Annotated in this window: 57 protein-coding genes, 1 tRNA gene and 2 pseudogenes (2 of these 60 cut by a window edge); 34 read left to right on the top strand and 26 right to left on the bottom strand. The window is 63.9% G+C overall.

The features are described from left to right. Both LWC34_RS35910 and LWC34_RS35915 read left to right on the top strand, forming a co-directional pair. A protein-coding gene (locus LWC34_RS35910; protein WP_233729697.1) for an ABC transporter substrate-binding protein crosses the window boundary here: on the top strand, nucleotides 1-104 show its 3' portion. The gene continues 1,573 nt to the left of window position 1, outside the view; 104 of the gene's 1,677 nt are visible here — the last part of the coding sequence; its start codon lies beyond the left edge, outside the window; it ends in the stop codon at nucleotides 102-104. Beyond that, nucleotides 101-1,105, top strand: a complete 1,005-nt coding sequence (locus LWC34_RS35915; RefSeq protein WP_233729698.1) for a GNAT family N-acetyltransferase — start codon at nucleotides 101-103, stop codon at nucleotides 1,103-1,105. The genes LWC34_RS35910 and LWC34_RS35915 overlap by 4 nt, the downstream gene beginning before the upstream one ends. A 45-nt stretch (nucleotides 1,106-1,150) precedes the next feature. Here the strand turns inward: LWC34_RS35915 and LWC34_RS35920 are convergent, their stop codons facing one another. Then, a complete protein-coding gene (locus LWC34_RS35920; RefSeq protein WP_233729699.1) occupies nucleotides 1,151-2,065 on the bottom strand; it encodes an EamA family transporter in 915 nt (304 codons plus the stop codon). Then, entirely contained in the window at nucleotides 2,062-3,327 is a 1,266-nt protein-coding gene (locus LWC34_RS35925) for a serine hydrolase (RefSeq protein ID WP_233729700.1), read from the bottom strand. Before LWC34_RS35925 ends, LWC34_RS35920 begins: the two co-directional genes overlap by 4 nt. Nucleotides 3,328-3,439: 112 nt before the next feature. Between LWC34_RS35925 and LWC34_RS35930 the strand changes: the two genes are divergently transcribed. Together LWC34_RS35930 and LWC34_RS35935 are read left to right on the top strand one after the other, a co-directional pair. Next, the gene (locus tag LWC34_RS35930; protein WP_233729701.1) at nucleotides 3,440-4,498 is read left to right on the top strand and encodes a DUF2332 domain-containing protein; all 1,059 of its coding nucleotides are present in this window, start codon (nucleotides 3,440-3,442) and stop codon (nucleotides 4,496-4,498) included. 28 nt (nucleotides 4,499-4,526) lie between these two features. Continuing rightward, nucleotides 4,527-5,279: an SDR family NAD(P)-dependent oxidoreductase gene (locus LWC34_RS35935; protein WP_233729702.1), complete on the top strand. Its 753-nt coding sequence runs from the start codon at nucleotides 4,527-4,529 to the stop codon at nucleotides 5,277-5,279. A 43-nt stretch (nucleotides 5,280-5,322) separates the two neighbouring features. Here the strand turns inward: LWC34_RS35935 and argJ are convergent, their stop codons facing one another. After that, nucleotides 5,323-6,480 (bottom strand): bifunctional glutamate N-acetyltransferase/amino-acid acetyltransferase ArgJ, encoded by a 1,158-nt coding sequence (gene argJ / locus LWC34_RS35940; RefSeq protein WP_233729703.1) that lies wholly within the window; start codon nucleotides 6,478-6,480, stop codon nucleotides 5,323-5,325. Between the two features lie 111 nt (nucleotides 6,481-6,591). Between argJ and LWC34_RS35945 the strand changes: the two genes are divergently transcribed. From LWC34_RS35945 to LWC34_RS35955, 4 genes and pseudogenes are all read left to right on the top strand, one after another. Then, nucleotides 6,592-7,809, top strand: coding sequence for a cytochrome P450 (locus tag LWC34_RS35945; RefSeq protein WP_233729704.1), 1,218 nt, complete (start codon nucleotides 6,592-6,594; stop codon nucleotides 7,807-7,809). Between the two features lie 292 nt (nucleotides 7,810-8,101). Further along, nucleotides 8,102-8,401 (top strand): annotated as a pseudogene (locus LWC34_RS59420) (glycoside hydrolase domain-containing protein); the annotation flags it as partial. A gap of 37 nt (nucleotides 8,402-8,438) precedes the next feature. Then, nucleotides 8,439-8,519 (top strand): annotated as a pseudogene (locus LWC34_RS59040) (xanthine dehydrogenase family protein molybdopterin-binding subunit); the annotation flags it as partial. A 186-nt stretch (nucleotides 8,520-8,705) separates the two neighbouring features. Beyond that, nucleotides 8,706-9,575: an aminoglycoside phosphotransferase family protein gene (locus tag LWC34_RS35955; protein WP_233729706.1), complete on the top strand. Its 870-nt coding sequence runs from the start codon at nucleotides 8,706-8,708 to the stop codon at nucleotides 9,573-9,575. 63 nt (nucleotides 9,576-9,638) lie between these two features. On the opposite strand, the gene LWC34_RS35960 is transcribed toward LWC34_RS35955, so the two are convergent. Together LWC34_RS35960 and LWC34_RS35965 are read right to left on the bottom strand one after the other, a co-directional pair. Further along, nucleotides 9,639-10,289, bottom strand: a complete 651-nt coding sequence (locus LWC34_RS35960) for a TetR/AcrR family transcriptional regulator C-terminal domain-containing protein (RefSeq protein WP_308200188.1) — start codon at nucleotides 10,287-10,289, stop codon at nucleotides 9,639-9,641. A gap of 1,047 nt (nucleotides 10,290-11,336) precedes the next feature. Next, entirely contained in the window at nucleotides 11,337-11,537 is a 201-nt protein-coding gene (locus LWC34_RS35965) for a hypothetical protein (RefSeq protein WP_233729707.1), read from the bottom strand. Between the two features lie 70 nt (nucleotides 11,538-11,607). Between LWC34_RS35965 and LWC34_RS35970 the strand changes: the two genes are divergently transcribed. From LWC34_RS35970 to LWC34_RS35980, 3 genes are read left to right on the top strand one after another with little or no spacing between them, the layout of a single operon-like run. Then, complete coding sequence (locus LWC34_RS35970) at nucleotides 11,608-12,030, top strand: helix-turn-helix domain-containing protein (RefSeq protein WP_233729708.1); 423 nt, start codon at nucleotides 11,608-11,610, stop codon at nucleotides 12,028-12,030. After that, nucleotides 12,027-12,530, top strand: coding sequence for a hypothetical protein (locus LWC34_RS35975; RefSeq protein ID WP_233729709.1), 504 nt, complete (start codon nucleotides 12,027-12,029; stop codon nucleotides 12,528-12,530). Before LWC34_RS35970 ends, LWC34_RS35975 begins: the two co-directional genes overlap by 4 nt. Beyond that, on the top strand, nucleotides 12,527-13,636 hold the full coding sequence (locus LWC34_RS35980) for an MAB_1171c family putative transporter (RefSeq protein WP_233729710.1): 1,110 nt from the start codon (nucleotides 12,527-12,529) through the stop codon (nucleotides 13,634-13,636). Before LWC34_RS35975 ends, LWC34_RS35980 begins: the two co-directional genes overlap by 4 nt. Nucleotides 13,637-13,681: 45 nt before the next feature. Here the strand turns inward: LWC34_RS35980 and LWC34_RS35985 are convergent, their stop codons facing one another. The 4 genes from LWC34_RS35985 to LWC34_RS36000 form a co-directional block, all read right to left on the bottom strand. Further along, a complete protein-coding gene (locus LWC34_RS35985; protein WP_233729711.1) occupies nucleotides 13,682-14,173 on the bottom strand; it encodes an RICIN domain-containing protein in 492 nt (163 codons plus the stop codon). A gap of 2,000 nt (nucleotides 14,174-16,173) precedes the next feature. Further along, on the bottom strand, nucleotides 16,174-16,467 hold the full coding sequence (locus tag LWC34_RS35990; RefSeq protein WP_233729712.1) for a nucleoporin NDC1: 294 nt from the start codon (nucleotides 16,465-16,467) through the stop codon (nucleotides 16,174-16,176). A 27-nt stretch (nucleotides 16,468-16,494) separates the two neighbouring features. Continuing rightward, a complete protein-coding gene (locus tag LWC34_RS35995) occupies nucleotides 16,495-19,488 on the bottom strand; it encodes a hypothetical protein (RefSeq protein ID WP_372496748.1) in 2,994 nt (997 codons plus the stop codon). Beyond that, nucleotides 19,488-19,760, bottom strand: coding sequence for an ALF repeat-containing protein (locus LWC34_RS36000; protein ID WP_233729714.1), 273 nt, complete (start codon nucleotides 19,758-19,760; stop codon nucleotides 19,488-19,490). Before LWC34_RS36000 ends, LWC34_RS35995 begins: the two co-directional genes overlap by 1 nt. A 3-nt stretch (nucleotides 19,761-19,763) precedes the next feature. On the opposite strand from LWC34_RS36000, the gene LWC34_RS36005 reads away from it, so the two are divergent. Beyond that, nucleotides 19,764-20,636: a tyrosine-type recombinase/integrase gene (locus LWC34_RS36005; protein WP_233729715.1), complete on the top strand. Its 873-nt coding sequence runs from the start codon at nucleotides 19,764-19,766 to the stop codon at nucleotides 20,634-20,636. 226 nt (nucleotides 20,637-20,862) lie between these two features. On the opposite strand, the gene LWC34_RS36010 is transcribed toward LWC34_RS36005, so the two are convergent. Continuing rightward, on the bottom strand, nucleotides 20,863-21,090 hold the full coding sequence (locus LWC34_RS36010; RefSeq protein ID WP_233729716.1) for a hypothetical protein: 228 nt from the start codon (nucleotides 21,088-21,090) through the stop codon (nucleotides 20,863-20,865). A 96-nt stretch (nucleotides 21,091-21,186) separates the two neighbouring features. On the opposite strand from LWC34_RS36010, the gene LWC34_RS36015 reads away from it, so the two are divergent. The 9 genes from LWC34_RS36015 to LWC34_RS36055 all read left to right on the top strand — a co-directional run bounded on the left by LWC34_RS36015 (nucleotide 21,187) and on the right by LWC34_RS36055 (nucleotide 30,241). Next, nucleotides 21,187-22,611, top strand: coding sequence for a S53 family peptidase (locus LWC34_RS36015; RefSeq protein ID WP_233729717.1), 1,425 nt, complete (start codon nucleotides 21,187-21,189; stop codon nucleotides 22,609-22,611). 559 nt (nucleotides 22,612-23,170) lie between these two features. After that, nucleotides 23,171-23,488, top strand: a complete 318-nt coding sequence (locus LWC34_RS36020) for a transposase (RefSeq protein WP_233729718.1) — start codon at nucleotides 23,171-23,173, stop codon at nucleotides 23,486-23,488. Between the two features lie 187 nt (nucleotides 23,489-23,675). Further along, on the top strand, nucleotides 23,676-23,876 hold the full coding sequence (locus LWC34_RS36025; protein ID WP_233729719.1) for a hypothetical protein: 201 nt from the start codon (nucleotides 23,676-23,678) through the stop codon (nucleotides 23,874-23,876). Between the two features lie 4 nt (nucleotides 23,877-23,880). Further along, the gene (locus tag LWC34_RS36030; protein WP_233729720.1) at nucleotides 23,881-24,354 is read left to right on the top strand and encodes a helix-turn-helix domain-containing protein; all 474 of its coding nucleotides are present in this window, start codon (nucleotides 23,881-23,883) and stop codon (nucleotides 24,352-24,354) included. A gap of 68 nt (nucleotides 24,355-24,422) precedes the next feature. Beyond that, nucleotides 24,423-25,151: a hypothetical protein gene (locus LWC34_RS36035; RefSeq protein WP_233729721.1), complete on the top strand. Its 729-nt coding sequence runs from the start codon at nucleotides 24,423-24,425 to the stop codon at nucleotides 25,149-25,151. 227 nt (nucleotides 25,152-25,378) lie between these two features. Further along, a complete protein-coding gene (locus LWC34_RS36040) occupies nucleotides 25,379-26,779 on the top strand; it encodes a hypothetical protein (protein WP_233729722.1) in 1,401 nt (466 codons plus the stop codon). Further along, nucleotides 26,776-27,345, top strand: coding sequence for a hypothetical protein (locus tag LWC34_RS36045; RefSeq protein WP_233729723.1), 570 nt, complete (start codon nucleotides 26,776-26,778; stop codon nucleotides 27,343-27,345). The genes LWC34_RS36040 and LWC34_RS36045 overlap by 4 nt, the downstream gene beginning before the upstream one ends. Further along, nucleotides 27,342-29,270 (top strand): sbcc family protein, encoded by a 1,929-nt coding sequence (locus tag LWC34_RS36050; protein ID WP_233729724.1) that lies wholly within the window; start codon nucleotides 27,342-27,344, stop codon nucleotides 29,268-29,270. Before LWC34_RS36045 ends, LWC34_RS36050 begins: the two co-directional genes overlap by 4 nt. A 470-nt stretch (nucleotides 29,271-29,740) precedes the next feature. After that, complete coding sequence (locus tag LWC34_RS36055) at nucleotides 29,741-30,241, top strand: hypothetical protein (RefSeq protein ID WP_233729725.1); 501 nt, start codon at nucleotides 29,741-29,743, stop codon at nucleotides 30,239-30,241. A 3-nt stretch (nucleotides 30,242-30,244) separates the two neighbouring features. Here LWC34_RS36055 and LWC34_RS36060 read toward each other — a convergent pair whose 3' ends face one another. After that, nucleotides 30,245-31,009: a transposase family protein gene (locus LWC34_RS36060; RefSeq protein WP_233724674.1), complete on the bottom strand. Its 765-nt coding sequence runs from the start codon at nucleotides 31,007-31,009 to the stop codon at nucleotides 30,245-30,247. 202 nt (nucleotides 31,010-31,211) lie between these two features. On the opposite strand from LWC34_RS36060, the gene LWC34_RS36065 reads away from it, so the two are divergent. The 4 genes from LWC34_RS36065 (at nucleotide 31,212) to LWC34_RS36080 (ending at nucleotide 36,998) form a co-directional block, all read left to right on the top strand. Further along, nucleotides 31,212-32,690: a helicase HerA domain-containing protein gene (locus LWC34_RS36065; protein ID WP_233729726.1), complete on the top strand. Its 1,479-nt coding sequence runs from the start codon at nucleotides 31,212-31,214 to the stop codon at nucleotides 32,688-32,690. Between the two features lie 10 nt (nucleotides 32,691-32,700). After that, on the top strand, nucleotides 32,701-34,086 hold the full coding sequence (locus tag LWC34_RS36070) for a hypothetical protein (RefSeq protein WP_233729727.1): 1,386 nt from the start codon (nucleotides 32,701-32,703) through the stop codon (nucleotides 34,084-34,086). A 34-nt stretch (nucleotides 34,087-34,120) separates the two neighbouring features. Next, nucleotides 34,121-35,347 carry a DNA adenine methylase gene (locus LWC34_RS36075; RefSeq protein ID WP_233729728.1) on the top strand — a complete coding sequence of 409 codons (1,227 nt, stop codon included), beginning with the start codon at nucleotides 34,121-34,123 and terminating at the stop codon, nucleotides 35,345-35,347. Nucleotides 35,348-35,648: 301 nt separating this feature from the next. Continuing rightward, on the top strand, nucleotides 35,649-36,998 hold the full coding sequence (locus tag LWC34_RS36080; protein ID WP_233729729.1) for a recombinase family protein: 1,350 nt from the start codon (nucleotides 35,649-35,651) through the stop codon (nucleotides 36,996-36,998). 149 nt (nucleotides 36,999-37,147) lie between these two features. Here LWC34_RS36080 and LWC34_RS36085 read toward each other — a convergent pair. Continuing rightward, nucleotides 37,148-37,220: transfer RNA gene (locus tag LWC34_RS36085), tRNA-Ala, on the bottom strand. A gap of 97 nt (nucleotides 37,221-37,317) precedes the next feature. On the opposite strand from LWC34_RS36085, the gene LWC34_RS36090 reads away from it, so the two are divergent. After that, nucleotides 37,318-38,634: a phenylacetate--CoA ligase family protein gene (locus LWC34_RS36090; protein ID WP_233729730.1), complete on the top strand. Its 1,317-nt coding sequence runs from the start codon at nucleotides 37,318-37,320 to the stop codon at nucleotides 38,632-38,634. Here the strand turns inward: LWC34_RS36090 and LWC34_RS36095 are convergent. After that, nucleotides 38,620-39,420, bottom strand: coding sequence for a DsbA family protein (locus LWC34_RS36095; protein ID WP_233729731.1), 801 nt, complete (start codon nucleotides 39,418-39,420; stop codon nucleotides 38,620-38,622). The two genes, LWC34_RS36090 and LWC34_RS36095, sit on opposite strands and share 15 nt — an antisense overlap. Nucleotides 39,421-39,425: 5 nt before the next feature. After that, nucleotides 39,426-39,920 (bottom strand): MauE/DoxX family redox-associated membrane protein, encoded by a 495-nt coding sequence (locus LWC34_RS36100; protein ID WP_233729732.1) that lies wholly within the window; start codon nucleotides 39,918-39,920, stop codon nucleotides 39,426-39,428. A 95-nt stretch (nucleotides 39,921-40,015) separates the two neighbouring features. On the opposite strand from LWC34_RS36100, the gene hrpB reads away from it, so the two are divergent. Continuing rightward, a complete protein-coding gene (gene hrpB, locus LWC34_RS36105) occupies nucleotides 40,016-42,340 on the top strand; it encodes an ATP-dependent helicase HrpB (RefSeq protein ID WP_233729733.1) in 2,325 nt (774 codons plus the stop codon). On the opposite strand, the gene LWC34_RS36110 is transcribed toward hrpB, so the two are convergent. The 9 genes from LWC34_RS36110 to LWC34_RS36150 all read right to left on the bottom strand — a co-directional run bounded on the left by LWC34_RS36110 (nucleotide 42,306) and on the right by LWC34_RS36150 (nucleotide 48,779). Next, nucleotides 42,306-42,524, bottom strand: a complete 219-nt coding sequence (locus tag LWC34_RS36110; RefSeq protein WP_233729734.1) for a hypothetical protein — start codon at nucleotides 42,522-42,524, stop codon at nucleotides 42,306-42,308. The genes hrpB and LWC34_RS36110 overlap by 35 nt on opposite strands. A 14-nt stretch (nucleotides 42,525-42,538) precedes the next feature. Continuing rightward, nucleotides 42,539-42,877, bottom strand: a complete 339-nt coding sequence (locus tag LWC34_RS36115; RefSeq protein WP_233729735.1) for a hypothetical protein — start codon at nucleotides 42,875-42,877, stop codon at nucleotides 42,539-42,541. 230 nt (nucleotides 42,878-43,107) lie between these two features. Further along, a complete protein-coding gene (locus tag LWC34_RS36120; RefSeq protein ID WP_233729736.1) occupies nucleotides 43,108-43,308 on the bottom strand; it encodes a type II toxin-antitoxin system antitoxin in 201 nt (66 codons plus the stop codon). 7 nt (nucleotides 43,309-43,315) lie between these two features. Beyond that, a complete protein-coding gene (locus LWC34_RS36125; RefSeq protein WP_233729737.1) occupies nucleotides 43,316-44,239 on the bottom strand; it encodes an SPFH domain-containing protein in 924 nt (307 codons plus the stop codon). Nucleotides 44,240-44,631: 392 nt separating this feature from the next. Further along, nucleotides 44,632-45,480, bottom strand: a complete 849-nt coding sequence (locus tag LWC34_RS36130) for a hypothetical protein (protein ID WP_233729738.1) — start codon at nucleotides 45,478-45,480, stop codon at nucleotides 44,632-44,634. Between the two features lie 82 nt (nucleotides 45,481-45,562). Then, nucleotides 45,563-45,889, bottom strand: a complete 327-nt coding sequence (locus LWC34_RS36135) for a hypothetical protein (protein WP_308200213.1) — start codon at nucleotides 45,887-45,889, stop codon at nucleotides 45,563-45,565. 12 nt (nucleotides 45,890-45,901) lie between these two features. Further along, nucleotides 45,902-46,279 carry a maleylpyruvate isomerase family mycothiol-dependent enzyme gene (locus LWC34_RS36140; RefSeq protein WP_233729740.1) on the bottom strand — a complete coding sequence of 126 codons (378 nt, stop codon included), beginning with the start codon at nucleotides 46,277-46,279 and terminating at the stop codon, nucleotides 45,902-45,904. 9 nt (nucleotides 46,280-46,288) lie between these two features. Beyond that, on the bottom strand, nucleotides 46,289-46,756 hold the full coding sequence (locus LWC34_RS36145; RefSeq protein WP_233729741.1) for a DUF4188 domain-containing protein: 468 nt from the start codon (nucleotides 46,754-46,756) through the stop codon (nucleotides 46,289-46,291). 31 nt (nucleotides 46,757-46,787) lie between these two features. Continuing rightward, on the bottom strand, nucleotides 46,788-48,779 hold the full coding sequence (locus tag LWC34_RS36150; protein ID WP_233729742.1) for a HelD family protein: 1,992 nt from the start codon (nucleotides 48,777-48,779) through the stop codon (nucleotides 46,788-46,790). 95 nt (nucleotides 48,780-48,874) lie between these two features. Between LWC34_RS36150 and LWC34_RS36155 the strand changes: the two genes are divergently transcribed. Then, entirely contained in the window at nucleotides 48,875-49,501 is a 627-nt protein-coding gene (locus LWC34_RS36155; RefSeq protein ID WP_233729743.1) for a TetR/AcrR family transcriptional regulator, read from the top strand. Nucleotides 49,502-49,734: 233 nt separating this feature from the next. Next, nucleotides 49,735-50,469, top strand: a complete 735-nt coding sequence (locus LWC34_RS36160; RefSeq protein WP_233729744.1) for a pyridoxamine 5'-phosphate oxidase family protein — start codon at nucleotides 49,735-49,737, stop codon at nucleotides 50,467-50,469. Here the strand turns inward: LWC34_RS36160 and LWC34_RS36165 are convergent. Beyond that, entirely contained in the window at nucleotides 50,463-51,344 is an 882-nt protein-coding gene (locus LWC34_RS36165) for a hypothetical protein (RefSeq protein ID WP_233729745.1), read from the bottom strand. The two genes, LWC34_RS36160 and LWC34_RS36165, sit on opposite strands and share 7 nt — an antisense overlap. 46 nt (nucleotides 51,345-51,390) lie before the next feature. On the opposite strand from LWC34_RS36165, the gene LWC34_RS36170 reads away from it, so the two are divergent. After that, nucleotides 51,391-51,876 carry an SRPBCC family protein gene (locus tag LWC34_RS36170; protein ID WP_233729746.1) on the top strand — a complete coding sequence of 162 codons (486 nt, stop codon included), beginning with the start codon at nucleotides 51,391-51,393 and terminating at the stop codon, nucleotides 51,874-51,876. On the opposite strand, the gene LWC34_RS36175 is transcribed toward LWC34_RS36170, so the two are convergent. Beyond that, nucleotides 51,877-52,521 (bottom strand): acetoacetate decarboxylase family protein, encoded by a 645-nt coding sequence (locus LWC34_RS36175; protein ID WP_233729747.1) that lies wholly within the window; start codon nucleotides 52,519-52,521, stop codon nucleotides 51,877-51,879. 94 nt (nucleotides 52,522-52,615) lie between these two features. Beyond that, nucleotides 52,616-53,629, bottom strand: a complete 1,014-nt coding sequence (locus LWC34_RS36180) for an AraC family transcriptional regulator (RefSeq protein ID WP_233729748.1) — start codon at nucleotides 53,627-53,629, stop codon at nucleotides 52,616-52,618. Between the two features lie 123 nt (nucleotides 53,630-53,752). Here LWC34_RS36180 and LWC34_RS36185 point away from each other — a divergent pair, with 123 nt between their 5' ends. The 4 genes in view from LWC34_RS36185 to LWC34_RS36200 are tightly spaced (at most 54 nt apart) and all read left to right on the top strand, a layout consistent with a single transcriptional unit that may run on beyond the window. Beyond that, complete coding sequence (locus LWC34_RS36185; RefSeq protein WP_233729749.1) at nucleotides 53,753-54,727, top strand: quinone oxidoreductase family protein; 975 nt, start codon at nucleotides 53,753-53,755, stop codon at nucleotides 54,725-54,727. A gap of 34 nt (nucleotides 54,728-54,761) precedes the next feature. After that, on the top strand, nucleotides 54,762-55,661 hold the full coding sequence (locus LWC34_RS36190) for a TauD/TfdA dioxygenase family protein (RefSeq protein WP_233729750.1): 900 nt from the start codon (nucleotides 54,762-54,764) through the stop codon (nucleotides 55,659-55,661). 42 nt (nucleotides 55,662-55,703) lie between these two features. Beyond that, the gene (locus LWC34_RS36195; protein WP_233729751.1) at nucleotides 55,704-56,756 is read left to right on the top strand and encodes a beta-keto acid cleavage family enzyme; all 1,053 of its coding nucleotides are present in this window, start codon (nucleotides 55,704-55,706) and stop codon (nucleotides 56,754-56,756) included. 54 nt (nucleotides 56,757-56,810) lie between these two features. Next, nucleotides 56,811-57,671, top strand: partial view of an MFS transporter gene (locus LWC34_RS36200; protein ID WP_233729752.1) — the 5' portion only. It continues 381 nt past the right edge of the window; 861 of the gene's 1,242 nt are visible here — the first part of the coding sequence; its start codon is at nucleotides 56,811-56,813; the stop codon falls past the right edge of the window.

Genomic DNA, 57,671 nt, shown 5'->3' on the forward strand with positions numbered 1-57,671 from the left:
ACAAAACCCTGCACTACCGCAACCCCTGGGTCACTAATGTGTACGTGCATCCCGCCTTCGGACTCTACGACGTGCAGGCCATGGGCCTGATGGAGGAACGATGACGACAGCAGACACCCTGCGGTTCAGTCCACTGGTCGCCGATGACGACGAGACGGTGACCGAGTGGCTCGCGCTCCTTGCCGAGTCCGCGGAGCCGTCGCTGTCGCTGGAGTCACCGCCGCCATGCCCGGTCGACATGGTCGGTTCGCTGCGTCACGCGCCGCCGGACACTTCATTGGAGGACTGGGTCGTACGCCGCGACGGCCGCGTGCTCGCTTCGCTGCGGTTGGCACTGCCCGCCGGGGCACCGATGGTTCGCGTGGACCAGTTACTCGTGCACCCGTCGGTGCGTCGTCAGGGCATCGGCCGGACGCTGTACTCCTACGCGTTGGAACGCGCTGCGGAACACGGCCGCGAGGGCATTACCGCGACCGTCGTCGAGCAACTGCCCGACGGTCCCGAACGCGACCCTGGTCCCAGCGCTTTCGCAGCTGCCGTTGGCGCGAAGCGGTCAGAGTCCGGCGCTGGCGTGCACCAATGGCTGGACTTGGAGCTGAACAACCCGCTCGCCGACGGCGTGCCTGCCCTTGCGGAGGGCTACGAGCTGGTCACGTGGGGAACGACCACACCTGAGGAATACGCCATCGCAGTGTCCAAATTGGAGCTGTCGCTTGGCGGTGCCTCGCTGGACATTCCGGACGAGCAGGTCGAGACCAGCTACGCGCGCCGGTTCGAGGTCATGCGCGTCGGCCGTGGGCGCCGGGCGTACCACACCGGGGTTGTGCACACGGCCAGCGGTTTACTCGTCGGCTACACCAGCATCTCCAAGACCACCGGCAATCCGCAGCACGCATTGCAGGGCATGACCGTTGTGCACACCACACACCGCGGCCACGGCCTCGGCATCGTGATCAAGCTGGCCAACCTGGCCCAGACCCTCGAACACGTGCCCACGCTGCGCATGCTGGAAACGGCCAACGCCGAAGGCAACGCGGCCATGATCGCCGTCAACGCCGCAATGGGCTTCCGCCCAGACGCCCGCTGGACAACCTGGACCAGCTAAAAGACCCTCGTGAGTGGTTATCCATGTTAGAACACGGATAACCACTCACGAGCTCTTACCTGCCGTTTCCGAGTCTGCTGGGGAACGGACGTCGGCAGGGCGCGGCGGTGTTCCTAAAAGGACGCCGCCGATCACGACTGTGCTGCCGAGAAGGGCAAGCGCGCTCGGCGTCTCGTTCAAGGCGATCCAGGCCGCGCCGATGCCGACCACAGGTGTCAGCATCGTGAACGGCGCAACGATACTCGCCGGGTAACGCTTGAGCAGGGCAGTCCAGATCCCGGAGCCGACGACCGTGCCAAGCACCACGATGTAGGCCATCGCGGCGAGGCCAGGCAAACCCTCAAGGCTCAGTGACTTGCCGAGGGCGATCCAACCGGCGGACGGCCCCTCCATCACGGCGGACAGCGCCAGCAGCGGAATTGGCGGAACCACTGCCATCCACAGTGTGAACCGCAGCGGGCTGTCCGGCTTCGCCAACCGGCCCGCCAACATGCCCAGTGCACAAGCAAGCGCGGCAAGCAAAGTGAGGATCAGTGGCAGCAGCGCCGCGACCTGCGCACGGTCGACCGCGATCACGACAAGGCCAAGAATGGCAACGACAACGCCACCGATCTGCTTGCCGGAGACCCGCTCACTCAGCAGGAGCATGCCGAGTAGCACCGTGAACGGCGCCGCGGCCTGGAGAACGACCGAGGACAGCCCGGTCGGCATGCCCACGTCGATGGCCAGGAACAGCAACCCGAACTGCAGCGCGCCGAAGCCGAGTCCGTAAGCGAGCAACCAGCGCAGCGGCACCTTCGGCCGCGGCACGAACAGGATCACCGGAACCGCGAGCAGCAGGTAACGCAGTGCGGCAAGGAAAAACGGCGGGAAGTGGTCGAGGCCGATCCGTACAGCGAGAAAGTTCAGGCCCCACAGCAGGGCGACCAGCGCCGCCAGCCCTCGGTCGCGGGTGCTCATCCGATCAGCGAGTGCAACGTCAGGTCGCCGAGACGACGCAGGTGCAACCCGTCACGCAGGATGCCGACTCGATCGGCACGCTGCTGCAGCACGACAACGTGTTCGACACCGGCGCGGTCCACGACCAACCAGCAGAACATCACCGCTCCTGGCGTGGATCCACCCTTGAACACCGTGACAGGCCAACGATCCCGGTCTATCTCGACACCGGGGTACACGCTGACGATCTCCCGAATTTTGCCTGTCGTGTCTAGGTTTGTGGCCTCCCACAGGGCCGCGAGGGCGCGTGACACATCCCGAGCGCTCATGAACCAGTCGAGTCCACGATCGTGCACGGGATGAGTCAGATCCTTGACCTGAGTGGTCAACGGACCGTCGATCCGCTCAAGCAACCGTTCTCGCTGAACGAGGTCACCCGCTTGCCATTCGGACAACAAATCCTGTTTGCCCCAGCCGATCTCGAACAGCTCACGGCTGGACACAAAGGGCCGCAGGACATCCGGGTTCTGATGGCCCGCGTCGGCCACGGCACGGTGCACCGCGTCCCGGCCAAGGTGGTGGATGATCATGTCGGACGCCGTGTTGTCGCTGCGCGCGAACATGTTGTACGCGGTCTGGAACACGGTGGCCTTGGTGCCGTCCGGCAGGTCCTGCATCTCGCCGGTTGGCAGGCTGCGCTGCGGCGCGCGCAACTCGATCTCATCCTCCCACCGCACATCGCCGTCCCTGATCGCCCGCGCGACCGCCAGCAGGAGATAGACCTTGAAGACCGATCCCGTCGGCATGAGGGTGTCGGCGGAGCGCTCGTACAGGCTCTCCCAGCCGTCGCCCGCGCGCCTGCAGACCAATGCTGCGCTCGTGACATCGGGCCGCGTCAGGACTTCGTCCAGATCAGCGAAGTCGCGTGGGACCCGGCTGAGCACTTCGGGTTCGAACACGATGCGACGGATGAGGCCGGACGTGTCGATGGTGATCGCCATCGAATGCCGTGCGCCGTCCTTGCCGATCAGCGTCGCCCATCCCTTGTGGGCGAGCGGGGTGTAGGACTCCACAGTGAACGGTCCGAGCGCGCGCCAGGAGTCGAACTGCGGGCCGACGCCGTCGGGGTACTTGTCCAGAAACGCTGATACGAAATGGTGTTCAGGGACCTCGCCGAACCCGGGTCCGGCGGCCGCGAGCACATCCACAAGCCAGCGCATCCGCGACTCCACCAGGACTTTGTGCGAAACGTCGCTGACGGGCGCGTATTTGGCATCGGTCACTGGGACAACGATAGGTCGGCCAAACCGCCGCGCGGGATCGCGCGAGGCATCCGCATACCGGCCACCGATCATGCATAACCGCAGGCCGGTCCGCCGCTTCTATTCTCGCCTTGTGCCGGTGAACACCAACAATTCCGCCACCTTCCACATGGCGGAGCTGTGTCGTGCCCAAGCGGACCTGTGCGCGCAACTCGGGTCGGACCTGTACGTCCAGGTGCTCCGGCGCTGCGCCGAGGATGTCGAGGCAGGCGGGCCGGTGTGGGACGTGCTCCGCGATCTCGCCGACTGCCCAGCCGACTTCTACCCGGCGCTCCGGTTACTCGGCTCGGTACACCGGCTCGTGCTAACCGGGCAGGCTCCCGCTTTGGCGGCGCACTACCCGTCGGTCGGCGGGCGACCTGGTCCTGGCCTGTGGGACGCGTTCCGTGGTGTCGTGATCGATCACGCGGCCACGTTGACCACATTGGTGAACAACACTCCACAGACCAACGAAGTAGGCCGTGCGGCCAGCTTCCTCGGTGGTTTCCTGAAGATCGCCAACGAGACCGGGCTCCCGCTGCGACTGCTGGAAGTCGGCGCGAGCGGGGGCCTCAACCTCAACTGGGACCGGTATCGGTACGAATCGGGAGACTGGTCCTGGGGCGACGCTGGCTCCACGGTTCGGCTCACTGACATCTTCGTCGACCGCACGCCCGACAGCGTGCCAGCGACCGTCGTCGAACGGCTCGGGTGCGATCTGAGCCCGATCGACTTGCGCGCCAAGGAAGGGCAGCTGACGCTGCTGTCGTACCTGTGGCCCGATCAGATCGCCCGGATCGAACGGCAGCGTGCCGCCATCCAGATCGCCAGCAACGCACAGGTACACGTCGAGCGGGCCAACGCCATCGACTGGGTACGGCAGCACCTCGCGTCGCCACGTGCCGGGATGGCGACGGTCGTCTTCCACTCCATCGTGCTCAGCTACTTCGACGACAACGAGCGCCGCACGTTCGGCGAAGTGCTCGAAGACGCGGGCAGTCGGGCGACTGCCGATGCACCGCTCGCCTGGCTGTCGTTGGAGCGCTCCGCAGGCCGGTTCGAAGTGCGGTTGCGAAGCTGGCCCGACGGCAGCGAACGGCTGCTGGCGGTGTGCGGCGGCCATGGCCTCCCAGTGCAGTGGCTGGACAGTTGAACACAAGGCACAACCAGGAAGCGAGTGGATGGACGACATGGTCGCAGCACTGAATGGCAAGGTCGCGTTCGTCACGGGCGCCGCGTCCGGCATCGGCCGGGCGTGCGCACGGGTCCTTGCCGCCGAGGGCGCTACGGTGGCGATCGCCGACATCCGGACCGACCGCCTGCACGCCTTGCACGACGAGTTGGCCGAAACCGGCGCCAAGGTGCAGATCGTGACCCTTGACGTGACCGACGAACAGGCCGACAAGGCCGCCATTCAGTCCACTGTGGAGCAATTCGGCCGTCTCGACGTATTGGTGAACTGCGCCGGGTACATGCTGCTCGCGCCGGTCATCGAGGCGGACACCGCGGACTGGACCAAGATGATCAACACCAACGTGCTCGGCATGATGTACCTGACCCACGCCGCGCTGCCGCACCTGATCGAGAGCAAGGGCTCGATCGTGCAGATGTCCTCGATCGCGGCCCGGACGGTCGTCAAAACCGCATCGGCCTACCACGCAAGCAAATTCGCGGTGAACGGGTTCAGCGAAGGCTTGCGGCAGGAAGTGACCGAATTGGGTGTGCGGGTGATCGTGATCGAACCCGGCACCACCCAGACCGAACTGCGTGACCACATCACCCACGCGGCCAGCAAAGCCGCCATCGAGGCACGGGTCGCCCAGTACCGCCAGCTGCAGGCCGAGGACGTCGCCGAGGCGGTGCGCTACGCCGTGACCGCGCCAGAACACGTGGCCGTCAACGAGATCCTGATCCGCCCGACCGACCAGATCTGAGCGGAAAGGCCGGGACTCTTGTGGACGAGTCCCGGCCATCCGATCAGGTCGTGTACTCGGAGTTGAGCCGCACGTAGCCCTCGGTCAAATCGCAGCCGTACACGGTGAAACCGCCGTCGGCGATCCCGAGGTCGATGTTGATCTGCACGGTGTCGCCCTCAAGGTGCTCGACCAGTCGCGCCATGGCGTCCTCGTCCGGCAGATCCGGGTACACGTCGAGATCGCCGAAGCCGATCCGGACCCGTTCTGGGACAATGTCGAGATCGTCCTGGCACTTGCCGATGGCCATGGCGACGCGGCCCCAGTTCGGGTCGCTGCCATGCACAGCCGTCTTCACCAGCGGTGAGTTCACCACGGTCTTGCCGACCCGCTTGGCTTGGTCGTCATCCCTCGCCCCGGACACGTGCACCTCGATGAGCTTGGTCGCGCCCTCGCCGTCCCTGGCGATCTCGCGCACGAGGCGCAGCGCGGCGTCGTAGAGCACCCGCTCGAACTCGTCAACGTCGACCGGACCGGCCTGGCCGTTGGCGAAGATGGCCGCGGTGTCGCTGGTCGAGGTGTCGGTGTCGATGCTGACGGCGTTGAACGTGCGGGCGATCACCGACCGGAACACGCGGTCAAGCTCGGGCTGCGGGATGTCCGCGTCAGTGCAGAAGAACGTGAGCATGGTGGCCATGTTCGGTTCGAGCATGCCGACGCCCTTGGCGATACCGACAAGGCTGGCGTCGCCGCACTTCAGGCTGATCACCTTTGCCTTGGTGTCGGTAGTCATGATCGAGTGCGCCGCTGCGTCGAAGTCGTTGCCGTCGAACGGCCACTGCAGCTCGTCCAGCGCCGCACGCACGCTGTCCATCGGGAACTGGACGCCGATCACGCCCGTGGCGGCGATCAACAGCTCTTGGTCCGACAGGCCGACAGCCTGCGCGACCCTGCGTCGCACCTCGACAGCGTTCTCCATGCCCAACTTGCCGGTCGCCACGTTGGCGTTACGCGCAAGCACCACGAATCCGCGAGCTGAGAAGTCCGCCACCGCCTCGCGGCTGAGCACGACGCTCGGACCGGCGAAACGAGACTTCGTGAACATCGCGCAGGCAACGGCAGGTGTCTCCGAGACGACGATCGTCAAGTCGTCGCGACCATCGTCGCTCAGGCCTGCGCTAGCGGTGTGCACGCGGAAACCCCGCGGAGTGTGCTGGACCATGGTGGCACTTTAAACCTGGCCCTCGACCTCGGTTATGCGCTGTTCCGGGAAGGTATGCGCGCACCACGGCGGAACCCGGTCGGCCTGCTGACGTCGATCTATCTTTGCCTCGTGACGCTGCACGACGAGACGCTCGCGCCCGCCTACCCCATGGAGCGGACGTCCCCGATCGATCCGCCGCCGCCGCTGGCAGCCCTGCGTGCTGGGGCGGACGCGAGCCAGGTGACGATGTGGGACGGCAGCCGGGTGTGGCTGGTGACCTCGTACGCGCACGTCCGCTCGATCCTCGGCGACCGCAGGTTCACCGCGGTGACCAGCGCTCCCGGGTTCCCCATGATGACTCGGACGTCGACGTTGATCCGGTCGCAGCCGCAGTCGGCGTCGTTCATCCGGATGGACGATCCGGAGCATTCGCGCCTGCGGTCGATGCTGACCCGCGAGTTCCTGCAGCGAAGCGTCGAGGACATGCGCCCGGCGATCAAGGATCTGCTGGACAGCACGCTGGTCAAGATCGCAGCGGCGCAGCCGCCGGTCGACCTCGTCGCGCGGCTGACCCAGCCGGTGCCGTCCCAGGTGATCGCCCTGCTGCTGGGCATTCCCGACGAAGCGCAGGACTACTTCACCGAGCGCAGCGCGGTTCTGATCGACCGTGGCTACACCGCCGACGAGGTGAAAGCCGCCCGCGAGGATCTTGACCAGTTCATCCGTGAGCACATCGAGTCACGGATCGAGGAGCCGCGATCCGACCTGGTGAGCAAGCTCGTCGTCGAGCAGCTCCGGCCGGGGAACCTGACCATCGACGAGATGGTCCCGATGTGCAGGCTGCTGCTGGTTGCCGGGCACGGAACCACCGCGAGCCAGGCCGCGCTGAACCTGCTCAGCCTGTTCACCGACGCTGGGCTGGCTGACAAGCTGCGCGCGAACCCCGATCTGGTGCCAGGCGCGGTCGACGAACTGTTGCGTTTTCACACGATCGTGCAAAACGGCCTCGCCCGCGCGGCGACCGAAGACGTGCAACTGGGCGACGTGCTGATCAAGGCTGGCGAGGGCGTGGTGCTTTCGCTGTCGGCAAGCAACCGTGACGAGCAACGCTTCCCATCGCCGGACACCATCGACCCGCAGCGCGCGGATGCCAGGCGGCACATGGCTTTCGGGCACGGGATCCACCAGTGCCTCGGGATGTGGCTTGCCAAGATCGAGCTGGAGGAGATGCTCCACGCGGTGCTGCGCCGACTGCCGGACGCCCGGCTCGCGGTGCCGTTCGAGGAGCTGGAGTTCCGGCACGAGGTGTCCAGCTACGGCATCGCCACCCTGCCAGTCACCTGGTGACACGCGCCAGCGATCCCCGATAGCCCAGGTCAACGCATCGTGCCTGGTCACAGCTCGTGAGTGGTTATGCGCGTTCTAACTCGTCCAACCACTCACGAGTTCTCGCGGCACGACCCGGGAGAACATTCCGCGGCTGCTCAGCGCGGCCTTGTGGTGCAAGGGATATCCCGGCGCCTACGAGGTGTTCACCTGGTCGATCCTCAGCACGTCGGTCGGCTGGGTCCGCGACGACATCGGGCTCGGCCCGGACAACCCGTACGTCGACGTGAAGCTGATGTCCTCGCTGCTGACGATGGACGCCTACATCAAGCTCGGCTCGGGCAGCGGCGCGATCCGCGACGTCCAGCGCTGGCTGAACGCGACGTACTTGCACCGCGCCGACTTCGCGATCGTGCCGTGCGACGGCATCTACGGCCGCGCCGTGCAGACCGCGATGCTGTTCGGCCTGCAGTACGAGATCGGCATGGCCGACGGCGTCGCGAACGGCAACTTCGGCCCCGGCACCCGCGAAGGTATCCGTACCCAGGCAACGGTTTCCCAGGGCTCGACAGACGGCGCGAAGCGGTTTGTCCGGCTCTACCAAGCCGTTCTGCGCTTCAACCGCTACGACTCGCCATTCACCGGCACCCGCGGCGATCGGCAACGCGGTGTACCACGCCACCGGCAAGCGGATCCGTGACCTGCCCATCACACAGGACAAACTGCTGTAGCGAATCAGGCATGCCCCACAAATTCTCCAGCTGAGCGGTCGCGGCCGCTCAGTGATCAACGGCCGCACGAGCGCGGTCAGGGTTGACCAGAAAACTGGTTGATCAAGCTGACGAGGCCATGACACGCTGAAAAACAGCCGTGGGCTGCCGGTCCGTGGTCACTCAACCTTTCGGCAGGAGCTGTCATTGACCGCGGAAACAGCCCCGGCGATCGATGCCGCGCTGGCAAGGCGACTGGTCGACACGCAGTTCCCGCAGTGGGCCAACTTGCCGCTGCTTCAGCACACCCAGGCAGGCTCGGATCACGTGATCTACCGGCTGGGCGACGAGCTGTCCGTGCGGCTGCCCCGCCATTCCGACGCGATCAAGCAGGCGAAGAAGGAAGCTGAGTGGTTGCCCCAGCTTGCCCCGCATCTGCCGCTTGCCATACCCACACTGGTGGAAGTGGGAGAAGCGGACTTCGGCTATCCATGGCCATGGGCGGTGTCACGCTGGCTGGACGGCGAAGTAGCGACCGTCGATGCCCTGTCCAACTCGCACGAAGCCGCCGCTGCGCTGGCCGAATTCCTCACCGCACTCCACCGCTTCGACGGCAAACCGACCGAGGATCTAACCGGCCAGCCCCTGGCCGCACGGGACACTGAGACACGATCCGCCATCACGAAAGTCGGTGACGCATTCGACACCGCGGCGATGACAGAGCTGTGGGACGCAGTCCTCGCCGCCCCCGAATGGGACCGTGCCCCGGTTTGGTTCCACGGCGATTTCCACACCGGCAACCTGTTGACGACCAACGGCCGCCTCAGCGCTGTGATCGACTTCGGTGAGCTTGGTGTCGGCGACCCGGCCTGCGACCTGATCATCGCCTTCACCCTCATGTCGGCCGAAACACGAGCCACCTTCCGTACCGCGCTCGATGTGGACGATGCCACCTGGACTCGCGGTCGCGGCTGGGCCTTGGCCACCGGCTTGAACGCCTATACCTATTACGCCGCAGTCAATCCCCGCGTCGCCGCGCAGACCACCCGCCAGATCACCCAGGCCCTCACGGGCTGAACAACGCTTGCAAGGCAACGCGACTGCCTCAGCAAACCCTTCCCCACCAACGATCGTCGTGCGCTACTGTCGGCGAGCCTCGAGCGCGTCCAGGATCAGGTCAAGGCCATAGCCGAACTCCTTCGTGTGGTCGTAGCCCGGCTGCAGGGCATGGTCGACGATCATTTCCGTGAGGTACGGCAACTCGTCCACCGGTAGCTGCTCCAGCAGGCCGCCAGCCACCTCCTCAACATCATCGGGCGTCGTCATCGGCAAATTCACCTCCTGCAGGACATACCCGCTGATGTAACTGTCGATGAGCGAGATAGCGTGCGCGGCCGTCGCCAGCGCAAACCCCGCCTCCCGCAGAATGCCGAGGACGGCGTTGTGGTGGCGTAGCGTCGCCAACCCAGGGTTACGACGAGAATCCATGAGGCCAAGAGCCCAGCTGTGCCGCGACAAGACTACACGCGCGGAGTAAGCGCGTTCACGAATCGCTTCGCGCCAATCCTCGCAGTCGGCGCTGGGTAGCTTGATCGCCGCGAAGACAGCATCGACCACGCCATCGAGGATCGCATCCTTGTTCGATACGTGGTGGTAGAGCGACATCGCCTCAACACCCAGTTCCTGCGCCACCCGTCGCATAGTGATCGCAGCGGCGCCGCCGCGATCCGCAACCTGGATCGCAGCCTCCAGCACACGATCTCGACTGAGCGGCGGCCGCGGTGGTGACACGAAGACTCCAGAGGTTCGAGCGTATTGACAACCTTACATACGTAAGCCAGCCTTACGGACGTAAGGTAAAAGGAGGACATGCCAATGCCGATGCCAAAGTGGTTAACGCACGTGAACAAGCGTGTGTTCAACCCGGGCGCGATCGCCCGCGGGAAGAGACCGGTGCTGACCCACATCGGACGCACCTCTGGAACGACGTACCGCACGCCACTCGACGCACATCCTGTCGACGGCGGCTACCTGTTCATCCTGGTATACGGATCAAGATCGGACTGGTCCAAAACGTCCTGGCAACAGGCAGCGCAACCCTGAAAGTCGACGGCCATGAAGTACAACTCATAACCCCACGTCTCATCGGAGAGGACGAAGCCTTCAAGGCCCTCGCCGACGACGTGCCACGCCCGCCAAAGATGCTCCGCATCACCGAGTTCCTCCGCGCAGACCTGCGCCCCTGATCACCAAAAACAGCCGCCACCACATCTATCCCCAACGCACCAAACGCCGAGAGCCACTGATGGTTGATTTCCAACGGCGACAAGCGCTGTCAATCCAAGCGACCCGCCCCGACAGGGTTAGCGTTGGTGATACTAGGCATCGCCACAATCATGACGGGAAACAAGCCAAACCGAAACCCAAGAAAGCCCAATCCTGCTGGAAAGCAAGGCCGCCGAAGGCGGCAGGTGGGGTTTGCGGGCTCGGCCCCAACCATAATGACGAACGACCCGGTGAAAGCGCGAAGCACTGTGGGTCGTCCAGAGTCCGTAGAGCTGAGGGGATTCGAACCACCAACCCCACACTGACAGTCCGATTCGGACAGTGTCCCTGACCTGCGACTCTACGCCATATGCACGTAAGAACCATGACAACCAAGCAATTTTGACACAGCCGGAAGCAGCACAGTTGGCGGTGCATCCATGCTCCGGTTTATCCCTGTCGAGGCTCACGATGGCTATGTTGGTCGAGCGGATCGCCCGCCAGATATCCGGGTCGAACGCGGTACTCCCCAACGGGTATAACTCGCGTGTGCATGACCTGGTCATCCCCTGCTCAAGAACGCTGGTGTGACTGAGGATCAGCTGAGCCCCGGTCGGCACGATCCGAACCGGCCGGTCCGGCGCGCCGGATTTCGCCAAGCGGTTGCATCTCCTCGTTCAACGCGGACAGGTTGGCCATGATCGGTTCGAGCACCTCTGGCGGAGGCACCGCATCGTCAGGCTGGCGGATGCCGAGCAGGTACTGCTGGGTCAATGGTGGACTCCTTTCTCCCCTTTTGTACGAACGCGGCCGGACCGTTTCGACAGCCGTATAGTGTTGATCTGTGACAGAGCCGGACGAGGGCGGCAGCCGGATAGCTGAGAAGCTGAACCACCTCTTCCATACGGTCCACCGGGGCGACGGCGAGTACAGCAACAAGGCGGTGGCTGAGGCTATCGCCGAGAAGCAGGGCGTGCAGATCTCGCACACCTACATCTGGCAGCTGCGTACCGGCCGGCGTGACAACCCGACAATCCAACACCTCACTGCGCTCGCCAAGTTCTTCGGCGTCCCCGTCGTCTACTTCCTCGACGACGCCGAGACCGCACGTATCAACCAGGACCTGGAGTTGCTCGCCGCGATGCGGGAGGCCGGGATCACCGAGATCGCGCTGCGCACCGCCGACCTCTCGGACAGCAGCCGCACCGCCGTCGGGGACATGGTCACCCAATTGTGGCGGCTGGAGCACCCAAGCGCGGAAACGTGAGCCACAGCCGGTTAAGTGAATTCGTCGCGTTGCTCGACGTGCCCGCCCCCTTCGACATCGACGAACTCGTCCGGCGGATCGGCGCCGTCCGGGGACGTCCGATCGTGCTGCGTGCCGTCGATCTGCCAGCCGATGGCCCAAGCGGCATGTGGATTGCGACCGGTTCGGCCGACCACATCTGCTACGCCGCCGGCACGAGCCCGTTGCACCAAGAGCACATCGTGTTGCACGAGTTGGGCCATCTGCTGTGTGGTCACACGGCCCCGCAGCCGGATCCGGACAAGATCTTCAAGTTCCTGATGCCGTCGCTGGACCCGGCGATGGTCCGCTCGGTACTTGGCAGGTCGGCGTACAGCGATCCGGAAGAACGGCAGGCCGAGATGTTCGCGATGCTGGTGCTCGAACGCGCGAACAGGCTGCCCTCCAGACGCCACCGACTGTCGCCAGAACTGGCCGAGGTGCTCGATCGCATCGAAGCCGCGCTGGGAGCCGGCCGGTGAACCAACCGCTCCTGGTCACCATCGTCGTTGTGGGCTGGGCGGCGCTCAGCCTCCGGCTCTACTTCCTCTACCGCGGCCGGACCGGTCCCGCGACGGTGTGGATCTGCGGGTCGGTCGCGGCGATCGCGCTGGCGATCACCCTACAGATCAGCTTCGTCCGAGCCGCGGTGGACTCCGTCACCACGCTTAACACAGCGGGCACGATTTCCAACTGCGCTACCCTCGTGGCCGCGGTCGGCGCACAGTGTGCGTTCCTGCACATGGTCAAGCCTAGGGACGCTGCTGCCGCTGCCGGTCGGTCCCGTCTCCGGTGGACGGCAGGGGCGGTCGTGCTGATACTGGCGCTGTTCACGACCACCCCGTCGAACTACGTCGAGAAGCTCGCGAACATGGAGAAGGCGGTGCAGACACCGGTCGTGTCCGCCGCCGCCTATGTGTTCGTGGCGAGCCTTGCCGTGCTGGCCGTCGGGATAATGATCACCGCCTGGTCGTACCGGCTGATCGCCGACCGGTTCTCGCTGCGCTACGGGTTGTTGTCCTTCGTGCTCGGCGCGCTATGCAGCTTCGCCTACGCGGTACTGCGGTTCGCGGGAATGCTCACGTATCAGCTGGACGTGGAAGTCGCCTGGCTTCGCGGAAACCTCCTCGGCCAGCTGTTCGGGTTCACGATCGTGCTGGTGCTCATCGGCATCCTGCTGCCCGCCGTCGGCGCGCGTCTCGGTCTGGATCACTTGGCCCGGTGGTGGCGGATCAACCGCTGGTATCGCGACCTCTATCCACTGTGGAAGGTCCTGCACGACGAGTTCCCCGGTCTCGCGTTGGATGTTCCGGCTGGACGCAACGCCGATTTCCGTCGCCCTGAGCACGCGTTGTACCGGCGGATCATCGAGATCTGGGATGGCAGACTCCAGCTGCGGCCGCACCTCGATCCCTCCGCGGTTCCCGGCGACAGCGCGGCTGAGGCCACCCTGATCGCGGATGCCGTGCGGCGCAGGCGAAACGGGGTCGCGCCGTCAGACGGACACGCAGCGCCGGACAACCGTCCCGACGACCAGGACGCCGAGCTCGACTGGTTGATCGCCGTCTCGCGGGCGCTGCCGCGGTAATGGCGGTGGGGCCGCCGGTCCGACGGCCCCACCTGTCACTCAGCTTTACCAAGCCCATCTCTGGCTGTTCTGCGATCCGCACGGTGCCAGCGTGACGGGCGTTCCGTTGTTGTAGGAACTCAGGTCCATGCACAGGGCGGGGTTGCCCCAGCTGTAGATCGTGTCGCCCCAGTTATTCCACTGCTGGCTGGTTCCATGGTGGCACGGCTTCATGTGCACGACGGCACCCGCGGTGTAAGAACTGATGTCCATGCAGAAACCAGTGTGGAAACTGTGGATCGTTCCGTCGCCCTTGATGTCGAACCGCTGGCTCTCGGTAGAGCTGTTGCACCGGTACAGCGTCACAGGCGTACCTGATGCGTAGGACTGGAGGTCCATGCATCCGTTGCCGCTGCCGATATTCCTGATCAACCCCACGCCCGCTGACTCCATCTGAGTCCCGGCAGCCGCGCTACCGGTACCACTCAACCCCAGCAGCACGGCGACAGTCGCCACCAGCACCGCGATTCCCCTTGACACAAGGCTTCTTGCTCGCATGACGCAACATCTCCTTGACCTGTTGGTGAATGACTACACAGGCGAAGCCCCCATCGGCTCCCCAGTGTGCAGTTCCCCTGTCGCGCACTTAGAGCCTCGCGCAGGGGCCCACATCTTGTCAACCTCAGCTGTCGTTTTCATCAAGCTTGATAAACTTCAGCTACCAACCGGACCGCTTTGTCCGACGCGCCAACGGATGCCGCTGAGAGAACTGTCCGGACTGCACCAAGACGACGTCGACCTCAACCGCGGCACCATCTCCGTCGCCCCGCGCGTCGGAACGCTGCACGAACGTAGCCAGGAGTTCGTCTTCGCCACCCAGAGCAGAAAAGGTTTTGGCCCAGCACATTCATCCGCCGCGTACTCCACCCCGCCATCAACGGCAACGAAACCGTGCCCTAACGACGTGTCCGGACTGTCCCCATTAGACCGGGACCGACCTTCCACGGCCTACGGCACAGCCACCAGAACTGGCTCATCGCCGACGGCGCACCCGAAATCGCCCAAAGCACGACGCCTCGGCCACCCCCTCACCAACCGCGTCACCGAGGTCTACTCCCACGTCGCCACCGAAGTCGAACTACGACTCCACAACGACCTCCAACACCGCTGGCACACCGCCAGTCTCAATGTCCGGGCACATCCGGCCCCGTCAGAACCCGCACACCGACACCTCTCCGGGCCACTCGCGGCTAACCACAAATCCGCTGACCCCACACCAACAGCCCAACAGCATGAGGGGCACACCACCAACCCACACCACGACCACCAAGCTGGAGCAGACTGCTCCAGAACCACAAACAAGGTCACCACAACACGATCAAGAGGAGATCATCCACAAAACCGAAAAGACCCGCCTGACCAGCATCAATAGCTAGCTCAGACGGGTTTCAAAAGGGAGTGGAGCTGAGGGGATTCGAACCCCACACTGCCAGTCGGATTTGGACAGTGCCCCTGACCTGGGGCTTTACAACACGCGCGTCAAAGCTACTGCAATCAAAGCAGTATGATGCAACCCAGTGCAGTTCAGCGCAGCTGGACGCGCGCCCGTGCTCCTGTTTTGCTCCTGTTGCACCAGTGTGAAAACCGGTTGAGCACATGTCAGTCCTCTGTAGAGAGTGGCGCGCACCTAGTACCGATTATCATGCTCCCAGGAGTACCTCGCCTGTAACCTCTTCCCCCAACGACACAGTCTCGGTCACTAGGCCCGCTCGACTTGTACTAGACCGCCCAGCAACTGCACACAACCTGGCCAGCGTCGCCATCCGGCCGGCGGAACGAGACGTGGACAATCAAAGTCTCAAACGCACCGGCCACTGTGGAGTCCCGTCCCTGCAGGTTCCAACCCGTCACCTCGCAGATCTCCCAGCAGCGCGGGCACATGCCGTTCCTCTCTCCACCACACACGAGTCCGAGCTGCAGCACCACGGCTTGCTCCCCCAGCGCGACCCCTACCTCCCCCGCTTCGAGCGATGGATCGACGCCAAGCTTGACGGACTCCCGGACGGATCAGCAGCAGCAGCTGCGGGGGCGGCGGCTGCATCCGCAGGATGAACCACGCCCCCAATCAGAACGAACGTCAGCGACGCCGCCACCGCTCTTCGAACAAGTCTCATCTGTAGCGATCCCCCTTAGAAACTCCACTAATGAGGCCCGGCACCCGTCCGCCGAGTACCGGGCCACATAGGCCATGAACAACTCAGAACCGGACGTCCCAACTCCGCTTGGCGACCGGGTCGTGGTAGATGTAGCCGTGCTGGAAAGTGCTGCGGCGCAGTGTCCGGCAACCCGGAAAATCAATCTCTGAACTGGGGACAGACTCCTTTGTCCACCATTCGATTGAATGGCCTCAACGCCCTGATAACGGGCACGCACGAACAGTGCAGGTGGCTGCTTGTTGGCGCATTTGAGCAGCCATTGAACTTCCATTGATCATGAAAGTCCGATGGCTCGACATCTGTCTGCATGCGTGACTACCCTCGCGACCGAGGGTCTGGCTACTAGTCTCCGGAGATCCAAAGATAGCCGCCCTTGCGGCGGATCTGCTCGAACAGTTCCAGCAATGCGTCCACATCAGGGCGTACTGCTGGTGACCGGGTCGCTATCTCGGCGAGTTCCCCTTCGATCGCATTCAGTTGCGGGATATTGAACATCGTGTCGCCGTGCTGGTATATGCCCGACAGGGTGCCGCCACGTTCAGCCTCGGCAACGACACGGGTCAGCCATTCTCCGGCATCGGTGCCGGCGTAGGATCGCTCGTGTATTTGATTCTCTATGTATACGGCGAGGCCCACGCCTTCCTCGTTTCCTTAGCTGTGCTATCACGGTGCGGGGATCGGGTACATGGTCCTGACCGAGCCGAACTTGTCCTGTACGACCTTGTACCACGTGGTCGGCGTGCCGCCGTGTTTCACGGAGATGTTACCAATGATCTGACCAGCGTCCACGTCACGCTCAAAGTGGCCGTCCGCGTTCGGACCACGGCAGTCGCAGTCGTTCGCCGCTTCGACCAGTTCGTCAAGGTTGACGTTGGGGTCGAAAGTGGACTTGTCAGGGGTGTAGTTCTTTCCGCCGATGAAGTGCTTTTGCACGACGTAAATCTTTCCCTCGGTGTCCAGCACCGCGTCCAGACAGTTGATAACCGTACCCGGATTGGCGGCGACGGCCCTGTCGCTGACCGCAGCGCCCTCGAACGATCGTCGTTGGCCGTCAGCCATCACCGCAGGCGCGACTTGCGTGCGGTTGGCCGCTTTGCAAGTGGAGCGGTACTTCTCCACGAGATCACTGAACTTGTCAAGCATTCGCCGGCCTACGGCTGAGGCTTCGAGGAATTTGGCGAGACCAGCGACGATCTTCGCGATCGCCGAGGCGACTTGTGGCAGCTTCGCGATCAGCACTAGCAGTGAGCCGACGTTGATCACGGTCCACAGACAAGCGGCCACATCGCCTTCACTGAAGCATTTCTTGGCGTCGGTGTAGCCGATCTCGTCGAGCAGGATCTGCCCTCCGTTCTGGATGATGAAGTCGATCAAACCGCTCTTGGCATCGTTGTGTGCCTTCTTGTACTGCGCGACACACGCCTCGACGTCCTTGGTCTCCGAGCGGCAGGCTGCCCGGAACGCGCCATCGTCGTCCTGACTCAAATCAACGCCGGGATCGCCGCCCACTGCTTCCACTGCAGCCTTTTGCAACTCCTGATTGCGCTTCCGTTCCGCTTCCTCGGCGCGGTCGGCTGCTTTGCCTGCGTCGACTGCGGCGTTGTAGGCGTTCTTGGCTGCCTCCGCGGCGCCGTCGGCGTGTTTCTGGGCGCTGTCGGCTGCTGTTTGGGCGGCAGCTGCGTCGATTTCCGCGCGGTCAGCGGCTCCGCGTGCTGCGGCTGCGTCGGCTTCGGCCCGGGTGGCGGCGGAACGTGCTGCTGCCGCGTCACTTTCGGCTGCGGCCGCGCTACGTCCGGCGATCCTGGCATCATTGGCCGCTGCGTTGGCTGCGGCGCGTGCCTTGCGTGCGTCCTCACGGGCTTGGGCGTCTGCCTGGTTGGCGCGTGCAGCGGCTGAGCGTGCTGCGGCGCCGTCGGCTGCTGCTTCTGCGGCTGCTTTTTGGGCGTCGGCGGCGGATCGTGCTGCGGCTGCTGACGACTTGGCTGCCTCGGCGGCGGCCTCGAATGCGGGCTTGACTTCCGCCGCAGCCCGGTCAGCTGCTTCCCTGGCTAGCCTGGCTGCCTCAAGCGCTTCCGCAGCGCGGCGTTCGGCTGCGGCTGCCTGCTCGGCACCGACCGTGCGGGCCTGCTCGGCAACCCGGACAACGAAGTCGGCGTCGATGTCCTGGCCAGTGAACGGCGCCACGACAATGATCGCGGTGTTCGCCGGTTGGGTGATCGCCTGCGAAGATGCCTTCGCCGCCGACGCCGCTTGCACCGCAAGGCTTGCCTGGGTCGCCGCGGAGACCGCTTCCTGTGCGGCGGCATCGGCTTCGGTTTTAGTGCGGTCGGCCGACATCTGCGCGTTCATGGCCTCGGACGCCGCCTGGTTGGCCAGGTTCGTCGCGTTCTGCGCCGCCTCAGCGGCCTTGGCCTCCTGGAACGTCGCGTCCGACGCCGCCGAGTTAGCCCGAAGAGCAGCCGCGTGCGTCGCTGCGGCTTCGGCTTCAGCCCGGTTTGCGGCCGCGTTCGCCCGAGCGGCCGCTGCCTGCGCGGCCTGAGCTGCCGCACGCGCACGTGCCGCGGCACGCGTCGCCTCGGTCGCTGCGCCACGCGCGCCAGCCGCCGCACCCGTAGCAGTGTTCGCTGCGTTGCGGGCCGCGCCCGCAGCGCCAGCAGCGATTGTCGCAGCGCCCCGGGCGTTGTTGGCCTCGGCCTGAGCTGCTGCGGCGTGCGGGCCGCCACGAGCCGCCGCGGCCAGGGCGTCCATCGCGTTGGCACGGGCTTCGGCCGCGCGCTGGTCACGTTCCGCTCGGTAGGCCTTGTCACGGCTGGTGACCGCGTTGCGTTCCTCACCGCGAGCATGAGTTTCCGCTTGCGCCGCAGCACCATCCGCCGCTTCAGCCTGGCCCCGGGCCGCCGCGGCGATGCCTGCCTGTATCTCTGCCTCGCCGCGCATCGAGCGTGCGACAGCGGCTTGTTGCTCAGCACGGCCCCGCGCGGCCACGGCGTTTGCTGCCTCGCGCTGTGCGATCGCTCGCTGTGCGGCCGCCGTGGCGGCTTCCCGTTCGGCGTTGATTCGGTGCTGACGGGTGCGTTCTGCCGCTGCCCATGCCTCCGCCTCTGCTCGTTCGGCTGCCTGACGGGAGGCCTTCGTGCGAGCCGCGGCATCCTTAGCCGCCTCCATCTGCACCCGCGCCGCCTCAGCGAGATCGGCGGCTGCGCGGGCGTGTGCTTGGGCGGTCTCACGCCATTTCTTGGCCTGCTCAGCGTGCCGCTCGGCACGTTCCTGGGCGTTGCGGGCCTGGTCGGTGAACGCCGCCGCGTCGATGGAGTGCGATGCCGTCTCGACTGCGGAGACCGCCGCCTTGGCCGCCTGGGACATCCCGAACGCCATCTGCGCCCACTGCGAGCCATACGGCAGACCGGTCTCGACGAGAACCTCGGCCTGGACCTGAGCTTGCACGGCCGCACGCCGCGCGTCATCCGCCGCAGCACGCGCGTTGTTCAACTGACGGGCGACTTCCGCCTTCACACCGTTAAACGAATCAACCGGGTGCTGCCCGCCCGCGGCGTTCGCCGCCAGGATCTGCTCAGCCCTACGGGCTTCGTTACCAGCCAGGATCAGGGCATTGGACGAGCGCTGCAGGGCACGAATGCCATTGCCGTGCTGCACCATCAACACCGGCGGGCCTCGTTCGCGCGCACGGACTTCTTGGCCAACTCCGAGAGGGCGTCTGCGGCTTTCTGCCGGGCTTCCTCATCAGCGAGGAACTTTTCCCGTGCCTCAGCGTCCTTTTTGGCCGCTTCGAGGTAGCCGGTGGCCAGGAACTGCTCGATCGCTGTGTCACCGGCGTCCAACGCCGTTTGCGCGGCACGCTTGACTTCCGGGCCACCCGCACCGAGAACCATCATCACCCGGACGCGGTTCACCTCGGCGCGTTCCTGCACGCTTTGCGTGAGCGCCGCGTCGGCTACGCCAACACCACCATCGCCAGCATCGTCAAACTCCTGTCGATGATCCTCACCGACGCCGCCGATGAGGGCCTCATCCCGTCCAACCCCGTCCACCGTCGACGACGACGCGGTCGACGCAGCCGCCGCATCCCGCCCGAGAAGGTCTGGGCGACACCCACCGAGGTCCTGCGCATCGCCGACCAAGCCACCGCACTCGGCGGCCAGACCGCGGGCCTGCTAATCATCACCGCCGCCTGGACCGGATGCCGCTGGGGCGAACTGGCCGGCCTGCACCGCGACAACATCGACCTCGAACGCGGCACCATCACCATCGACGCACGCATCGGAACCCTGCACGAAAGCGGCCACGGCCGCTGGCTCGGCGCACCTAAGACCGCGTCCTCCGCTCGAATCATCACCCTGCCGCTGTTCCTGGTCGGCTTGCTTCGCCAGCATCTCCAGCGACACGACAACGAGTTCGTCTTCACCACGAAGAGCGGAAAATGGTGGTGGCGCAGCACCTTCATCCGCCGCGTCCTCCACCCCGCCATCAACGGCAACGAAACCGAACCACAACGACGCACCCGGACCGTCCCCATTAGACCGGGACTGACGTTCCACGGACTACGGCACAGCCACAAAACCTGGCTCATCGCCGGCGGTGCACCCGAAATCGCGCAAGCACGACGCCTCGGCCATCACCTCACCAACCGCGTCACCGAGGCCTACTCCCACGTCGCCACCGAAGTGGAACTCAGGCTCCTCAACGACCTTCAACATCGTTGGCACACCGCCGCCCTCAACATCCGGGCACACCCGGTCCCACCAGAACCCGCGAACCGGCGCCTCTCCGGAGCACTCGCGGCATGACCACAACTGCGCTGACCCTCACACCACCGGCAAGAGGGACACCCCACCAACCCACACAACACCGATCGACCTGGAGCAGACTGCTCCAGAACCACAAACAGGGTCACCACAACACGATCACAAGGAGATCATCCATAAAACACAAAGAACCCGCCTGACCAGCAACAACAGCTAGTCGAGACGGGTTTCATAAGGGGTGGGCCTAACGTGGCACAACCCGAACTCTTCAGTTCTCGTAGAAGGGCCCGAGATCGCGATCCGGCCAGTAGGTATCCGCCCCTTCCCTGCCGACGTTGCGCAGACCAACAGTACTGGCGGGTTGGACGTGTAGTCCGGCCAGCAAGCGAGGTAGTTGCGGGAGGTCAGGGCGGTCAGCACCCAGTACTCGCAGCCGATCGGTGATCCGGATCGCGACACGGCAATGTTCGGTCAGATCGCCCCCATTCGTTGGCAATCTTCGGCAATCCTCGCGAGACTGGTGTGCGTGAGGATCCCGTCCCACTATCGACGGTCCCAGCACACAATGAATTTATCGGAAATGAGGACAAAAGTGTCTGCAGACGAGGCTGAGATGGTCGACGGGGAGTTGACATTGCTGCTGCGGCGGCGCCGTGAGCTTCCCGGTCACCTGATCGAGGGGCTCGACGTGGTCAGCAAGGACGAATTCGCCGAGAAATACGGTGCCGATCCAGCCGATGTGGACCTGGTTCGGGAGGTACTGGAAGCAGCCGGTGTGGAGATTGTCAGCGTTGACACCGCCGCGCGTCGCGTTGTGGTGGCGGGCAAGCTTCCCTCCCTGCCCGTACAGCTCAACGACATTGTGCTTTCCGTCTTCGGGCTCGGCCCCCAGCCGTACGTGCGTCCGCAGTACCGAATTCTGCCTGGTCAACCGCAAGTCGTCTACACGCCACCCGAGCTTGGTCACCTGTATGAATTTCCGGCCGACACGGACGGCACCGGTCAGACGCTGGCCATCATTTCCGTCACCGGTGGCTACCGACAGCAGGACATGGATTCCTATTTCGCCCAGTTGGGCATCCCGAATCCGGTCATTCGTAACGTCAATATCGACGGCGCCAAAAACGAGCCGGGAAAAGGAGCTGCCGAAGCCGACAGGGAGGTTGTCCTAGACCTGCAGATCGCGGGTTCACTGGCTACTGGGGTCCAACTCGTCAACTATTTCAGCCCCAACACGGACAAGGGAATAATCGACGCCCTGCACGCGGCCGTCCACGCCAGCCCGACTCCGACGGTCATCAGCATCAGCTGGGGTGCGCCTGAGGCAACATTCCCCGTCCACCTGCGCGATGCGATGAACGACCTCTTCGCGGAAGCGGCAATATTGGGCGTCACTGTCGTCGCGGCCAGCGGCGACGACGGCAGTAACGCCGGTGTACATGACGGTGGCTCTCACGTGATGTTCCCCGCGTCGAGCCCCTACGTGCTCGCCTGCGGCGGCACGACGCTGGTCGGCGATCCAGCTACCGGCACGATCGAGTCCGAGACGGTGTGGAACACCGGTTCGGCCAGCGCGACCGGGGGCGGGGTGAGCACTGTGTTCGACCTGCCCGCCTGGCAGGCCAAAGCAGACGTGCCGAACCGTTACGGCCAACACCAGGCCGGCCGCGGCGTGCCGGACGTAGCCGCCAACGCTGACCCTATGACCGGATACCAGGTGCTCATCGACGGCAAACTCGGCTTCGTCGGTGGCACCAGTGCTGCCACTCCGCTGTGGGCCGCCCTCGTATGCCGGCTGGTCGAGGCGTTGGGTCGGCCGCTTGGGCTGTTGCAGCCACTGGTCTACCAGGACTTGGCGCCCAGCAAGGTCACAGCCGGTTTCCGAGACGTCGTTGTCGGTGACAATGGCGCCTATGCCGCGCGTCCCGGCTGGGATCCCAACACCGGGCTCGGTTCCCCCCACGGGACCGCCCTGCTAGCAGCTCTACGAAAAATGAGCACACCAAACCCCACATGACATAGCCCTCTACCTCAACTCCACCTGGCTGGCGCCACTCGAACGAACGTGAGAAGAGTTACATGAGGCGGGCTTCTTCATCGAGCGGCTGCTCGAGCTGCGGCCGGAGCGGGTACGACAGCTCGACGCCCACCACGTCGAGAAGCTTATCACCAGCTACCAAGCCGGAGCGACGGTGTACGAGCTGGGCGGGCAACGCGAGTCTGCACGTTCGCACCCAACAACGATGGAGGTTCGGCATCGGCTTCGACCCGGAACGGCAGCGGGTGGAGGACTTCACCGAAGCCCGGTGCGCCGAGCTGATTCGGCAAGCGGCGGGGCTACCCGATCTTCAGCCGGCGATCCTGCGTCAAAGCCCGACGCGCCCAGCGCCGGTTCGACAGGAGTCGCACCGTGGGGGTTTGGGGGGCTCGGCCCCCCAAAATAATCCGCAACGAGCCGGGAAGGTTGCGAAGCAACCGACCAGGCTCGCCCCGAGTGGGCCTGACGTGGCACAACCCGAACTCTTCGATGCAGGTCGAAGGCCCCGAGATCGCGATCCGGCCGGTGGGAGCCTGTCGTGTCATGCGGAGTCGGTGAGTATTTCGAAGCCTCTGCTCGGCCGCCGCCTGCCAGCGGTGGCCGAGCCGGAACAACGGAGCGCTTCGAGTACGGCGTTCTGGTCGCGACGTCGCGACGGCGCCAGACCCTCTTCGCCGTCCACAATGGAACACTCGATGCCGAGGTGCTCCAGGACTTCCTCGGCAGACTTCGGGCCCAAGTAGGACGAAAGACGTACGCGATCATCGACCCACGCCTGATCTCCGACCACCGATCCCTCCGCACCTGGCTCGACGACGGAGGCGCCGGGCTCGTGGTGCATCTCCTGCCAACCTGACGTGGCACAACCCGGACTCTGCTGTGCTCGTCGTAGGCCCTGAGATCGCGATCCGCCCGGTAGGCGCCCGTCGTCGCTCGCCTACCGGGCGGCCTGGGTTCGGAAGAATTTCCGGATGTCGGTGACCAGGAGGTCTGGAGCTTGCAGCGAGGCGGAGTGGCCGCCGCGGGGATGCTGTGACCAGTGGGTGAGTGTGTTCGACAGTTCCGTCAACCCGCGGATCGACGACCACACCTGCCTGCTGGACCTAGCCTCCGAGTCACTCAACCTTGTCGCGTTCGTAGTCGGCACGCTCGACATCGACTTCGACGTCGAATCACCACCAGAACTCATCGACCACTTTCGCAAGCTGTCCCACCGCTTCGCGAAGGCGGCCACTCAAGCCTGAGTTCGTGCACAGCGAACTTGTGGACCTTGGGGGAGCTTATTACAACCCGAAGGACCAGGTCAGGGCCCTAGAGCAGCTTCGTCAGATGCTCCCCGGCCGCGAAGTACCCGAACCGAAGCTGACCGAGCGAGACCGGCCTCGGCGTGCCCGGCAACTCGGCAACGACGAAGTCCAGCAGTTGATCGCTGGCTATCAGTCCGGGTCGACGGTGTACGAACTGGGTGACCGGTTCGGCATCGAACGGCGAACGGTCAGCAACATCCTCCATCGGCACGACGTGCCCATGCGCCGCCGCGGCCTCTCCCCCGACCAGGTCGACAACGCCATCCACCTCTACAACCTCGGCTGGTCCCTCGCGCGCGTCGGCCAACATCTGGGCGTCGCCCACACCACGGTGCTGACCGCACTGCGCGAACGTGGTGTCCCCACCCGAGACACGCACGGACGTCCGCGGATCGAAGCAGGTGATCCTCGATGACCCGGCCGGCAGCTGAATCGTCAACCCGATCAAGTTCGGACGGCGCCACCGTCGTTAAGGCCGTCACCGTGATCATCGGCGTCGTCGTTGGCCTCACCTTCCTGTTTGGGTTCGGCAATGTCCTGAACCTCGCCCTGCGACTCGGCGTGCCCATCTGGGTCGCGCCCCTGGTCGCACCCGCAGTCGACTTGTCCATCCTCGGCCTCCTGCTCGGCACCCGGCACCTCGCCCTCCACGGTGCAACGCCCGTACAACTCCGGCCAGCCCGCCGCCTGCTCATCTTCGCCAGCCTCGCCACCCTCGCATTGAACATCGCGGACCCGATCGTCGCCGGGGACTATGGCAAGGCGGCCTTCGACGCCGTCGGTCCGTTCTTGCTCATCGGCTGGGCCGAGGTCGGCCCCGGTCTGCTGCAGGCCATCAGCGCAACGAGCACTAAGGCGGTATCAGGCACGGAACGCGCGACGAAGGCACTAAGCCCGAAACCTGAAATCGCCGTGGACAAGAGCAGCTCGCGCGGGACAGCGACCAACCCGAGCGCAACCACGTTCGCGTCGAGCGAGACGAACTCGGCCGAGATCCCCCGCGACCTGTTGGAGCTTGCGAGGCAGAAAGACGCGACTCACTGGTCCGTCCATCAGCGGCCAATCTCCGCCGATACCTTGCGCAGACAGCTCGGAATCGGGGCTAAACGGGCGAGGCAACTAGTTGCTCTCGTACGCTCCGAAAACTGTGTGCGGGTCGCGGACGAAATCAGCTCCGACGACATCGGCTCCGGTATGACGCTCGCAGTGTGACCGGTTGACAGGTATTCCTGCTCGCCGATGACACGGGCGGCGTGATTCCCGTACCTGAGTCAACAGGCTTCGATTCGTCCAGCAAGCTTGCTTCCGGCGCAGCCACTCACTCTGTCCTGCTACTCATGCTCGTAGTGGTCGGCTCAACGAGCGTCCACGGCGTTGGCATTCGGGTGATCGTTGAGCATCTAAGTGTGGAGGGCCTGTCCCAGCCATATAGTCACTCTGTGTTGCCTAAGCCCAGTGCCGCGCGATCGACCGCTGTCCAGCCGGGCATGGCCGACGTGACGGCAGCTGACCTGGTGGAGTCAGTTCCGCAATTGGATGACTCGGGCGCCAATACTGCCGATCGCTACGACTGGCAGGCTGCGATGGCAGCGGCAGACGGCCTGGCCCTCTACCGCGAGGGCCTGGGAGATGACGGCCGCCTTCGGCCTGACTGTCAGGACCGGGTGCTGTGCGAGTGGCAGGAGGACTGGGTCCTGTTCTCCGGCGACTGCGTCGAATTGGTGTCGGGCAAGCACCGCGATCCTTCAGCGGGCGCTTACACCACGGTTGTCAAGTTAGCCGACGACGGCGGCTTGGCTCACCTGTTCAACCGCTGGGCTGCGTTGCAAGAGACACCATTGTGCCGATTGGTCACTTCAGGCGGCCTGAGCAGCGGTCCGCCCCAGGAGTTGCTGGCGGCAGCCAGCTACATGCGCTCGTTGCGGGCGGCCGCCGAACCAGTGATCGTCAACTCCGAGCACGCCGATATCATTGCGAAGCTGCGCAAAGCCATTGCGATCTACTGCGACGACACCAGGAAACGTTGGACCGGAAATGGTTCCGCCGCTGCGGTCTCGGAGCAGAAATGTGACGCCGAGATCGCTCGGTTTCTGGCGGCGTTGACCATTGCTGAGAGCCAGATCCAACGTGATCACGTCGGCTTCGCCGCCCCATCGATGTATGTTCAGCCGATCTTGGACCAGCTTGGGGTAACGGGCTCAGCGGTAGCAGTGTGGGAGGCTGTGCTCAGCGTCTTCCGTGCTCGGATGAGATCCCGTGGTCCCCTACCGTCCGGTGGGTTGCCAGTGGTGCTGCAAGGCGGGGAGGGCCTGGCTGCGGTCACTCCGGAGGTCCAGCGGATGCTGGCATCACGGACAGTGACTATGCGTGATATCGAGACGGCCATAGCCACCGCCTTGACCATCCCTGGTGGTTACGAGCCAGTACCACGAATGCCGCGGACCTCCCGCCTAGAGGTCAAGATGAACGTCGGCGGTTGTTCGGACAACGCGATCGAGAGGGCGCTCAGTCTGCGGATTGACTACCAGGACTACTGGCGCGACCGCGAAAGTACTGAGGCGACAGCCCGAGTCGAACGCAAGCGGGTGGAGCGACTGCTGCACCGTGTCAGTGATCAGTCCACAGACACTGTCCAGCCACAAGGAGCGGTCTTGTGGCGTCGGCTACAGACTTCTGTGGACACGCTGGGGCCGGAGAAGTTGCCTGCGGGCATGGACGCCGACCTGGCATTGGGCGGCGTGTGTGACCTGGCAGGCCGATGCAAGGTCTGGTTTGGGCCACGGTTCGACGTTGAGGCCATCATTGCCCAGGTTCGGGCGGCCCATGAGGCGGAGACATGACCGAATTCGACGGAGCGGAACTCGCGCTGCTACGCGAAGATCTTGCCTACCACCAAGCCCGCGTGCTGTTGCTGGTCGATGCAGTATCCCGCACGAAGGGAAACGCCGGAAAGCTCGACGGTCTAACCAAGCTTGCCAAGCTGGATTTCCTGCTGCGTTACCCAGCCCTGGCGCCGGAGGTACTTGACCGACTTGACATGCGCGATCCGCGGTTGCATCTGGCGACCGAGGACGTAGCGGCGCCTACTGATGTCGAAGCGCCGATGACTCGATACAAGTACGGGCCGTGGGATGACCGGTACTACGCCGTGCTCGGCGCCCTGATTGGTCGTGGCCTGGTGCGTTACACCACCGCACGTAAGGGCAGCGTCGCTGTGGCCCCGACTGCCGCCGGCCGACGTCTAGCCGCGCAGTTGGCCAACAGCGGCCACTGGTCGGAAATCGCTGACCGTGGTGCGGCGATTGCTGACGCTTCGGCAGGCTTGGCGGGCAACGCGTTGAAGGACCTCGTATACCAACGGTTGGCTGATTTGATGGACCGTCCGCACCGGCAGGTGATCCGGTGACCGTCCGCTTCCGCATCGAAGTCGTGGCCCTGGACACCACTGAAGGTCGCGTCGAGTACCAGTTCACTTCCGACCTCACCGTCCTGGCGGGCCCGACTGGGGTCGGCAAGACCACGCTGCTCGAACTGATCAAGTTCGGGTTCGGTGTGAAAGCGACCTTGGCACCCGTTGCCGTCGAGCACATCGAGTCCGTCACCTTGGAAATACGGATAGGTGACGAGAGACTGCGGCTAGTTCGTAGCCTGGATAGCGCCAAACGTAAAAAGGTACGCGTCACCGACCTGATCACGCAGGAACGACTGCAAGATCACGACGCAGGCGAAAAGCAACCAGCTCTCAATACACTCCTGATGCGGTGCTTGGGACTACCCGACGACATGCTCGCGGCAGCTGGTGGCACCAGTACGCGGGCAGGCGCGCGCATCACCTTCGCCGACATCTTGACCTACCTCTACATTCCTCAGAGTCAGATTAACCGCGACATCGCTCACAGTCAGGAAAGCTACCGTGAGCCGAAACGCAAAGCCGTATTCGAGTTGCTGTTCGGTCTAACTAATTCCGAGATCCTCACTCTGCGTTCGACGATGAGCAAGCTCAAGGGCGAAATCGACACAGCTGACACAGAACACAACACTGTGGTGAAGTTCCTCCGCGACAGCGGTACTAGTAGCCGCGAGGAAGCCGAGCTCGCGCTTGAACGTGCCCAAGTTGCACAGTCCGAAGCTCAGAATCAACTCGTCGTGCTCCGAGAATCCATTGACCCCGTGTCCGACCGGGAGACGCAGACCCTGCGGGATCTGCTTGCCGAGGCTGAACGCGGCCTCGCTGATACCCGTAGCGCAGACGTCGATCTGTCACGTCGTCGTGTCCAGTACAACGCCGAGCGCCGCCGCGTGCAGGGTGACCTCGACCGGTTGGGCCGCATGCAGGAGGCGGGGCAGCGCCTTGCCGACATCGAGTTCACTGTCTGCCCCCGTTGTATGCAATCGCTAAGGCAGAGAACCGTGCCAGCCGATGCCTGCCGACTCTGCCTCCAAGACGACCCGGTCTCTGCAGACCAGAGTCAAGACCAGTACGAGATCCGCCAGCTCACCGAGCAACTTAGCGAGATGGATGAGCAGATCAACGCACTGGTAGACCAGCAAGAAGCCGTCGTGCGAGCGATCACCGAGCGGGAACGGCTCATCGCGCACCTCACGGCGACGCTCGACCAACGAACCACCCAACGGGTCACACCTCGCCTGCAAGCCTTCAGCGACGCGTCCCAACAAGCAGCCACAGCCAAGGCGGAGCAGGAGCACTGGGAGACGACCCTGCGCCAATGGGACGTAGTCGCGGATCTCCAAGCCACCACCGACGCCCTCCGCACCAAACGTGACAACACGGGCAGAGAGTTGGATCGCGCCCGACAGGAGATGCAACAGCGTCGTGAAGACATCCTTGAGGAGATCAGTGAGGAGTTCGATTCCACAGTCCGCGCTATTGGCATCCCAGGTGTGTTGACCGCCTCCGTGGACAGCGAGAAGTACTTGCCCGTCCTCAACGGGAAAGTCTTTTCAAAGGACAACCAACTCGCCGGCGGAACTACTACAGCCACCCAGGTCGCTTACTGGTGCTCCCTCCTCACGGTTGCCATGCGTCATCCCGAGACTGCCTACCCTGCCTTTCTCCTCATTGACAGCCCTCAGCTGGCGCTGAACGCCGAAGTCAATCTCACCGCAGCTATGTACCGGAGACTTACCACGCAAGTCGGCGTTTTGCCGGGACGGCTGCAAATCATAGTTGCCGATAACGAACTCCCCGACGACTACCGCAATAGCTACGCCGAAATCGACTTCGACTACACGCATCCCACTATCTCGACCATCGACCACCCCGGCCCAGCCCAGGTCACCCTCATCCACGGAGATGCCAGCGACGCTTAGGACAGCTAACGATTCTGTCGTTGGTGTTGGACGAGTCAGCTTCGACACTGTCGGTCGACCACCGCAACCAATGGCACCCGCACCGACGGACTGTTGCGTTGCGGGCTTACTGGTGGTCTTGACTCGACGTAGATGAACTGCCTGACGACCCCGCAGCGATATCGCGGGTTGACCGCGGTCAGATGTGCGTGAATGGTTTTGTCGACAAGGCCCGAGGCAGACCGGGGCACAGCTACAGCGTTCCCCTTCTATTGACGACTCGCCAATTGCAGGTCCGTCGGCAGGTCGAACAGATTGCCTCATCACCCAACATCCTCCCAAAGATCCACTCTTGCGGTGACACCCCACCCTGATCTGTCACCACGCGGCTCGAATCCTTGTGTCCTTGTAACACATCTGGGTGATAAGCCCGATAGACTGACCACATCGGACCGCCTAACAACTTGAACTTGGGATGATGAGGACTGCGCATGCAAATGCCTCTGATACCTGGCGTCGGCGCCGGGACGTTACTGGAGTCGGAACTGCTTGCCGAGGATCGGTCCGTCCGCATCGGCGCCGTCCACCGGCTCGACTACGGCGAGGCGATTGTATTGACGCACGACCGATGGAAGTTTGACTCAGGCGGCATACCTCAATACGCATTTCTACTCGCCACGGCTCGAGGGATCGACAGCGACTCGCACGACGATGACGAGGTCTTACTGCTTCGCGTGGAGGGGACCGCACCGTTGGCCATGGAGGCCGATCTGCACGCAGTACGCGAAGAGGCACTGCGTGCCGCACTCTCGCAGCACGATAATCCGTCTCCAGCAGTAGTACTTGATGTTGACCTAGATCCGTTTACGAAGAATCGAGTGTCGTTCACCGGACTCCGATGTCGGATTCTCGGCACGTTCTACGAGGATGACGTCGACGGGCACAGAACGCTTCAATTCGGGGCCGATGTCGACAATGAGCGTTATTCATGAGGGTTACCAGCCGAGTCGATAGAACTCGAGCGATGTGATGATCCGGATGATGTTGGGGAGCTCGGAAAGGCGTCCTCGATAGCCGGTCGCAATCATCTTCCAGTTCTTGATATGCGCGATGCATCGCTCGACGGCGGATCGAAGTGAGGAGATGAATTTATTGTTCACCTTGTCGCCAGCCGAGAGCTCGCCGCCCTTTGGCTTTTTGCGAGGCGTAATCGTGTGAGTGCCCTGATAGGCAGGGTCACCGATGACTGAGGTCTCGGCCAGAAGATCTTCCCAGTCACACTCGGCGAACGCTTTCCGGTCATGCATCGAGCCAGGCAGAGGGGCGGATATTCCCAGCAGGCCTCCCTCCGTATCGGCGGCGACCTGGATGTTCAGCCCCGCGCGGCGCCGCTTGCCGGAGAAGTTGTCTTCGTGACCAGCACGGTTGCCGGTCGGGACATCGGTTCCGTCGACCAGGACGAGCCGGCCGCGGATGGCCTCCTTGAGGTTTGGAATGTGCAGGCACAGGGCCTGCCCAATCAATGGGAGAATGCCTCGATAGATCCGCGATACGGTCGACTGACTGACGCCGAACAGATCGCCCACGGCCGCCTGGTTCAGATTCTGTCGGACGTACACCAAAGTGATCACGACAGCGCGATACAGTCCCACGGTCGGAGGCCACGCTTGGTTCTCATGGCATTGGATGATCTGCCAGATGCGCGCGACAAGCTCCTGGATCTGGTCAGCAGCAAGCCCTGTAGTAGACTGATAACGCAACGACCCCGCCTGTAAGTTGTCTTCTGCGAGAGGAAAACGATCTTACTTGCCTGGGGTCGTTGTCCTATTTTGAGGTGATCAAGTCGCCAGAATAACGCTCAATTTCTACGCGACTTCGACCTATCGGGTATTGAAACCACTCGGCCATGGGCTATCGATGATAGCCTCGTACCTCAAGCCAGCCGGTCGAACAGTCGAACAGGTGAGGATCGGGTCGGTCCGCTATTCGGCCACTCGGCGCCGGGCGAAGGCATCAAAACAAGCCGATGCATCGGTCCTGATTAACATCCACGACTTCATCGGCAACAAGACCGGCCTACTAGGCATGACTCGTATGGGAAAGTCGAACACCGCCAAGATCATCATAGCGCGAACATTCGCGGTGTCCGAGCGACAGCGAGCGGCAGGAGGGTCACCGATCGGGCAGCTTATTTTCGATCCACAGGGTGAGTACGCTAATCCCAACACCCAGGACGGTACCGAGATCGCCGCCATCGGCGAAAGGCATGTGCGGATTTACAAATTCGGGGCCGACGGCACGCAGCCTCATGTGCGTCCGCTTGGTGTCAATTTCTTCGACCCCGCACAGATCGAGGCGGTGCAGGGCTTGATCGCCGACAAGCTGCGATCCGATGGATCAGCCGGCTATGTCAACGACTTCGCCGCGACCGAGTTCACCGATGTTCCTCGCGACTACGGCAAAACCATTCGCGCACAGCGGGGCCGTCTCATCCTTTATGCTGCACTCTTGCGGGCTGACTTCGAGGTTCCCGAGTATAACGCTGGGACGAATTACGCATACTCCGTCTTGATCAGCATGAAAGTAGAGTTGCGTACCGAAGTCATTAATCGCCTCAGCCGTGACCCATTCCGCAAGGCAGGAAAATCATTCGCTATCTTGGCACAAGATGTCAGGCCAGTGGTCGATACCGTCATTGCATTGCGAGAAGAGGGTAACGAGGAAGCCGCCGGCTTCTGCGACGATATCCGATGGCAATCCACAGAGCCGATCTACACAGGTCAGACAGGGGCGTCCGGCAAGGTACGTGGATGGCGCAACCTCATCGACCTCAAGGATTTCCACAACCCAGACACGAAACGCGACCCGGCCGACGAGATCTATGAGGATCTGACCGATGGCCGCATCGTCATCGTGGATCTACACGTCGGTACGCCCGCGATAGTCCGGGCACTGTCCGAGACGATCACGAGGCAACTGTTGAACCGGCAGACGAAGGTGTTCACCTCAGGAGCGGAGCCTCCTGCCATCCAGGTCATGCTGGAGGAGGCTCACAACCTGTTCTCCAATGACCGCTACAAGGACGACAGCGACGTCTGGGTGAAGCTGGCGAAGGAGGCAAGCAAACTCAGGCTCGGGATGACGTACGCCACCCAGGAGGTATCGGGCGTCGCCCACCAGGTAAAGGCGAACACCGCCAACTGGGTGGTGGCGCACCTGAACAACACGAAGGAAGTCCAGGAGCTGTCGCGTTTTTACGATTTCGCCGCCTTCGCTCCCGCCATCATCGCAGCAGAAGACCGAGGTTACGTTCGGCTCAAGACATTGTCCTCGCCCTACATTGTGCCGGTTCAGATCGACAAGTACGACGTCGACCTTGTCAACGAGGCGCGGAAGGCCGCTGGAGACCCGTTGTTGCCTCCCATGGCTCCACAGCCGTAAGGAGCGAGCCGTGCCCTACCAAGCCATCAATGGTTCCTTTGAGGTGGCGTCCCGACTCGGACACTCCACGGCCGTGGTCCGGGCGATGGCCGAACGCGCAGAGTTCCACGTGCCCGCTGAGCATCTGCAGAACGTGGACTGGATCCGTTCGAAGGTTCGACCCCGATCTGACTTCCCCATAGACGACAAAACGGGCCGACTGTCAGCCGCGTTGGCGATCGATGGCTCGCGGATGGCCGAGCGGGTGCGCGACGGACTCCCTTCAGTCGTTTATGGATACGCGCAAGCGGTTGCGGCCTATGTCGATCTGGCCATAATGGAGCTGCAGCGGGCGGAGCGCTTTGTCGACCCGGTCGCCATCGACCGGGCAGTCAACACCGCGCTCGTATCGCTGGACCTACCGACCGCTGGCGCCTACACCCACGCCGGCATCGATATCGCGACGTCATGGCGTGAAGCGATCAACCAACTCTTTCGGACGAAGAAGATCGAGGTCAACCGACTCAACCAGAGCCTGCTTGACCTGCTGATGTTGCTTCATGGACAACCAGGCAAACCAGCATCCGCCGTCCCAGTGAACTGTCCACACGAGGACTGCGAGGCCCACGACGTACCTGTCTCCCGGGATGGGCACGATTGCCCAGCCTGCGGGAAAAACTTATACCCGACCGACACCCTGCGCATCCACGAGGAGGTTGTGGAGGAGGGAACCAACGAGACAGCGCTTGGCCGCTTGATGTCTGTTGTGGAACTGCTGGTTTTGGTCGGACTGACCAGCCTGCTGTGGGAGCAGTCCCGTAGCGAGCTGCTGTGCTCGACGTTGTTCATCGTCGACGGCCCGCTAGCGATGTACGGACCTCCCGCGAAACTGCGCAGCAGGGCTCTGTCGTTCTTCCAGTCCATGGCGGCCAGCACGCCAGGGCACGGGCCATACCTGTGTGGCCTGGAGAAGACCGGTGCGATGGTGGACTACGCCAGCCAGCTTGCTCGGCATGACGTCCTGAAACGTGGCGACTTGTTGGTCTGCGACCAACAAGTGATCGACACGGTCACGAACTCATCCAATGCGGTCGCATACGGGAAGGAGACTTACTGGGGCCGCAAGTTCATCTACCGCGCGAGAGACGGGCGCGTGGTCGTGCCCACTGTGATGCCGACGTCGGGACCCGCATACGACTCCACTGGCGGGCAGCCAGGACCGGACGGCTATCCCACGTTGCCCGCGATTCTGGACGTGATCGACCGGACCGGCTCGTCGATGTATCAGGACGGGATCATCCCGGTCGCGGCGGCACACGGAAAGGCCGCATTTCCGATCGGCGTGGGAACCGATGTGCTACGGCTTGTCGCTAAACGGAAGCTGGGTCTGGACAAGTCACCCACAACGCCCCTATAACCGGCGTTCTAGATGAGGCTGGGAAGATCACACGATGACAGCGCGCGTGCCTATCGCCTCCGCAACTCGCACCACAGGCGAGGCACGTCTCGCGGAGATTCCAACCGCACCACGCCACATCAAGACGCGGCCGCGAACCATCCAGGCGCCGGCCGGGCGACTTGACCATCCACTTGCGAAAGGTCGGTATCAAACTCCCTTGCGGTACCCCGGTGCCAAGACCGGGCTCGCTAACCTCATCGGGCGCCTCGTTGAATCAGCGAAGACGTCAAGCCAAGTCCGTAAAGTCGACCTACTTGTGGAGCCGTTTGCCGGCGGAGCCTCGACATCGCTTCGGCTAGTCGGCGCGGGAGTTGTAGATCGGATCTTGCTTGCCGACGCCGATCCTCTGGTGGCCGCGTTCTGGCAAGTTGCCGCGGATCAGACCGATCCGCTCATTGACCGCATGGCAGACGAGCACAAGAAATACGTTGCCCGCAGTGGTCACACCGCACTTCAAAGGTGGGACTACTGGCGACAATGGACGCCACCGCCAGGAATGACGGTTACAACCGCCCGCTTTGAAGCGGCCGTGAAATGTCTATTCCTCAATCGGACGACATTCTCTGGAATCCTTCACGGCCAGGCGGGTCCGATTGGAGGAAGGAGACAGGAATCGCAATATGACATTGGCTGTCGATTCAACGTGGATGCCCTGTCTGAGCGACTCAGCTATGTCGGGCACCTCTATCAGACGGGCCGACTGGTCGATGTGTGGTGCAAGGACTGGAAGGACACGCTCGCGACAGTTCCCGAGTGGTATCCCCAACTCATTCCGAACCACGTCCTCGCCTACCTCGACCCCCCTTACCTAGAGAAATCTAAGAAGCTCTACCAGCGTTCCTTCAACACCCGCACTGGCTATGCTACAAGCCCAGTAAGTGACCTCGACTGGCTAGACGGGATAACCCATCACCGACTGGCGGAGTATCTAAGGCGGAAAATGCAGTTCCGATGGGTTCTGTCCTACGACGCACATCCCGCACTACTCGCCGAAGCGGGTCTGTACGCGGCCACGCGGATGACCCCGTCCTCCGAGGACAAGCTAACTCTCGGTGTTAAAGAATGGACCATCACAAAACGTCTTGTATCCCTGAGATACACCGCCTCCGCACGAAACGGCCGCGGCCCAGCTGAGGAATTGCTTATTACCACACTGCCGGCGTCAACCGTGCCCACGGACTCAGCATTCAAGCCAATTATTTACGGATCACTAGATTAACCGTGTCCCCAAACCTCGACATTTGAGTCATGTTTCCGCAGCCTAGCGTCAGGTGCCCGCTCCATCTGCAGACTCGTAGTATTACCAACCACTTTTGGGAACGGCACGGTTCAGACCGGACAGTTCTCGGCAGCCCCGGGACCGCGCTGCTGCCGAGGAAGCATTAGCTCCGAGTCCCGAACAGAGCGCCCCAGCAGTTCAACGCCCTACTGGGGTCAACATTCACCCAATAGCGTGGATCCGGCCAGTCGAACGTGGTGTGCAGTCGCGCTGCACGCAAGGCGTTGCTCGGCTCACCGCCATGAACAATGGCACCGCGTCCTCGTCCCCAGATGTCAACGGCCCGTTCCTCGACGGAGCACCTCGGAACGGTCAGGCGGTGATCTATCTGCGGGTGTCGTCAACGCGGCAGGTCGGGCGGGATTACGACCCGGAGGGCATCTCAATCCCGGCGCAGCGCGCCGCGTGTCACCGCAGGGCTGAACAACTCGGCCTCACCATCGTGGGCGAATACGTCGAACCCGGACGGTCAGCCACGGAGATGACCAAACGTGCCGTGTTTCAACAGATGCTGGCCCGTATTCGCCACACCAGCGATGTTGATCATGTCGTCGTGTACAAACTGTCCAGGCTGGCCCGTAACCGCGTTGATGACGCGCTCGTCATGGCCGATCTACGGCAGCGCGGCATCACGCTGATCTCGGCAACCGAGTCGGTCGACAACACGCCGATCGGGCAGCTGATGCACGGCATCCTCGCCACATTCAACGAGTACCAGTCCCGCGAGTCAGGCGCCGACATCGCCTACAAAATGGGCCAGAAAGCCCGCAATGGCGGCACCATCAGCCGTGCCCGACTCGGCTACCTCAACCACACCGACCGCTCCGACGGCCGCGACATCCGCACCATCATCGTCGACCCGGAACGCGCACCCCTGGTACGACTCGGCTTCGAACTGTTCGCCGCCGACAATCTCACTCTTGACCAACTATCGGAGCGGCTTTACCTACGAGGGCTACGCACCCGCCCCACCGCACAGCACCCCGCGAAGCGGGTGTCGATCAGCAAGCTGGCTCGGATGCTGCGTGACCGCTACTACCTCGGTTACGTTACCTACCAAGGCGAAGAGCTCTCTGGCCGCCACGAACCACTCATCGACCAGCACCTGTTCGACCGCGTCCAAGCAGTACTCGACGCCCGCGCCACCTCCGGAGAGCGGCGGCGGGTACACCTCCACTACCTCAAAGGCACCCTCTACTGCGGACACTGCCACCGGACAGGTAACACCGGACGGATGATCATCCAGCACACCGTCACGCGCCGCGGCGACGAATACACATACTTCTTTTGCCGCAACCGACAACAGGGCACCTGCCCAGCGCCTTACGTGAACGTCGCCATCGCCGAACAAGCCGTCGAGCGCTACTACACCACCATCAGCCAACAGCAGATCACCGACGCCTTGATAACGCTCGCCAAAGACGACACCGCTAACAACAGCCCCAGGCGAACTGTTGATCCGGCCCAGTTCTACCGGGACAGCGCCGACGATGAGCGCCGACTGCTCAACCTCGCACTCTTCCGTCGGCTCTACCTCGCAGACGACCGCATCACCAACCACGAGCCGTGGCCAGCAGCACCCCAAACCTAAACAACACCAGCCCCAACAAGCACGACACCTTACGGGATTAGAACCCGAAACAGCCGCTGACCAGCAAAAACCCTCTCGCTCACGTCATCAGCGAGAGGGTTACCCTGCGTACAGATCCGCAGGTCAGAACGCAAAAATCGAACTACCGGTGGAGCTGAGGGGATTCGAACCCCTGACCCCCACACTGCCAGTGTGGTGCGCTACCAACTGCGCTACAGCCCCGCCGCGCTCTTTCGAGTGCTGGGATACCGTACATCACCGCCGGTGACCCGTGAAAACCGGGGTCGCATTCCGGTGCGGCTAGTGCTAGACCGGTGCTGTGATCAGCGGAGATGACGTGGTGGTTGCCCTGGTTGACGCGGATGCCGAGGGGGTTGCCCCTGGGCTGCGCAGGCAGGTGCAGGAGCGGCGGTTGCGGCAGGTTGTCGAGCGCGTGCTCGGGTCGGGGAATCTGCAGGCTGAGCGGCTGCGGGCGGCCGGCGTTCAGAGTGCGGCGGAGGTCACACTCGGTGATTTGCGGCATCTTCCGACCATCAACAAGGCCGATATCTGGGATAACTACCCGTTCGGGCTACAAGTTGCCAAAGATATTGTCTGCGTTCACGGCAGCTCCGGCACTGGTGGGCGGCCGACGCTTATTCCGTACACCGCCGCTGACATTGAGATTTGGGCCAGTGTCATGGCTCGGGCTCTTGGTGGAGCTGGGGCCACCAAGTCGAGTGTCATCCACAATGGCTATGGCTATGGGCTTTTCACTGGGGGACTTGGGGTTCATCACGGCGGCATGCATCTTGGCGCCACCGTCATCCCGGTTTCTGGTGGCATGACTGACCGGCAGATCCGGCTCATTCAGGACCTCAAACCCGACGTCCTCACGTGCACGCCCTCGTACGCCATCCACCTCGGCGAGGCGCTCAACAACGAACCCACAAGCCTGAAGGTCGGGATTTTCGGCGCTGAGCCGTGGACCGAGGAGATGCGGGCGCAGATCGAGAACCTCCTCGGCATCCGGGCTCTCGACATCTATGGGCTTTCCGAGATCATTGGGCCTGGGGTTGCTTGCGAGTCGCTGGATTCCGGGGGCATGTTGAATGTCGCCGAGGACCATTTCTTCGTCGAAGCCGTTGACCCGGACGGTAATCCGGTCCCTGACGGCACTCCTGGCGAGCTTGTCTTCACCACCCTCACCAAGACCGGGATGCCGCTCATCCGGTATCGCACTGGCGACGTCGCTTCCCTCGCCGATCCGTTGCCTGGCAAGCCAAGGACGCTCAAGCGGATGAGCAAACTCAAGGGCCGCACCGACGACATGCTCATCATCCGGGGCGTGAACGTGTTCCCGACCGAGGTCGAGGCCGTTCTTCTGCAGGACGAACGGGTCAGCCCGCACTACCTCGTCGTCGAGGACCGGCGTGATCCGCGGCGCAGCGAGCTGCGGGTCGCCGTCGAGCCCTTCACCGACAGCGTCGACAAGCAAGCGCTTGAACACGACCTGATCGGAGCGCTCAGGGAACGCCTTGGCATCACCTGTGTCGTGAAAGCGCTCGAGCCAGGCAGCGTGCCCCGCACCGAGGTCGGGAAGGCACGCCGCCTGGCTCGGTGGAACCAGGGTGATCCGCCGCTACGGGGTCTGTGACACCGCGGTGTTCAGCCAGTTCGGGTCGTTCAGCGCGTTGACGATCTTGTCGTTGACCAGGATCGTCGGCGTGCCGAAGCCCACCTGGCCGCCGCCGAAGTCCTGCTTCAGCTTCGGATCGTTCGACGCCGCCTGATACGCGTCCTCGATGATCTGGTTGTACTTGCCCGCGTTCACTCCAGCCGCGAAGTCCGGCGACGTGATGCCGACGTCCTGCCCCAGCTTGATCAGCTGGTTCTTGTCGTAGCCGCGCGCGCCTTCTTCCGGCTGGGCGGCGAAGAGGCTCTTGTGGAACGCCGGGAACTGGCCGGCTTCGGCCGCGAGCAGCGCCGCGTTCGCCGAGTCCAGCGAGTAGCCAGGCGGGTCGGAACGATTGTTGAGCAGCGTCAGGATGTGGTAGCGCACCCGCACAGTCCCGTCTTGGATCTTCTGCTCCAGCTGCTGGCCTGAGCTCTGCTCGAACTGCTTGCAGTACGGGCAGAGGAAGTCCTCGTACACGTCGACTGTGATCTTCGCGGTGTCCTTGCCGACCACGACGACGGCACCGTCCCGTTTGGCCTCGAGGCTCGCCGCTTTGTCGACCGGGATCTGCACGTCCGCGGCCTCGTTCTTCTTGCTGTTGGTGACCAGCAGACCGACGACCACCGCGATGGCGATCACCAGGACCACCACGACTGTGATGACGACCTTGTTACGGTCGCTCTTCGCCTTGCGTGCCGCAGCCACCGCTCGCTGCGCGGCGGCTTCCTGCTTCCGCTTCCGCGCGTTGCGCTCGGCTCCACCCACGTCCTTCAGTCCTCTCCCACTACCTGCGGGCGCTTGGTCAGCCACCCGTCCATCGACAGCAGGCTGGCCGGCCGGACGATCAGCCATCCTGCGAGCACCATGAACCCGATGTCACGGGCGATCTCCTGTGGATACGCCGTCTGCCCTGGAGCGACCTGACCGCCGCCGCCGAAGCAGCCGCAGTCGATGGTCAGCCCGCGGGCCCACGCCTGCGAGATCGCGATGATGAACGCGACAAGCACGACGACCGACAGCACGGCGACGAGCCGCGTGCCGATCCCGAGCAGCAGGAGCAAACCGAGTGCGATCTCGATGAACGGCACTGCGGCGGCGACCACGCTGACCACGCCGTGCGGCAGCAGGTCGTACGCCTGCACCGCGATGTAGGCCTGATTCAGGTCTGCGGCTTTGATCCAGCCTGACACAAACCACACAGCCGCCAGCCCAAGCCGCGCCACTGTGCCGATTCCGTCAAGCACACGAGGTGACGGTCGAACCACCCGCGCGACGATACCCGGGCAAACTGAGCGTTGCCTGAGCAAGACGATCCATCAGTCCAGTTCCCGCCGTGACCGAATCGACGTGACCCGACCGAATGAACCTTCCCGATCTGCCCATCCGGGCTGTACTGCCAGAACTGACCCGCACGCTGGCGCAGCACGGCACCACGATCCTGGTGGCCCCGCCCGGTACAGGCAAGACCACAGTGGTCCCGTTGGCCCTGCCCGGCCGGATGATCGTGGCCGAGCCACGCAGGCTGGCGGCCCGTGCCGCAGCGGCCAGGATGGCTTCCCTGCTGGGTGAACCGGTCGGCCGGACGGTCGGCTACGCCGTGCGCGGCGACCGGAAAACGTCGAAGGACACCCGGATCGAAGTCGTCACGTCAGGTCTCCTTGTCCGGCGGATCCAGCACGATCCCGAACTGTCCGGTGTGGACACCGTGCTGCTCGACGAGTGTCACGAACGCCACCTCGACGCGGACCTGCTGCTCGCACTGCTGGCCGACGCCCGAGCCCTGCGTCCGGACCTGAAACTGCTGGCAACGAGTGCGACCGTGGCAGCAGAACCGCTGGCGGTGATCCTCGACAACGCGCCCGTGCTCAAGGTCGAAGCACGCACCTACCCGACCCAGACGACGTACCTGCCACCCCTGAGAGGCGAACGGCCTGAGGCGTGTGTGGCGCGGGCGACGAGGCAGGCATTGTCCGAAACGGACGGTGATGTCCTGGTCTTCTTGCCTGGTGCGGCCGAGATCAACCGGGTACGGCAGATGCTCGGCGGCGTGAACGTGGTCACGCTGCACGGCCGCCTGGCCGCCAAGGACCAGGACGCAGCCCTACAACCAGCAACGGGACAGCGGGTGGTGCTGGCGACGGCCGTGGCGGAGTCGAGCCTGACTGTCCCTGGCGTACGCGCGGTGGTCGACTCCGGGATGTCACGCGTGCCCAGAGTGGATCATCGCCGTGGCCTGCCGGGTTTGGCCACCGTGCGTACGTCGGCCGCCGTGGCCGACCAGCGAGCCGGCCGAGCGGGCCGGGAAGCACCCGGTCGGGTGTATCGCTGCTGGCCAGAGCACGAACAGTCCACGCTGCCCCGATATCCGGAGCCGGAGATCCGGGTCGCCGACCTGACCAGGCTGGCGCTGGAACTGGCCTGCTGGGGCACGCCGGACGGGTCCGCGCTGCGCTGGTGGGACGCACCGCCGGAAGGCGCGCTGAAGGCCGGGCAATCGGTCTTGCACGACCTTCACGCGTTGAACAACGACGGCACACCAACGGATCGCGGCTGCAAGATGGCCGACGTCGGCCTGCACCCACGCCTGGCGAGGGCGTTGCTGGACGGCGGCAAGCAGGCAGCGGACGTGATCGCTCTGCTGGACGACGACACGCTCACAGACAACGTCGACCTGGAAACGGCCCTGCGCAAGGTGAAGAGCTCGCAGCGATGGCGACGGGAGTCCCAGCGCCTCGCGGCGATGGTCCCGCACACCGATGCCCCAAGCGATCCAGCGAAGGTGGTCGCGCTCGCGTATCCCGAACGCCTGGCCAGAAGACGCGCTGCCGAATCTCGCGTCTACCTGATGGCCAGCGGCACAGCGGTCGAACTGCCGCCGGGGACCGGCCTGGACCACCGGGAATGGCTCGCGATCGCGATAGCCGACCGCAAACCGGGCGAAAAGCATGGCAGGGTGCGGCTTGCCGCGGCCGCGGACCTCGACCTGGCAACCGAGATCATCGGTTTGTCCGAAAAGGACGAAGTGTTCTGGCAAGGCGACGTCGTCGCACGGCGGACAAGCCGGCTCGGCGCGATCACCTTGACCGAGAAACCCCTGCCGAACCCGGCCCAAACGGACGTCGAAGCCGCACTGCGCGACGCGATCCGCGCCGAAGGCCTGTCGATCTTGGACTGGGACCCGAAGCTGCACGCGAGGATGGCGCTGCTGCACCGCGCGCTCGGTGAGCCGTGGCCAGCCGTCGACCAGGAGTCGATACTGTCCACAGTGGAGGTAACCGGCGCGCGGAACCGCAAGGATCTCAACAAGATCAACCCATTGCGGGCGATGCTGCCGTGGCCAGCGGCGACCCGGCTGGACGAGCTCGCGCCGGAGCGGATCGAAGTCCCGTCCGGATCACGGATCGCGGTTGACTACGACGGCGAACGGCCCGTGCTTGCCGTGCGCCTGCAAGAGATCTTCGGCTGGCGGCAGGCACCGGTCATCGCCGACGGCACAGTCACGGTGCAGCTGCACCTGCTGACACCCGCCGGACGGCCCACAGCGGTCACCGACGACCTGGAATCGTTCTGGGCGAACGGATACCCGCAGGTCCGAGCCGAACTCCGGGGCCGATACCCCAAGCACGACTGGCCAGCCGATCCGCTGACCGCTATTCCACGAAGCCGTCGAAGAAACCCGCGATGAGGCCGACCGCGAAATAGATCAGCACGCTGACGAACGCCAAGGCGACAATGACCGTCGCAGGCCAGTAGCGCCCGCGCGTCGCCGCGTGCCAGAACGCACGCAACTTCGGCAGCTGCGCCTTTCGCGCTCCAGTGGCCCTGTCCTCGACACCCATCAGGTCGTCGAGCCCTGCGTCTTCCTCCACGCGCACAAGTTAACTCATAAGTGCGGCAGCGGATCCGGGGGCATGGCATCAGCCGACCATTCGGCGTCAGCCGCGTTGATCTCGGCCACGTACTCCTCGTCGACCTCGTACACGCGGCCGCCGAGCTGGAATTCAGGTATCACACTCAGATCGACCGGCCCGAGCTTGGTATGCCTCGGATACCTCCGCCACACCGCGTTCGGCCTCGTGCGGCCACCCAGCCCGGTGTCCAGCACGGTGATCGAAGAGTCGGTGACGGCGACGAGGAAGTGCGATGAGCTGTATGGCCCGCCGACCATCGAGGCGGGAAACAAATAGCTGATCTCTTCTCCAGGTTGCAACAGTGCGCGCACGTGCGCACGGTCATTAGATGTCGGTGACACAGCGCACCACCTCCCACTACCAACTGTGGCAGAACGAAGGTCCGGATTCACTTCGCAAAAGGAGGAAAGTCGCTGGTCACGTACGGTATTGAGAGGTATCCGCGAGCTGGTATACCAATTACGGGCAGGTTACGGAAAGTCAGATTCCTGCCCGACCGGCCCAAGCCGTGCGCATGCTGTGTTGCGCAAAGTAGCAAAAGTCACTTTTCGTCCTTACGGGGCCTACCCTGACGCCGTTGCTTGCTTGCCGCACTTGGCATCCGGCCCGCTTCCGACAGGGCCCGGCGTAGCAGGAACTCGATCTGCGCGTTGGTACTGCGCAGTTCGTCGTTCGCCCACCGGGCCAATGCGTCGTGTACCGCGGGATCCAGTCGCAACAGGACGCTTTTGCGTTCCGCCACAACAACCTCATTGGTAGAGAGAGCCGGTGTTCACCACAGGTTGGGCGTCCCGGTCTCCGCACAGGACCACCAGCAAGTTGCTCACCATGGCGGCCTTCCGTTCCTCGTCGAGTTCGACGATGTCGTGCTGGGCCAGCCGGTCCAGCGCCAGCTCGACCATCCCGACCGCGCCTTCGACGACAAGCTGGCGCGCGGCGACAACCGCGCCTGCCTGCTGACGGCGGAGCATGGCCTGGGCGATCTCCGGAGCGTACGCGAGGTGCGTCAGCCTGGATTCGATCACCCGCACACCAGCCGGCTCGACCCGCGCGCTGATCTCCGCGGACAGCTTCTCGGTGATCTCGTCGGCGTTGTCACGCAACGAAAGCGCGTCCGAGCCGTGCGAGTCGTACGGGTAGCTGTTGGCGATGTGCCTGATCGCGGTCTCGGTCTGCGTGCCGACGAACTGGACGAAGTTGTCCACCTCGAACATCGCCCGCGCCGTGTCCTGCACCTGCCAGACGACCACGGCCGCGATCTCGATCGGGTTGCCGTCCAGCTCGTTGACCTTCATCACCGCGGTCTCGTGGTTCCGGATCCTGGTGGACACCTTTGCCCGCGTGGTAAACGGATTCACCCAGCGCAGGCCGGACGTCCGGACTGTTCCCACGTACCGGCCGAGGAACTGCAGCACACGAGCCTCGCCCGGCTCAACGATCGTCAGACCGATGGACACCGTTGTCGCGGCAAGGATCAGTAGGGCTACTAGGACGATCATGGTGATGCCGAGGGGTTTGCTGCCTTCGACGGTTTGTATGACGGCGAAGACCAACAGTCCGGCCCCGACGAGCTCGCCGATGAAGGCGATCCCGGCGATCGGCAGACCGTTGCGTTCGGTGGCGTTACGTTCCCGCACCCGGGGTGCGGGCATCTCGACGATATCGGTACTCATATCGCCAACCTAGCAAACTGATATCACTTTTACCAAGCGGGTCGTGTCCACCGTTCCTGAAGACCGTGTCCACCGTTCCGGCACACCGTGTCCACCTTTGCTGAAGACCGTGTCCACCGTTGCGGCACACCGTGTTGACCGTTGCTTGCGGGCGTGTCTTGTTCCAGCGGTGTTCTTTGCGCTTCGGGGCTTGCACTTCAGGGCGTCTTGCATTGCTCCGCCCTGGCGCGTGTCCACCGTTCCGTCACGGTGTGTCAAACTGCTCGACTCGCTTCCAGCGCGGCTGGTACTCGCTGTGCGCCGCTCGCGCGTTCAACACACCATGACGGAGCCGGTGGACACGCGGGCGGGATCCGTGCACACGCGAGGACGTGCGGGTCTACGCGGGTTGGTTACATTTGCCAGCGGAGGCCTAGGGGGCCTGTTGCGTTGAATTCGATTAGGTGGACCGCTCCTGTTGGGGTTGGGGTTAGGTCCCAGGATTCGGATTCTATTTTGGCGCAGCGCAGGGGGATCGCTGTTGGGTCGAACCTTGCTTCCAGCACGTAGTCGCGGGTTGTTCGGTGCAGCCTTCGGATGAAGGTGTCCGGCTGGAGCGTGTTCGCGATCCGGTACTCCATGATGATTGTTTCGCCGCGCGCCAGTGGGGCGTCGAATACCAATTCCGCTACTGTCATTCCGGTTTCGCGGTCGGTGTTCACCGTTCTCACCGCGCAGTGCTGGCCCGCGATGATTTCGCCTGCCGCGTCCCACACCACGATCCATCGGTCCGCGCCGTCGTGGCTGGCGCGCAACACGTGCCTGCTGGCCACTTCGACCAGCCTTCCGTTGGCGTCCACTTCGATTCGGTCGTGCTGGCTCAGCCTGGTCAGCCTGCCGTCCGATGAGGTGTCCACCCCGGCAAGCAAATGCTCGATCGGTGGACCCCAGGCTTTGAGCATCGCCTCTGGTCCTTTGGGATGCGCGGCACGGCCGCGCGGGCGCGGCGGCCCGAGCAATGACCGCAACGCCTCCGGTGGAAGGTCGAGCACGACCTCGAGTTCGGCCAGTGCTCGCAATGATTCCGCCCGTTCCGGCCTGCGCCTGCCGGATTGCCAATTGCTCAGCGTAGGCACGCTGATCGACACGTCTCGTAGCCCCAGCCGGTAGCGGATCCGGTCGAGCGCCAGCCCGCTCGAACTGATCGCCGCTCGCAGTGCCTCGTGGAAAGGCCCAGCTGCCAGCAGTTCCGAAGTCGCCACGGTGCGAACGTAAGCGGCAGAGAAATTCTCTGTCAATGTCGCCCAGTAGGTGAAACCCTTACGGCTGCACGTAATTGCTCTGTCAGAGTGCGGTGTGCGCCAGCCAATGGGCGATGAGTTCCCGTTCTCCGGAAACCGTGACGTCGGCAAGGTCCAAGCGCCGGTAGAAAAGCAGCAGCAACTGCTGGACACTTCCGGCCACTGTCACGTCAGCCGCGCTGGTCACTGTGTGTTTCCACCGCGGGCCAGCCGGAGTCCGGGTGATCAGCCACCCGTCACCCTGGGTAGAGGAAAGCTGAAGCGTCTCGCCGTTCCCGCGAAGCTCCGCCAGTGCGGGAATCATGTCTTGCATCAGCCCGAGAAGCTCAAGTCCCTCATCGATTCCGTCGACAGCCAGCGCTGCCGGAATTTCGTAGGATGTTTACGCGGTCAGCGCCGCGTCGACGGCGTGAATCGTGGTGTCGTGCAACATTCTGCGCAACCAGAAGGACGCGGGCCGCCGGTCGCCGACAAACGACCAGACTTCCTTGGCCCCGGCCGCTTCTGCCGCACGTGCCAGTTCGTCGGCGCCTTCCTTGAGCCACGGACCCCAGTCGCCGGCTATCTCGCCCTTGTCGTGAAACGGGACCGCTTCACCGGTTTGGACGATCAAGGTGGCCCGGCGTTGAATCATTCCGACGTGCGTGACGAGATCGCGCACTGACCACTCCGGACACGTCGGCACTCGCTTGTCCGGGTCGAGCCCGTCGACGGCGGCCGCCATGGCATTGGTCTGGTCACGCAACCAATCGGTGTGCATGCCTCCAAGTTAGACCTTGGCCGCGCTGGTGATCCGGTTCCGCGCCGAGTTGCGCGTGACGTCCACGAGCTCGGTCGCCTTGGCCAGGCCCATCTTGGGCGCCTCGACGTAGACGGACTCGTGCTTGTCGACGACGAAGGTCTCGTGCCAAACCCCGACCGCTCTGCTGGCCTTGGCCGCGCGACGGTTGAACTTCGCCCACGCGGGTCGGTGTTCGGCGTCGGTCTTTGTCGCGTACGCGTACAGCTTCTCGAGCGAACTCCAGTACTGGATCAATGTGGGGCCACGGCTGCCGATGGTCATCTGGTAGCCGAGCAAACCCAGCTCAGGGTCCTTCTGGAGCTCCCGCAACATCGGGGGCATGGCGATCAGCGTCGGCAGCCACTTGTCCGGCCGCCACGGCTTGTTGACGGTCATGCCGATCAGGAACACGACAAGCTCACCGTCGTGCCGGTGCGTCTTTCTGGATAGTGTCACTCTCCAATAGTGGCGAGTTCCACTATCCATGTCAAGTCATCGCGGGTTCTCGCATCAGCGGCTCCGGCAGGCGGCTGGCGTGAATGACGTGCAGAGAGCTGACGGCACGAGTCAGGGCGACGTAGAGCCGTTGCAGGCCACGCTGTTCCGCCCCGACGATGCTCGCCGGTTCGATCACGATGACCGTGTCGAACTCCAGTCCTTTGCTCAGCGACACCGGCGCGAGAGTCAGCCGGGCATCGTCATCCACGCCCAGCACAGCGTGCTTCATTCCGTTGTCCGACAAGGCAAGATGAAGTTCCGGTACGTCGGCGTCCGCAGCGATGAGCCCGACCGACCCCTCGCCAGCCAACGCGACAACGCAGGCGTCGATAGTCGCCGCGACCATCGACTCCTGCGTTGTCTCGACAATCCGGAGGGCGTCGTCAGCCTGACGAAACGACGCGGGAGAGCTCAGTTCCGGCGCGATGTGCGGCAGCAGGCGGGCAGCGAAGTCGATGACCTGCGCGGGCACGCGGTAACCGCGCGTCAGTTCCTCGATGTGCCCGTCCGGCCGGTCAAGGTGCGTGAGAACCTCGGCCCAGTCCCTGACCGCGGCCGGGCTCGTCGCCTGCGCCAGGTCGCCAAGGACAGTGCACGAGCTCGCCATCCGCCGGGAGATCGCCCGGAACTGCATGGGGCTGAGGTCCTGCGCCTCGTCGACCATGACGTGACCGAGTTTCCCCGGCCGTTCAACCAGCTCGTCGATGAGAGCCAGATCAAGGCTGCTCCACCGCATCGCCTTCACACTGCGCGACTTGGGGACAACGATCGCGCGCTGTTCGTCAGCGGAAAGAATGCCGTCCGCGGCCCGAGCCAGAAGTGCTTGGTCGGTAAGAAGATCGAAGACGATGCGCGCGGGATCGGCTGCGGGCCACATCTTTCCGACGGCCTGGTTGATCGCCTTGTGCCGCCGAAGCTGAAGCAGCGTCGAACTCGGGTTCCCGGCCCGTTCCATCTGCCGCAGAACAAGATGCGCCAGCCGTTGCGCCAACAACTCGCGTCCGGCGTCGTAATCGACCCCGCGCCCAAGCACGCCATCGACTTCCTCAGCGAGTTCCTCACGCGACAAGCGCCACGTGCGGTGCTGGTGCTTGACCTCCACAGGCTCGTCGAGCGGCTGGATCCGTGACCACAGATGGCGTCGAATGACCTCAGCCATCCGGGCATCGCCTTTGACCCGTGCCGCCGCTGGCTCGTCGACCCGTTCGACCTTGCGGTCCGCGCCGATGAGCTCGTCGATGGTTGTCCGCGAAACCGCTACTTCACCAAGAGCAGGCAGAACATTGCGGATGTACGCCAGAAAAGAGCGGTTGGGCCCGATGACCGCGACCCCGCCGCCCTTACGAAGACGTTCCCGCTCGCTGTAGAGCAGATATGCCAGCCGATGCAGCCCCACGGCAGTCTTGCCCGTGCCGGGCGCGCCCTGGATGCAGAGTGTCCGGTCCATCGGCGCGCGCACAAGGCTCATCTGTTCGGGCTGGATCGTGGCCACGATGTCGCGCATCGGTCCCTTGCGCGGCCGCTCGATCTCAGCGGCCAGCAACCTGCTGGACTTGACATCACGGTCGATCGGTTCGTCTTCGAACGCCGTCAACACGCCGTCGCGGTCGAAGCCGTATCGCCTCCGGACCTGGACGCCCACCGGCTCGGCCTCGTAGAACGCCCGCGCGACCGGGGCGCGCCAGTCGATGACCATCGGCTCGCCGTCATCGTCACGGACACCACGCCGCCCGATGTACACAAGATCAGCGTTCGGATAGCCGAGGCGCCCGAAGAAGAGTGGCGCGCCTTCGACATCGGACAGTTCCTCGACCACCTGGATGCGGAACTGGCGTAGCACGTGGTTGAAGTACTTGTCCGCAACGGCTTCGCCCTCGCCCGCGCCTGTCTCCAGCATCGTGCTGACCTCGGCACGCATGCGCGCGAGCTGGGCCCGGCACACGTCCATGTAGTCGCGCTCAGCGCGAATCTCAGCGTCCACCAGGCCCCCATCTTGCCGGAGTTAAAAATCTAACTCAGTTAACTATACAACTCGGTCAAGTTGTTAACCGGGGAAGCCATGACTACCCTCATCCCATGCAGGAACCAGGTCTGCGCGAGCGCAAGAAGGCCCGCACCCGGGAGGCGATCACGGAAGCGGCCTTCGCCCTGTTCGAAAAAGCGGGGTTCGACAGCGTCACGGTCGCGGACATCGCGGCGGCCGCGGAGGTGTCCAAACCGACTCTGTTCGCCTACTTCTCCACCAAGGAAGACCTGGTCCTGCACCGTTTCCTGGACTCAAGAGGCCCAGCGGAGGTCGTCCGTGACAACCCAGGCGTCCCCGCGCTGACCGCGCTGCACGCGAGCTTCCTCGACCGCCTCACCGACCGGGACCCGCTGACCGGCCTGAACGACACCCCGTCGGCGATCACGTTCCACAACCTGCTGTACACAACGCCGTCGCTGATGGCCCGCCTGGCCTTCTACATGATCGACCAGGAACAGCGACTGGTCACCGAACTACTGGCATCCGGCCAGCTCACGAACAACTTCTCCGCGCGGCTCCTCGCGGCCGAACTCTTCGGCGCGCAGCGGATCCTCGGCACCCACAACGCCATGGAAATCCACGCTGGCGCCACCGCCGACGAAGTTCACCCAGCGGCCGTGACCCGCGCGAACGCAGCCTTCGACTTCCTCACGTCCGGCCTAGTTAGGCTAGCCTAACTCCATGGAGGTCATCTGCGATGTGACGGAGTTGGAGAACGCGGTCGGCAGCAGGATGCTGCCGGTGATGATGAAGTCGATCGACCGCCTCGACCCGAACTGCGTCACGCTCCTCCCGTTCGCCCGCGGCCGTACTCGGCTACGTCGACACCGAAGGCAAACCGCGCGCCACACTGATCGGCGGCACCCCAGGGTTCGCGATCCCGGAAACACCGTCACGTCTGAAGCTGCCCATGCCGCCAGAAGCCGCGCCCGGCAAAGGCGCCGCACTCCTGGTGCTGCTCCCAGGCTGGCGGGAAACGTTGCGAATCAACGGAACCGTCGAAACGGACGGCCTCGCGGTCGAAGAAGCATTCCTGCACTGCGGCAAGGCGATAATCCGCTCGAACCTGTGGGGGCCAGCTACTTCCCCTGGCGACGATTTCCTTGCAGCCGCGCCATTCGCGGTGATCACCTCGCGAGACGGCAACGGCAACGCGGACGCCAGTCCCAAAGGCGATCCACAAGTCATCCGCCAAATCGGCCCGTCGACCATCGCGATCGCCGAGCGCCCTGGCAACCGTCGCACCGACACGTTCCACAACATCCTTGAACAGCCCGAGATAGCGATCGTCGCCGTCGCACCCGGCGACAACCGGACTCTGGAAATCACCGGCACGGCAAGGATCACGACGGATCTCGCGCTGCGCGAATCAATGTCCGAACGCGGCCGTACTCCCAAAGCTGTGCTTGTGGTCGAGACTTCGTCCGTCCACCTCGCCGACAGCCCGGCGCTGCGCGACGCCGACCTCTGGAACGCCGAGCACCACATCGACCCCGCCGAGCTCCCGCGGCCGTCGGAAATCTGGACGGCACACGTGAAACTCAACGAATCCAAAGGCCTTGCGGCCCGCACAATCCGAGCCTTGGTCAACGAGCGGATGACCCGAGCCGGAACCAACCTGGACTACCGTCAGAACCTCTACTGACGTCGCATCACAACGGCTTGCACCTTCCGAGGACTGGTAGGCAGATCGGCCGTGCCGACGGCGAACATCACATCGCTGCCCGGAACGGCCGCAATGCTTTTCATGCTGACGGCAACGGTCCCGGCAGGCAGCGGAACGGGTGTCTCGATCCACCCGCGGTCGTAAGTCGCCAACGTCGACCGCTGCTCCGGCGGGAAATTCTGGATCACACAAGGGTTGCCAGCGTTGTCGACGGCGACACCCGGCAGCAGAGATTTCGGCGCGGCAACGGTCTCCCACGTCTTGCCATCCCCGTGCACAACCAGGTGCTGCCGCCCTGCTGGACAGTGCTGCCAACGGCCCACAGGTCGCGCGACGACTTCCCGCTGACCGACGTCAGCGCGAGCGGTTGTCCATTGATGCCAACCTTGACTGAACGCCAGGACGTGCCGTTCCAGTGGGACAACAGCGAACCCGGACCAAGAGCCATTCCCGGCAACCCAGATGTCGTTCTGCGAAAACGCCGTGATGCCGGCGAAGTTGCAGAAGTTCGGCATGTCACCAGGCCCGCTCCCGCCGAACACGCACTCGCTCGGCGGCTGATGCGACCGCCAAACCGTGCCATCCCATTCCTGGATGACAGCAGGAGTACCCCGCTGGCCGATCAGCCAAAGCCGCCCACTCACCGCGGCGATGTCGGTGATTGTCATCCGGCTCGGCGTCTCGCCAGCGGGGAACGGCACCTCTCTCCACGAGACGCCGTCGTAATGCAGAACCTTGGTGATGTTGTCGTCAATACCGTGCGACATCGGCCCGCCGACAGCCCAGACATCCGTGGGAGAGCTGGCCGCGACGTGCCTGAATGACCCCTTCCACTTGATGTCAGGAAGCGTCATCCGTGACCACTAGGTGCCGTTCCATTGCACGGCAAGCGGTTCACCGGTGTTGTACATATCGGAAACGTCGTATTTGTCGCTGCCGACAGCCCACGCGTGGTTGACGTCGGTCGCCGCGACATCGTTCAACACACTGGTCGGGGTGGTCGCGGGCAGCGTGCCCAACTTCCACGTCGGCACCGGATTCGAGCAATGGCCCGACTGGTTCGTCCCGGTGGTGAAAGTTGTACCGACGCGTGACGGATATCAGGTGCACCTGCGAGGCGGCGGCCAGTTCTGGGAAACGGTCCTCGCGGCAGACCCCGACGAGCGCTACGCGGTCCGGATGGACCGCACCAACATCCTGGGAATGACTGCACTGATGGAAGAGTGGCGAATGTCCCCCACCGCCACAGGCACCCGACTGCGCTGGACGATCGCAACCGACGGCAACCCCGTGTACCGAGCAGCCGTCCGCATGTCACTGCCTGGGTTCGCCCGCACCTTCCGAACGTCCATGCGCCTCTTGGACCGCAAGCTCCTCGCAGCCTGATCAGAGCGTTGTCGGACTCGGCTCCGCAGCCCCGACGACCCGTCCTGCCGGAAAAGTGAACCTGCAGGGGTTCGCGGCGAAAGCCCGCAGCCCCTCGGTCTCGGCAAGGGCAGGCAGCGGCGCCTCCCATCGGCGGATGTCAACCCTCGTCGAACCGGCAGTGGCCTTGAGTCGCGCGGGAAGGTGCACGCGCTGACCATCGATCTCGCCAAACCCACCAGAAGGCATGGACGGCAACGGAACACGCCACCGAGAACTCGCACCGACCGTCAACTCGGCCAGCAATTGACCATCCCGCCGGATCGAAACAGTCGGCCCGTCCCAATCAAACGTCGCGAGGTACTTGGGAACGCCCCACATCCGCCGCCCACCCCACAACGAAGCGGAATCATTGACCCACACACTCGTGGCCAGAATCCCAACCTGAAGCCCACGACGAACAAGAACCCCAACAGCCAGCTCGTCGTAAACCACAGTCCCGGTCTCATACCGGACCAACCCGACAGCTGCGCGGCGCCGACCCCCAACCGCGGACAGATCCCCAGGAACATCCACATCATCCACAGTCCGGGGAAAAACCATCCAAAGCCGCCCACTCATCCGCCACGGCGGCTGCGGATACGAAACCTCGCCCGATTCACTCACGCTCCCACCATACGACCGACCATCCAGTCAAGCACGGCGGCGAAACGTCGTCTTCCTGCCAGAAAAGAGTGTCATAGACCGGCGGAACCCTGTTTCACCTGGGGAGTGCGTGTTGTTTTTCGGCGCGCCAGTGGCTGGGGGTGCAGCCGAATTGCCCTCGGAACCAGCGAGAGAAGTTGCTCGACGAGGAGAAGGACAGCAGAGTGGCGATCTCGGTCAGGGAGTAACGCCGGCTGCTCACCATCTGGTCGGCTAGTTCGGCCCGTATCGAGTTCAGCACCGACGAAAACGTCTCGTTCGCGTCGGCGAGGTGCCGGTGGACGGTCCTGCGGTCGACGCCGAGGCTACGCGCTACATGCTCGACCGAGCATCGGCCGGAGGGCAGCAGAAGCTCGACGAGTTCCCGGACCCGATCGAGGGGCGTCGTTTCCTCCGCGAGTCCGAGCGAGTCGAGAAATTGCCGGGCATAGGTGCGCAACTGCGGGTCCGACAGTTTGTTCGGCGTGTCCAGATCGCTCGCATAGAAGACGATCCCGTCGAATTCCTGCTCGAACTTGAGCATGGGCCCGAAGAACTTTCGATGAGTGCTCGCGTCCACCGGTGCCGGGTGCGTGAAGCACACGGTGACCGGTTGCCACAGGGGGCCGAGGAGGTCGCGCAGAAGCCGGTAGAGCACGCCCACCGCGAGCTCCGTCGCTTGCCTGGCCCCGACCGGTTCACCGAATTCGAACCGAATGCGCACGGTCGTCAACCCGTTGGTGACGGACCTGCGCATGCGCAGTGCCTCGTTGTACATGTTCGCGTGGCGGATCAGCATTCTGAGAGCGCTGCGGAGATCCGGCTCCTCACGAATGACCAGGCTCAGGGGCCCGAGGTTGGCCAACCGTCGCCGTTCGGCCAGCTTCAGGCCGAAGTCCTGGTGCCCAGATGCCGCCGCTGACTGCTCGAGGAGCCTGGCGATCGCCGCAGCGGGGACCCAGCGATCCGGAGAGCCCAAGCTGGCGGGGTCGAGGCCGACGCCCCTCATCAGCCCTGCCGGGTCGACACCAACCGATTGGCTGACCTCGACATAGCTGTTCAGTGCCGCGTAGCGCGCCAAAACTTTCATGTCGTGTCCCGAATTGAATATAAGGCTGTCACCTCAGGACAAGTATCGCTCGTCGAGGCTGCCTACCGTTCGTGCTGTACGCGGCTGATGAGCGTCATCCGATTCCGGCCTGAGGAGAACGCCATGGCACACGCGGTCCGCTACTACGAGACAGGTGGCCCCGAGGTCATGCGATGGGAAACCGTCGAGGTCGGCGAACCAGGTCCGGGCCAGGTCCGTGTCCGCCATGAAGCGGTCGGGCTGAACTTCGCCGACACGTACTTCCGCACCGGCCTTTACCCGGTCAAGTTGCCCGCGGGCATGGGCGTTGCAGCGGCCGGTGTGGTCGAGGCCATCGGACCAGGGGTAGCCCACGTGCGGGAGGGCGACCGCGTCACCTACACCGGCAGCCCACTCGGGGCCTACAGCACCGAGCGCGTGATGCCCGCCGCGCCACTGATCGCGCTACCGGACGCGATCGCGTTCGACATCGCCGCCGCGATGACCATGCGCGGTCTCACCGCGGCCTATCTGCTCCGCCGGATCCACCCGCTGAAGCCTGGAGACACCGTTCTGCTGCACGCGGCGGCCGGCGGCGTCGGTCTGATCGTCACGCAGTGGGCGAAACTCCTGGGTATCACGGTGATCGGCACGGTGTCGACGGATGAGAAGGCCGAGATAGCGCGGGCGCACGGCTGCGACCACGTGGTGGTCTACACACGCGAGGACCTGGCTGGACGAGTCCGGGAACTCACCGGTGATGCCGGTGTGCCGGTCGTGTTCGACAGTATCGGCCGGACGACTTTCTCGGCTTCCCTTGATTCGCTTGCCCGGCGCGGCCTGTTGGTGTGCTTCGGAACCGCGTCGGGGCCCGTCCCGCCGATCGATGCCATGCGGCTAGCCGTCAAGGGCTCGCTGTTCGTCACCCGCCCGGCGCTGGCCGACTACATCGCCGACCCCGCGGAGCGCGCCGAGTTGGCGGGAGAGCTCTTCGGCCACGTCGAGTCCGGCCGGATCAAGATCGGCATCAACCAGCGCTATGCCCTGTCCGATGCCGTACGCGCACATCGCGACCTGGAGGCGGGCCGCGGCATCGGCTCTTCCGTCTTCTCGCCGTGACCCACACACGAACCCCCGATCCAGAGGATGCGTCATGACCGAAACCCCTGAACTGAAGGCGCCGGTGCCCGGCAGGTTGTCAGCGATCAGGTTCGAGCCGCTCACCCGCTCCATCGGCGCCGAGTTGTTCGGCGTGAACCTCGGCGAGGTCACACGGGACGACACGCTGTTCGCGGAACTCAAGGCGCTGCTGCTCGAGTACAAGGTCCTGTTCCTGCGTGATCAGGACATCAGCCGCACCGAACACGTCGCATTCGCCCGGCGGTTCGGCGAACTCGAAGACCACCCGGTGGCCGGCAGCGCTCCGGATCATCCGGGCCTTGTCCGGATCTACAAGGATCTCGACAGCCCCGCCGAGCACTACGAAAACGCCTACCACTGTGACGCCACCTGGCGGGAGAAGCCGCCGATGGGGTGTGTGCTGCGCTGCGTGGAGACACCGGAGGTCGGTGGCGACACCATCTGGGTGAACATGGTCGAGGCGTACGCGAAGCTGCCCGACCACATCAAGACCCGGATCGACGGGCTGCTCGCCAAGCACAGCATCGAGGCCACATTCGGCGCGGCGATGCCGACGGAACAACGCCACCAGTTGAGGAAACGCTTTCCCGACGCGGAGCATCCGGTCGTACGCATCCACCCGGAAACCGAGGAAAAGGTCCTCTTCGTCAACGGGTACACCACCCATTTCGTCAATTTCCACACCCCGGAGAACGTCCGCTTCGGCATCGACTACGCACCCGGCGGCAGCAACCTGCTCAACTATCTGATCAGCCAAGCCTCGATCCCGGAGTACCAGGTCCGCTGGCGGTGGACCCGTGACAGCGTCGCGATCTGGGACAACAGGTCCACGCAGCACTACGCCGTTCAGGACTACTGGCCATCGGTCCGCAAGATGGAGCGGGCCGGAATCATCGGCGACCGGCCATTCTGAATTCCCCGGTTCAATCCGTCCCTTTTCCGACGGGAGAAAACCATGCATTTCCTCGACGACTCGCTGTTTCCCGAGAACCAGGAGAAACTGGTCATCACGGCGGCTCCCTACGGGCCCGAATGGGAACCAGCCGACTTCCCCGAAGACCTTCCGCTGACCCTGGACGAGCACGTCCAGCAGGCCATCGACTGCTACAACGCGGGTGCCACCGTGCTGCACATCCACGTGCGGGAGGTTGGCGGCAAGGGGTCCAAACGACTGTCGCGGTTCAACGAGTTGCTTGGTCGGCTCCGTACGGCCGTCCCCGAGATGATTCTGCAGGTCGGCGGTTCCATCTCGTTCGCGCCGGAACACGAAGGAGCGGACGCCACATGGCTCGGCGACGAGGCCCGTCACATGCTGGCCACGCTGGATCCCACACCGGACCAGGTGACCATCGCCATCAACACCTGCCAGATGAACATCATGGAACTGATGACAGCGGACGACATCGCGGGAACCTCGTTCACGCGACCGGCTGTGGCGGAGGCATACCGTGAGATGTTCGTCCCGGCAGGCCCGGCCTGGGTCGAGGAACACATCAGGCGGCTGCAAACCCAAGGTATCCAGCCGCATTTCCAGCTGGCCAACATCCCGCAGCTGGAAACCGTGGAGCGGCTGATCCGGCGAGGTGTCTACACCGGCCCGCTCGTGCTGACGTGGGTCGGCATCGGAGGTGGGTTCGACGGTCCCAGTCCGTACAACATGATGGAGTTCATCCGGCGTGTCCCCGACGGTGCGGTGCTCACGCTGGAAACGCTCATGCGCAGTGTCCTGCCGGTCAACACGATGGCGATCGCCATGGGTCTACACGCCCGCTGCGGCAACGAGGACACGTTGTGGGGCAAGAAGAGCCACAAGATGACCTCGGTCCAGCAGGTCGAACAGCTGGTACGCCTCGCAGGCGAACTCGGCCGCGAGGTGGCCACCGGCAAGGAGGCCTTCGAGATCTACAAGATCGGCGAACGGTACGCCGACGCCGACGAAACCCTGGCCAAGAACGGGTTCGCCCCGAACCGCCAACCGGGTCAGGCCGGTTTCACCCACCACGCCTGACCTCACTGTCCACTGGGGACGGCTGGGGAACGTCGAGTCAGTCTTGGAGTTGCCGTGGGACCGCAGACTCTGCCTGCCGAAGACCCCGTCCGCGGGGCAGGACGGCGAAGGACGTACCCCTGGGTCGTGTTCGGCCTGACGTTCGCACTGCTGTTGTCGGACTACATGTCGCGGCAGGTCCTCAGCGCGGTTTTCCCGCTCCTGAAAGCAGAGTGGACGCTGTCTGACTCCCGGCTCGCTGCCCTCAACAGCGTCGTCGCGTTGATGGTCGGCCTGCTCACCCTTCCCCTGTCGCTACTGGCGGACCGATGGGGGCGGACGAGGAGCCTGGTCCTGATGGCGATCACCTGGAGCGTTGCGACACTGCTGTGCTCCATCGCTGTCGACTACAGCCAGTTGCTCGGCGCGCGTTTCCTCGTCGGAGTGGGCGAGGCCGCATATGGCAGCGTGGGTATCGCGGTGGTACTCAGCATGTTCCCGCCCCACGTTCGTGCGTCGCTCAGCGGTACGTTCATGGCTGGTGGATCGTTCGGCTCGGTGATCGGTGTCGCGCTCGGTGGCGTCATCGCCGTGCAGCTGAGCTGGCGGTGGTCATTCGTCGCCATGGCGATCTTCGGACTGCTGCTGGTCGGTCTGTTCCGGGTGTTCGTCACCCAGGGAAAGGTGGATCGGTACCAGCACCGTGACACGACCACGGCCGCTGGATACCGTGCTCCGCTGTCCAGCCTGTGCTCCACCGCCAAGGTGAACTGCGTCTACGTCGGCAGCGGCCTGCAGTTGTTCGTCGCCGCCGTCCTGCAGGCCTGGATGCCCAGCTTTCTCAATCGCTACTACGGCATGACCCCGGACCGGGCCGGTGCGGTCGGGGCGATCTTCGTCCTGCTCATCGGCGCGGGGATGATCGTCTGCGGCATC

The organism is Kibdelosporangium philippinense, assembly GCF_021390435.2.
In the GTDB taxonomy this organism is placed as follows: Bacteria; Actinomycetota; Actinomycetes; order Mycobacteriales; family Pseudonocardiaceae; genus Kibdelosporangium; species Kibdelosporangium philippinense.

Coding starts and splice junctions, on each gene's coding strand:
- LWC34_RS35915 (WP_233729698.1), top strand. CDS start 101: ATGACGACAGCAGACACCCTGCGGTTCAGTCCACTGGTCGCCGATGAC.
- LWC34_RS35920 (WP_233729699.1), bottom strand. CDS start 2,065: ATGAGCACCCGCGACCGAGGGCTGGCGGCGCTGGTCGCCCTGCTGTGG.
- LWC34_RS35935 (WP_233729702.1), top strand. CDS start 4,527: ATGGACGACATGGTCGCAGCACTGAATGGCAAGGTCGCGTTCGTCACG.
- argJ (WP_233729703.1), bottom strand. CDS start 6,480: ATGGTCCAGCACACTCCGCGGGGTTTCCGCGTGCACACCGCTAGCGCA.
- LWC34_RS35985 (WP_233729711.1), bottom strand. CDS start 14,173: ATGCGAGCAAGAAGCCTTGTGTCAAGGGGAATCGCGGTGCTGGTGGCG.
- LWC34_RS35995 (WP_372496748.1), bottom strand. CDS start 19,488: ATGGTGCAGCACGGCAATGGCATTCGTGCCCTGCAGCGCTCGTCCAAT.
- LWC34_RS36045 (WP_233729723.1), top strand. CDS start 26,776: ATGACCGAATTCGACGGAGCGGAACTCGCGCTGCTACGCGAAGATCTT.
- LWC34_RS36055 (WP_233729725.1), top strand. CDS start 29,741: ATGCAAATGCCTCTGATACCTGGCGTCGGCGCCGGGACGTTACTGGAG.
- LWC34_RS36075 (WP_233729728.1), top strand. CDS start 34,121: ATGACAGCGCGCGTGCCTATCGCCTCCGCAACTCGCACCACAGGCGAG.
- LWC34_RS36080 (WP_233729729.1), top strand. CDS start 35,649: ATGAACAATGGCACCGCGTCCTCGTCCCCAGATGTCAACGGCCCGTTC.
- hrpB (WP_233729733.1), top strand. CDS start 40,016: ATGAACCTTCCCGATCTGCCCATCCGGGCTGTACTGCCAGAACTGACC.
- LWC34_RS36125 (WP_233729737.1), bottom strand. CDS start 44,239: ATGAGTACCGATATCGTCGAGATGCCCGCACCCCGGGTGCGGGAACGT.
- LWC34_RS36140 (WP_233729740.1), bottom strand. CDS start 46,279: ATGCACACCGATTGGTTGCGTGACCAGACCAATGCCATGGCGGCCGCC.
- LWC34_RS36155 (WP_233729743.1), top strand. CDS start 48,875: ATGCAGGAACCAGGTCTGCGCGAGCGCAAGAAGGCCCGCACCCGGGAG.
- LWC34_RS36160 (WP_233729744.1), top strand. CDS start 49,735: ATGCCGCCAGAAGCCGCGCCCGGCAAAGGCGCCGCACTCCTGGTGCTG.
- LWC34_RS36165 (WP_233729745.1), bottom strand. CDS start 51,344: ATGACGCTTCCTGACATCAAGTGGAAGGGGTCATTCAGGCACGTCGCG.
- LWC34_RS36180 (WP_233729748.1), bottom strand. CDS start 53,629: ATGAAAGTTTTGGCGCGCTACGCGGCACTGAACAGCTATGTCGAGGTC.
- LWC34_RS36185 (WP_233729749.1), top strand. CDS start 53,753: ATGGCACACGCGGTCCGCTACTACGAGACAGGTGGCCCCGAGGTCATG.
- LWC34_RS36190 (WP_233729750.1), top strand. CDS start 54,762: ATGACCGAAACCCCTGAACTGAAGGCGCCGGTGCCCGGCAGGTTGTCA.
- LWC34_RS36195 (WP_233729751.1), top strand. CDS start 55,704: ATGCATTTCCTCGACGACTCGCTGTTTCCCGAGAACCAGGAGAAACTG.